The 52,832-nt window shown below is 50.1% G+C and carries 81 protein-coding genes and 1 tRNA gene (2 of these 82 running past the window's edge); 34 read left to right on the top strand and 48 right to left on the bottom strand.

The features are described from left to right. A protein-coding gene (locus LJ739_RS06660; protein WP_229158336.1) for a hypothetical protein crosses the window boundary here: on the bottom strand, nt 1-429 show its start. Its footprint begins 864 nt before the window's first position; 429 of the gene's 1,293 nt are visible here — the first part of the coding sequence; the start codon lies at nt 427-429; its stop codon lies beyond the left edge, outside the window. Nucleotides 430-473: 44 nt separating this feature from the next. Next, nucleotides 474-1,724, bottom strand: a complete 1,251-nt coding sequence (locus LJ739_RS06665) for an integrase domain-containing protein (RefSeq protein WP_229158338.1) — start codon at nt 1,722-1,724, stop codon at nt 474-476. A gap of 439 nt (nt 1,725-2,163) precedes the next feature. Between LJ739_RS06665 and LJ739_RS06670 the strand changes: the two genes are divergently transcribed. Then, complete coding sequence (locus LJ739_RS06670) at nt 2,164-2,541, top strand: hypothetical protein (protein ID WP_229158340.1); 378 nt, start codon at nt 2,164-2,166, stop codon at nt 2,539-2,541. Continuing rightward, nucleotides 2,538-2,921: a hypothetical protein gene (locus LJ739_RS06675; protein ID WP_229158342.1), complete on the top strand. Its 384-nt coding sequence runs from the start codon at nt 2,538-2,540 to the stop codon at nt 2,919-2,921. The genes LJ739_RS06670 and LJ739_RS06675 overlap by 4 nt, the downstream gene beginning before the upstream one ends. Here LJ739_RS06675 and LJ739_RS06680 read toward each other — a convergent pair. The 35 genes from LJ739_RS06680 to LJ739_RS06845 form a co-directional block, all read right to left on the bottom strand. Further along, nucleotides 2,908-3,129, bottom strand: coding sequence for a hypothetical protein (locus tag LJ739_RS06680; protein WP_229158344.1), 222 nt, complete (start codon nt 3,127-3,129; stop codon nt 2,908-2,910). The genes LJ739_RS06675 and LJ739_RS06680 overlap by 14 nt on opposite strands. Nucleotides 3,130-3,170: 41 nt before the next feature. Continuing rightward, nucleotides 3,171-3,563, bottom strand: a complete 393-nt coding sequence (locus LJ739_RS06685; RefSeq protein WP_229158351.1) for a hypothetical protein — start codon at nt 3,561-3,563, stop codon at nt 3,171-3,173. 3 nt (nt 3,564-3,566) lie between these two features. Further along, nucleotides 3,567-5,561, bottom strand: a complete 1,995-nt coding sequence (locus tag LJ739_RS06690) for a hypothetical protein (RefSeq protein WP_229158353.1) — start codon at nt 5,559-5,561, stop codon at nt 3,567-3,569. 70 nt (nt 5,562-5,631) lie between these two features. Further along, entirely contained in the window at nt 5,632-7,611 is a 1,980-nt protein-coding gene (locus tag LJ739_RS06695) for a hypothetical protein (protein ID WP_229158355.1), read from the bottom strand. Beyond that, a complete protein-coding gene (locus LJ739_RS06700; RefSeq protein WP_229158356.1) occupies nt 7,598-8,863 on the bottom strand; it encodes a hypothetical protein in 1,266 nt (421 codons plus the stop codon). Before LJ739_RS06700 ends, LJ739_RS06695 begins: the two co-directional genes overlap by 14 nt. Before the next feature lie 3 nt (nt 8,864-8,866). Beyond that, nucleotides 8,867-9,427, bottom strand: coding sequence for a hypothetical protein (locus LJ739_RS06705; RefSeq protein ID WP_229158357.1), 561 nt, complete (start codon nt 9,425-9,427; stop codon nt 8,867-8,869). Next, nucleotides 9,427-9,846 (bottom strand): GNAT family N-acetyltransferase, encoded by a 420-nt coding sequence (locus LJ739_RS06710; RefSeq protein WP_229158358.1) that lies wholly within the window; start codon nt 9,844-9,846, stop codon nt 9,427-9,429. Before LJ739_RS06710 ends, LJ739_RS06705 begins: the two co-directional genes overlap by 1 nt. A gap of 2 nt (nt 9,847-9,848) precedes the next feature. Next, nucleotides 9,849-10,187, bottom strand: coding sequence for a hypothetical protein (locus LJ739_RS06715; RefSeq protein WP_229158359.1), 339 nt, complete (start codon nt 10,185-10,187; stop codon nt 9,849-9,851). Between the two features lie 8 nt (nt 10,188-10,195). Continuing rightward, complete coding sequence (locus LJ739_RS06720) at nt 10,196-10,807, bottom strand: hypothetical protein (protein ID WP_229158370.1); 612 nt, start codon at nt 10,805-10,807, stop codon at nt 10,196-10,198. Continuing rightward, nucleotides 10,804-12,213 carry a packaged DNA stabilization protein gp10 gene (locus tag LJ739_RS06725; protein WP_229158372.1) on the bottom strand — a complete coding sequence of 470 codons (1,410 nt, stop codon included), beginning with the start codon at nt 12,211-12,213 and terminating at the stop codon, nt 10,804-10,806. Before LJ739_RS06725 ends, LJ739_RS06720 begins: the two co-directional genes overlap by 4 nt. Beyond that, on the bottom strand, nt 12,213-12,842 hold the full coding sequence (locus LJ739_RS06730; protein ID WP_229158374.1) for a phage adaptor protein: 630 nt from the start codon (nt 12,840-12,842) through the stop codon (nt 12,213-12,215). The genes LJ739_RS06725 and LJ739_RS06730 overlap by 1 nt, the downstream gene beginning before the upstream one ends. Before the next feature lie 53 nt (nt 12,843-12,895). Further along, nucleotides 12,896-13,108, bottom strand: a complete 213-nt coding sequence (locus tag LJ739_RS06735; protein WP_229158376.1) for a hypothetical protein — start codon at nt 13,106-13,108, stop codon at nt 12,896-12,898. 10 nt (nt 13,109-13,118) lie between these two features. Continuing rightward, complete coding sequence (locus tag LJ739_RS06740) at nt 13,119-13,544, bottom strand: Bbp16 family capsid cement protein (RefSeq protein ID WP_229158378.1); 426 nt, start codon at nt 13,542-13,544, stop codon at nt 13,119-13,121. An 11-nt stretch (nt 13,545-13,555) separates the two neighbouring features. Beyond that, nucleotides 13,556-14,545: a major capsid protein gene (locus LJ739_RS06745; protein ID WP_229158380.1), complete on the bottom strand. Its 990-nt coding sequence runs from the start codon at nt 14,543-14,545 to the stop codon at nt 13,556-13,558. 17 nt (nt 14,546-14,562) lie between these two features. Beyond that, complete coding sequence (locus tag LJ739_RS06750) at nt 14,563-15,453, bottom strand: hypothetical protein (protein WP_229158382.1); 891 nt, start codon at nt 15,451-15,453, stop codon at nt 14,563-14,565. A gap of 2 nt (nt 15,454-15,455) precedes the next feature. After that, nucleotides 15,456-15,728, bottom strand: coding sequence for a hypothetical protein (locus tag LJ739_RS06755; protein WP_229158384.1), 273 nt, complete (start codon nt 15,726-15,728; stop codon nt 15,456-15,458). Nucleotides 15,729-15,731: 3 nt separating this feature from the next. Further along, nucleotides 15,732-17,771, bottom strand: coding sequence for a portal protein (locus tag LJ739_RS06760; protein ID WP_229158394.1), 2,040 nt, complete (start codon nt 17,769-17,771; stop codon nt 15,732-15,734). After that, complete coding sequence (locus tag LJ739_RS06765; protein WP_229158395.1) at nt 17,772-19,340, bottom strand: phage terminase large subunit; 1,569 nt, start codon at nt 19,338-19,340, stop codon at nt 17,772-17,774. Next, the gene (locus LJ739_RS06770; protein WP_229158397.1) at nt 19,330-19,728 is read right to left on the bottom strand and encodes a hypothetical protein; all 399 of its coding nucleotides are present in this window, start codon (nt 19,726-19,728) and stop codon (nt 19,330-19,332) included. The genes LJ739_RS06765 and LJ739_RS06770 overlap by 11 nt, the downstream gene beginning before the upstream one ends. Next, nucleotides 19,728-22,112, bottom strand: a complete 2,385-nt coding sequence (locus LJ739_RS06775) for an immunoglobulin-like domain-containing protein (protein WP_229158400.1) — start codon at nt 22,110-22,112, stop codon at nt 19,728-19,730. The genes LJ739_RS06770 and LJ739_RS06775 overlap by 1 nt, the downstream gene beginning before the upstream one ends. A gap of 215 nt (nt 22,113-22,327) precedes the next feature. After that, nucleotides 22,328-22,600, bottom strand: a complete 273-nt coding sequence (locus tag LJ739_RS06780; RefSeq protein ID WP_229158402.1) for a hypothetical protein — start codon at nt 22,598-22,600, stop codon at nt 22,328-22,330. Beyond that, nucleotides 22,597-22,824, bottom strand: a complete 228-nt coding sequence (locus tag LJ739_RS06785; protein WP_229158404.1) for a hypothetical protein — start codon at nt 22,822-22,824, stop codon at nt 22,597-22,599. The genes LJ739_RS06780 and LJ739_RS06785 overlap by 4 nt, the downstream gene beginning before the upstream one ends. 9 nt (nt 22,825-22,833) lie before the next feature. Then, a complete protein-coding gene (locus LJ739_RS06790; protein WP_229158406.1) occupies nt 22,834-23,268 on the bottom strand; it encodes a M15 family metallopeptidase domain-containing protein in 435 nt (144 codons plus the stop codon). A gap of 171 nt (nt 23,269-23,439) precedes the next feature. Next, complete coding sequence (locus tag LJ739_RS06795; protein ID WP_229158408.1) at nt 23,440-23,883, bottom strand: hypothetical protein; 444 nt, start codon at nt 23,881-23,883, stop codon at nt 23,440-23,442. Next, nucleotides 23,807-24,049, bottom strand: a complete 243-nt coding sequence (locus LJ739_RS19185) for a helix-turn-helix domain-containing protein (RefSeq protein ID WP_407646746.1) — start codon at nt 24,047-24,049, stop codon at nt 23,807-23,809. Before LJ739_RS19185 ends, LJ739_RS06795 begins: the two co-directional genes overlap by 77 nt. After that, nucleotides 24,046-24,582 carry a recombination protein NinG gene (locus LJ739_RS06800; protein ID WP_324254900.1) on the bottom strand — a complete coding sequence of 179 codons (537 nt, stop codon included), beginning with the start codon at nt 24,580-24,582 and terminating at the stop codon, nt 24,046-24,048. Before LJ739_RS06800 ends, LJ739_RS19185 begins: the two co-directional genes overlap by 4 nt. Then, nucleotides 24,579-24,866, bottom strand: coding sequence for a hypothetical protein (locus LJ739_RS06805; protein ID WP_229158419.1), 288 nt, complete (start codon nt 24,864-24,866; stop codon nt 24,579-24,581). The genes LJ739_RS06800 and LJ739_RS06805 overlap by 4 nt, the downstream gene beginning before the upstream one ends. 106 nt (nt 24,867-24,972) lie before the next feature. Then, nucleotides 24,973-25,407, bottom strand: coding sequence for a hypothetical protein (locus tag LJ739_RS06810; protein WP_229158421.1), 435 nt, complete (start codon nt 25,405-25,407; stop codon nt 24,973-24,975). Continuing rightward, nucleotides 25,404-26,807, bottom strand: a complete 1,404-nt coding sequence (locus LJ739_RS06815; RefSeq protein ID WP_229158424.1) for a replicative DNA helicase — start codon at nt 26,805-26,807, stop codon at nt 25,404-25,406. Before LJ739_RS06815 ends, LJ739_RS06810 begins: the two co-directional genes overlap by 4 nt. Further along, nucleotides 26,807-27,721: a hypothetical protein gene (locus LJ739_RS06820; protein WP_229158425.1), complete on the bottom strand. Its 915-nt coding sequence runs from the start codon at nt 27,719-27,721 to the stop codon at nt 26,807-26,809. The genes LJ739_RS06815 and LJ739_RS06820 overlap by 1 nt, the downstream gene beginning before the upstream one ends. After that, complete coding sequence (locus tag LJ739_RS06825) at nt 27,709-27,915, bottom strand: hypothetical protein (protein WP_229158427.1); 207 nt, start codon at nt 27,913-27,915, stop codon at nt 27,709-27,711. Before LJ739_RS06825 ends, LJ739_RS06820 begins: the two co-directional genes overlap by 13 nt. Nucleotides 27,916-28,776: 861 nt before the next feature. After that, complete coding sequence (locus tag LJ739_RS06830; protein WP_229158429.1) at nt 28,777-28,938, bottom strand: hypothetical protein; 162 nt, start codon at nt 28,936-28,938, stop codon at nt 28,777-28,779. After that, nucleotides 28,922-29,197, bottom strand: coding sequence for a hypothetical protein (locus LJ739_RS06835; protein ID WP_229158431.1), 276 nt, complete (start codon nt 29,195-29,197; stop codon nt 28,922-28,924). The genes LJ739_RS06830 and LJ739_RS06835 overlap by 17 nt, the downstream gene beginning before the upstream one ends. Nucleotides 29,198-29,279: 82 nt before the next feature. Then, nucleotides 29,280-29,528: a hypothetical protein gene (locus LJ739_RS06840; RefSeq protein WP_229158433.1), complete on the bottom strand. Its 249-nt coding sequence runs from the start codon at nt 29,526-29,528 to the stop codon at nt 29,280-29,282. Next, nucleotides 29,525-29,779, bottom strand: coding sequence for a transcriptional regulator (locus LJ739_RS06845; protein WP_229158435.1), 255 nt, complete (start codon nt 29,777-29,779; stop codon nt 29,525-29,527). Before LJ739_RS06845 ends, LJ739_RS06840 begins: the two co-directional genes overlap by 4 nt. Before the next feature lie 110 nt (nt 29,780-29,889). On the opposite strand from LJ739_RS06845, the gene LJ739_RS06850 reads away from it, so the two are divergent. Both LJ739_RS06850 and LJ739_RS06855 read left to right on the top strand, forming a co-directional pair. Beyond that, nucleotides 29,890-30,339 carry a helix-turn-helix domain-containing protein gene (locus tag LJ739_RS06850; RefSeq protein WP_229158436.1) on the top strand — a complete coding sequence of 150 codons (450 nt, stop codon included), beginning with the start codon at nt 29,890-29,892 and terminating at the stop codon, nt 30,337-30,339. Beyond that, entirely contained in the window at nt 30,336-30,776 is a 441-nt protein-coding gene (locus LJ739_RS06855; RefSeq protein WP_229158438.1) for a hypothetical protein, read from the top strand. Before LJ739_RS06850 ends, LJ739_RS06855 begins: the two co-directional genes overlap by 4 nt. On the opposite strand, the gene LJ739_RS06860 is transcribed toward LJ739_RS06855, so the two are convergent. The 3 genes from LJ739_RS06860 to LJ739_RS06870 are packed head-to-tail and all read right to left on the bottom strand — an operon-like array spanning nt 30,777 to nt 31,795. Beyond that, on the bottom strand, nt 30,777-31,061 hold the full coding sequence (locus LJ739_RS06860) for a hypothetical protein (RefSeq protein WP_229158440.1): 285 nt from the start codon (nt 31,059-31,061) through the stop codon (nt 30,777-30,779). A 5-nt stretch (nt 31,062-31,066) separates the two neighbouring features. Continuing rightward, a complete protein-coding gene (locus LJ739_RS06865; protein ID WP_229158442.1) occupies nt 31,067-31,594 on the bottom strand; it encodes a hypothetical protein in 528 nt (175 codons plus the stop codon). 6 nt (nt 31,595-31,600) lie between these two features. Beyond that, nucleotides 31,601-31,795, bottom strand: coding sequence for a hypothetical protein (locus LJ739_RS06870; RefSeq protein WP_229158444.1), 195 nt, complete (start codon nt 31,793-31,795; stop codon nt 31,601-31,603). Nucleotides 31,796-32,100: 305 nt separating this feature from the next. Here LJ739_RS06870 and LJ739_RS06875 point away from each other — a divergent pair, with 305 nt between their 5' ends. From LJ739_RS06875 to LJ739_RS06975, 21 genes are all read left to right on the top strand, one after another. Further along, complete coding sequence (locus LJ739_RS06875) at nt 32,101-32,478, top strand: hypothetical protein (protein ID WP_229158446.1); 378 nt, start codon at nt 32,101-32,103, stop codon at nt 32,476-32,478. Between the two features lie 94 nt (nt 32,479-32,572). After that, nucleotides 32,573-32,881, top strand: coding sequence for a hypothetical protein (locus tag LJ739_RS06880; RefSeq protein WP_229158448.1), 309 nt, complete (start codon nt 32,573-32,575; stop codon nt 32,879-32,881). Beyond that, nucleotides 32,874-33,626 (top strand): hypothetical protein, encoded by a 753-nt coding sequence (locus tag LJ739_RS06885; RefSeq protein ID WP_229158450.1) that lies wholly within the window; start codon nt 32,874-32,876, stop codon nt 33,624-33,626. The genes LJ739_RS06880 and LJ739_RS06885 overlap by 8 nt, the downstream gene beginning before the upstream one ends. Beyond that, nucleotides 33,610-34,467, top strand: coding sequence for a hypothetical protein (locus tag LJ739_RS06890; protein ID WP_229158452.1), 858 nt, complete (start codon nt 33,610-33,612; stop codon nt 34,465-34,467). Before LJ739_RS06885 ends, LJ739_RS06890 begins: the two co-directional genes overlap by 17 nt. Continuing rightward, the gene (locus tag LJ739_RS06895; RefSeq protein ID WP_229158454.1) at nt 34,464-34,853 is read left to right on the top strand and encodes a putative quorum-sensing-regulated virulence factor; all 390 of its coding nucleotides are present in this window, start codon (nt 34,464-34,466) and stop codon (nt 34,851-34,853) included. The genes LJ739_RS06890 and LJ739_RS06895 overlap by 4 nt, the downstream gene beginning before the upstream one ends. Further along, a complete protein-coding gene (gene ssb / locus LJ739_RS06900) occupies nt 34,853-35,347 on the top strand; it encodes a single-stranded DNA-binding protein (protein ID WP_229158455.1) in 495 nt (164 codons plus the stop codon). Before LJ739_RS06895 ends, ssb begins: the two co-directional genes overlap by 1 nt. A gap of 57 nt (nt 35,348-35,404) precedes the next feature. After that, nucleotides 35,405-35,596 carry a hypothetical protein gene (locus tag LJ739_RS06905; RefSeq protein WP_229158464.1) on the top strand — a complete coding sequence of 64 codons (192 nt, stop codon included), beginning with the start codon at nt 35,405-35,407 and terminating at the stop codon, nt 35,594-35,596. A 17-nt stretch (nt 35,597-35,613) separates the two neighbouring features. Then, complete coding sequence (locus LJ739_RS06910; protein WP_229158466.1) at nt 35,614-36,231, top strand: sulfotransferase family protein; 618 nt, start codon at nt 35,614-35,616, stop codon at nt 36,229-36,231. A 12-nt stretch (nt 36,232-36,243) separates the two neighbouring features. Continuing rightward, nucleotides 36,244-36,426, top strand: coding sequence for a hypothetical protein (locus LJ739_RS06915; protein ID WP_229158468.1), 183 nt, complete (start codon nt 36,244-36,246; stop codon nt 36,424-36,426). A 9-nt stretch (nt 36,427-36,435) separates the two neighbouring features. Beyond that, entirely contained in the window at nt 36,436-37,020 is a 585-nt protein-coding gene (locus LJ739_RS06920; RefSeq protein WP_229158471.1) for a phage N-6-adenine-methyltransferase, read from the top strand. Nucleotides 37,021-37,303: 283 nt separating this feature from the next. Then, nucleotides 37,304-37,627 (top strand): hypothetical protein, encoded by a 324-nt coding sequence (locus LJ739_RS06925; RefSeq protein ID WP_229158473.1) that lies wholly within the window; start codon nt 37,304-37,306, stop codon nt 37,625-37,627. 2 nt (nt 37,628-37,629) lie between these two features. Continuing rightward, a complete protein-coding gene (locus tag LJ739_RS06930; protein WP_229158475.1) occupies nt 37,630-37,884 on the top strand; it encodes a hypothetical protein in 255 nt (84 codons plus the stop codon). Next, nucleotides 37,881-38,141 (top strand): hypothetical protein, encoded by a 261-nt coding sequence (locus LJ739_RS06935; RefSeq protein WP_229158477.1) that lies wholly within the window; start codon nt 37,881-37,883, stop codon nt 38,139-38,141. The genes LJ739_RS06930 and LJ739_RS06935 overlap by 4 nt, the downstream gene beginning before the upstream one ends. A gap of 9 nt (nt 38,142-38,150) precedes the next feature. Continuing rightward, a complete protein-coding gene (locus LJ739_RS06940; RefSeq protein ID WP_229158478.1) occupies nt 38,151-38,870 on the top strand; it encodes a hypothetical protein in 720 nt (239 codons plus the stop codon). Between the two features lie 13 nt (nt 38,871-38,883). Continuing rightward, on the top strand, nt 38,884-39,138 hold the full coding sequence (locus LJ739_RS06945; RefSeq protein ID WP_229158480.1) for a hypothetical protein: 255 nt from the start codon (nt 38,884-38,886) through the stop codon (nt 39,136-39,138). A gap of 417 nt (nt 39,139-39,555) precedes the next feature. Next, a complete protein-coding gene (locus LJ739_RS06950; RefSeq protein WP_229158482.1) occupies nt 39,556-39,861 on the top strand; it encodes a hypothetical protein in 306 nt (101 codons plus the stop codon). Nucleotides 39,862-40,047: 186 nt separating this feature from the next. After that, nucleotides 40,048-40,410, top strand: a complete 363-nt coding sequence (locus LJ739_RS06955; protein WP_229158484.1) for a phage protein NinX family protein — start codon at nt 40,048-40,050, stop codon at nt 40,408-40,410. Then, nucleotides 40,397-40,765, top strand: coding sequence for a hypothetical protein (locus tag LJ739_RS06960; RefSeq protein ID WP_229158486.1), 369 nt, complete (start codon nt 40,397-40,399; stop codon nt 40,763-40,765). Before LJ739_RS06955 ends, LJ739_RS06960 begins: the two co-directional genes overlap by 14 nt. Further along, on the top strand, nt 40,762-41,259 hold the full coding sequence (locus tag LJ739_RS06965; RefSeq protein WP_229158487.1) for a hypothetical protein: 498 nt from the start codon (nt 40,762-40,764) through the stop codon (nt 41,257-41,259). The genes LJ739_RS06960 and LJ739_RS06965 overlap by 4 nt, the downstream gene beginning before the upstream one ends. Further along, the gene (locus LJ739_RS06970) at nt 41,256-41,477 is read left to right on the top strand and encodes a hypothetical protein (protein WP_229158489.1); all 222 of its coding nucleotides are present in this window, start codon (nt 41,256-41,258) and stop codon (nt 41,475-41,477) included. The genes LJ739_RS06965 and LJ739_RS06970 overlap by 4 nt, the downstream gene beginning before the upstream one ends. Further along, nucleotides 41,477-42,634: a site-specific integrase gene (locus LJ739_RS06975; protein WP_229158491.1), complete on the top strand. Its 1,158-nt coding sequence runs from the start codon at nt 41,477-41,479 to the stop codon at nt 42,632-42,634. Before LJ739_RS06970 ends, LJ739_RS06975 begins: the two co-directional genes overlap by 1 nt. Before the next feature lie 73 nt (nt 42,635-42,707). Here the strand turns inward: LJ739_RS06975 and LJ739_RS06980 are convergent. Next, a tRNA-Val gene (locus LJ739_RS06980) sits at nt 42,708-42,784 on the bottom strand. Between the two features lie 230 nt (nt 42,785-43,014). Between LJ739_RS06980 and LJ739_RS06985 the strand changes: the two genes are divergently transcribed. Together LJ739_RS06985 and LJ739_RS06990 are read left to right on the top strand one after the other, a co-directional pair. Beyond that, on the top strand, nt 43,015-43,650 hold the full coding sequence (locus LJ739_RS06985) for a hypothetical protein (protein WP_229158493.1): 636 nt from the start codon (nt 43,015-43,017) through the stop codon (nt 43,648-43,650). Beyond that, nucleotides 43,640-44,410 (top strand): DUF3307 domain-containing protein, encoded by a 771-nt coding sequence (locus tag LJ739_RS06990; RefSeq protein ID WP_229158495.1) that lies wholly within the window; start codon nt 43,640-43,642, stop codon nt 44,408-44,410. The genes LJ739_RS06985 and LJ739_RS06990 overlap by 11 nt, the downstream gene beginning before the upstream one ends. On the opposite strand, the gene LJ739_RS06995 is transcribed toward LJ739_RS06990, so the two are convergent. The 3 genes from LJ739_RS06995 to LJ739_RS07005 all read right to left on the bottom strand — a co-directional run bounded on the left by LJ739_RS06995 (nt 44,403) and on the right by LJ739_RS07005 (nt 45,930). Then, on the bottom strand, nt 44,403-45,434 hold the full coding sequence (locus LJ739_RS06995) for a patatin-like phospholipase family protein (RefSeq protein WP_229159467.1): 1,032 nt from the start codon (nt 45,432-45,434) through the stop codon (nt 44,403-44,405). The genes LJ739_RS06990 and LJ739_RS06995 overlap by 8 nt on opposite strands. A gap of 132 nt (nt 45,435-45,566) precedes the next feature. Continuing rightward, the gene (locus tag LJ739_RS07000) at nt 45,567-45,728 is read right to left on the bottom strand and encodes a VOC family protein (protein ID WP_229158497.1); all 162 of its coding nucleotides are present in this window, start codon (nt 45,726-45,728) and stop codon (nt 45,567-45,569) included. Next, the gene (locus LJ739_RS07005) at nt 45,700-45,930 is read right to left on the bottom strand and encodes a VOC family protein (RefSeq protein ID WP_229158499.1); all 231 of its coding nucleotides are present in this window, start codon (nt 45,928-45,930) and stop codon (nt 45,700-45,702) included. Before LJ739_RS07005 ends, LJ739_RS07000 begins: the two co-directional genes overlap by 29 nt. A gap of 252 nt (nt 45,931-46,182) precedes the next feature. Here LJ739_RS07005 and LJ739_RS07010 point away from each other — a divergent pair, with 252 nt between their 5' ends. The 7 genes from LJ739_RS07010 (at nt 46,183) to LJ739_RS07040 (ending at nt 50,306) form a co-directional block, all read left to right on the top strand. Further along, nucleotides 46,183-46,566: an ACT domain-containing protein gene (locus LJ739_RS07010; RefSeq protein WP_229158501.1), complete on the top strand. Its 384-nt coding sequence runs from the start codon at nt 46,183-46,185 to the stop codon at nt 46,564-46,566. Further along, nucleotides 46,563-47,069, top strand: coding sequence for a PTS sugar transporter subunit IIA (locus LJ739_RS07015; RefSeq protein WP_229158504.1), 507 nt, complete (start codon nt 46,563-46,565; stop codon nt 47,067-47,069). The genes LJ739_RS07010 and LJ739_RS07015 overlap by 4 nt, the downstream gene beginning before the upstream one ends. A 94-nt stretch (nt 47,070-47,163) precedes the next feature. Next, the gene (locus LJ739_RS07020; RefSeq protein ID WP_229158506.1) at nt 47,164-47,508 is read left to right on the top strand and encodes an ArsC family reductase; all 345 of its coding nucleotides are present in this window, start codon (nt 47,164-47,166) and stop codon (nt 47,506-47,508) included. Beyond that, complete coding sequence (gene dapE, locus LJ739_RS07025) at nt 47,505-48,635, top strand: succinyl-diaminopimelate desuccinylase (protein ID WP_229158508.1); 1,131 nt, start codon at nt 47,505-47,507, stop codon at nt 48,633-48,635. Before LJ739_RS07020 ends, dapE begins: the two co-directional genes overlap by 4 nt. Then, entirely contained in the window at nt 48,629-49,309 is a 681-nt protein-coding gene (locus LJ739_RS07030; protein WP_229158511.1) for a M15 family metallopeptidase, read from the top strand. Before dapE ends, LJ739_RS07030 begins: the two co-directional genes overlap by 7 nt. Beyond that, on the top strand, nt 49,306-49,515 hold the full coding sequence (locus tag LJ739_RS07035; protein WP_229158513.1) for a DUF2897 family protein: 210 nt from the start codon (nt 49,306-49,308) through the stop codon (nt 49,513-49,515). Before LJ739_RS07030 ends, LJ739_RS07035 begins: the two co-directional genes overlap by 4 nt. Next, complete coding sequence (locus LJ739_RS07040) at nt 49,512-50,306, top strand: formyl transferase (protein ID WP_229158515.1); 795 nt, start codon at nt 49,512-49,514, stop codon at nt 50,304-50,306. Before LJ739_RS07035 ends, LJ739_RS07040 begins: the two co-directional genes overlap by 4 nt. A 3-nt stretch (nt 50,307-50,309) precedes the next feature. On the opposite strand, the gene LJ739_RS07045 is transcribed toward LJ739_RS07040, so the two are convergent. The 4 genes from LJ739_RS07045 to LJ739_RS07060 form a co-directional block, all read right to left on the bottom strand. Next, nucleotides 50,310-50,639 (bottom strand): heavy metal-binding domain-containing protein, encoded by a 330-nt coding sequence (locus LJ739_RS07045; RefSeq protein ID WP_229158518.1) that lies wholly within the window; start codon nt 50,637-50,639, stop codon nt 50,310-50,312. 15 nt (nt 50,640-50,654) lie between these two features. Next, nucleotides 50,655-51,074, bottom strand: a complete 420-nt coding sequence (locus LJ739_RS07050; protein WP_229158520.1) for an HIT domain-containing protein — start codon at nt 51,072-51,074, stop codon at nt 50,655-50,657. A 3-nt stretch (nt 51,075-51,077) separates the two neighbouring features. Further along, entirely contained in the window at nt 51,078-52,109 is a 1,032-nt protein-coding gene (astE, locus tag LJ739_RS07055) for a succinylglutamate desuccinylase (protein ID WP_229158522.1), read from the bottom strand. Nucleotides 52,110-52,182: 73 nt separating this feature from the next. Next, nucleotides 52,183-52,832, bottom strand: partial view of a putative bifunctional diguanylate cyclase/phosphodiesterase gene (locus tag LJ739_RS07060; RefSeq protein ID WP_407646748.1) — the 3' end only. Its footprint extends 685 nt past the window's final position; 650 of the gene's 1,335 nt are visible here — the last part of the coding sequence; its start codon lies beyond the right edge, outside the window — the gene reads right to left on this strand; the stop codon is at nt 52,183-52,185.

A 52,832-nucleotide genomic window follows, 5' to 3' on the forward strand; every position in this document is an offset into this window, starting at 1 on the left:
ATCCAAAATTTCAGGGTTCTCACGAACGGTACCGATCAAAAGCTCATTAACCCAGTTTGAGCCACTTAATTCCGATAGAGATCTTTTATGCTCTAGAAATCTAACAATCTCGAAAGTAAAATCTAATAGCCCAACACTCGGCTGCTCAGTTCGAACTCTTCTCGTAAAATCCTTTCGTTTCTTATTGAGTTCAAATTCCAGAGTATTGATGCAGTCATCAGTTTGCTCCTCAATACCATTAAGCGCTGACTTACTTTTCATAGAAAAGATGTGGAGTCTATCTCGCTTGAGATTCTCATATTCCAGCCTTAGGCCATCACTTAATTCTGCACTTTCAATAAACTCAGGTTCGAAGCCGACCACAACAGCTATAGAACTAACAAGTGAAAAACTTACCTTAATTCCATCTAATTCTTTGTTTAAATACACTTGAAACTCTCTATCATTAATCTTAGAACTCTATTTAAATGCAACTAACCTATACAAGCATTACCAACGGATCTATCTATTCCCAACAGGCTAAGCGAGCCAATTGACGACTTCTCTATATGCTCAGACCACCACTGCATCATTACCCTACGCCTTTCGAGGTAAGTTGCGCGATTGTAGGCGCTGCGGATCTGGTCACTGTCACTATGCGATAGTGCAGCCTCAATGACGTCTTTATCAAAGCCTTGTTCATTCAATGTGGTACTGGCCAGTGAGCGCATTCCATGCGCCACCAGCCGATTTTTAAACCCCATACGCTTTAAAGCAGTATTGGCCGTTTCCTTGTTAGCATGGCTGCGTGGATTTTTGTAAGATGGGAAAATGTACTCTCGGTGGCCGCTAAGTGGCTTCATCAATTCCAGCAAAGCTATCGCCTGTTCAGTCAACGGAATGCGATGCTCTCGCCCCATTTTCATTTTTTCAGCGGGAATAATCCAAAGGGCTTCTTTAAAGTCAATTTCTTCCCAGCGGGCTGTTACAGCCTCACCTGGCCTAGTCATAGTGTGCAATTGCCATTCAATCAGGCAACGGGTTTGAAACTTGATGTTGGCAAAGTTAAGCGCCTTCATAAGTTGCGGCAATTCAGCTGGTGCAAGGCTTGGCATGTTCTGCGTGGTGTTAGAGGGGATCATCTGTTTAATGCCAGCAAGCGGGTTGTGGTGAACAATGCCTGCGTTAACGGCAAAGGTCATTACGTTGTTCATGCGCTGCGACACCATACGCGCCATTTCAAAGCAGTCACGCCCTGTAATGCTGTTCAGGATTTCAATCGCTTTAGGTGCAGTCAGTTGCTCAATTGGCAGTTTGCCTACTTTGGGAAATACATGCTTTTCCAGTGAGCGCCACATTTTAGCCGCTGTACCTTCAGTGACTTTGGTACGGTGTAGTTCCATCCAACGCCCTGCGACCGCTTCAAAAGTGTTTTCCAGGGCCTCCCTCTTCTGGCGCGCTTGTTCATCCCTGTGTTCTTTAGGATCGATATTGCCCGCCAGCAAGGAGAGGTACTCTTTACGCTTTTCTCTAGCTGCAGCGAGACCTACAGCCGGATATTGGCCAATGCTGATATCTGTGCGCTTTTTGGTATAAGGTTTGTAGTAATTAAAGATCCAAAGCTTGGAACCATTAGGCTTGACCCGCAGCATCAATCCCTGACCGTCAAACAGGTTATAAACCTTACCGGCGGCTTTGGCACTATTGACTTGGGTAGTGTTGAGCGGAAGTGTCCGTCGAGCCATAGCAGTATCATCCGTAACGTGAATTAGAAATACTGCTAAAAATCTAGCTAAGAAATCAGGATACTGCCAATCAATATTGAACGATACTGGACGCTAATCAGGTATAAGACGTTTATTTAACTGGTCTGAAGAATGTTTTTGTACGTAAAGAAAAGTAGAAATGGTGCGTCCGAGTAGACTCGAACTACCGACCCCCACCATGTCAAGTTGACAGCCAAAACTGACATAAAACCTATTAAATACAGTATGTTAGATGTGATTTTTGCGGTGATTTCAACCGCGAAAAAAAGACAAAAGCGGAAATACAGAACCTTTTAGAATCAAAGGGTTACGATTTTAAAACTACTGTATAAGGGTCCGCCCAAGTGGAGGCTAAACGATGACACTACCATATCAAAACGCAACAGCCGGTGACAATGCGATCCGGGATATTCAGAAAATGCTCAAACAGTTTGGATGCACCAAGTTTGCCACCGGTGAGGATTTCGACACGGGCGAGCTGTTTGTTCAGTTTGAACACCGTGGACGCATGGTGTCACTAATTGCCAGCTCAAAAGGATATGCTGCAGCGTGGCTCAAGGAAAACCCATACAACAACCGAAGGAAAGGAACAAAGGCCGACCACGAAGCCAAAGCACTGGAGAAAGGCGGTACCGCCGTATATTCAATTTTACGGGATTGGGTAAAGGGCCAGGTCACTGCAATTGAAATCGGCATGCTGTCGTTTGAATCAGCGTTCCTAAGTCACATTTTACTTCCCAGTGGAAAGCGTGTTATTGAACACGTAGAGGAACAAAAGCTATTGGAAGGGAAATGAAACAGAAAGACTTTTACATTCGTGTTCTCGAATTTGCATGTAGCAAAACTGGGATATTCACATTGAGTGAGATTAGGGAGGAGTTTAGTCAGGAGTTTGAAAACATTGATGGATTGTGGGATGCCTTTAAACGGCAGATAATGAAAGAATCTATTTTAATGCTTCCAGAGAGTGGCCCAAGCGCATTTTCAAGAGATGTTCAAGACAGTAATAAGTGGGATTCTATTAAACTTCACGCCACTGTCGAGGACAGGATGCGCCTTTTGGAATACACTGAATTGCAAGAAGCAAGGCAGAGTTCTGAGCAGGCGCTTGGAATTGCCATTATAGCGATCGCTTTAAACGTGATTGGCCTGTTTTACACGATTATTTCTGGCTAACCCGCTCCCTGGGCGGGTCAACCCACTCCCAGGTTAAACCCTGCTCTATCATCGCCTGCTTTTGCTCTTGCAGAATGTCGTGAAGCGCAAACGGCATATACGCATCACGGTTAAAGTGGGTGGCCTTCCATGTGCCTTGGTGTTTTTCATAGCGCACGGTTTGAATGTGCTTACCGGATCGGTAGATGAAAAGTAACTTGGTTTGCATGTTGGCACTGGATAGATAAACAGTGCAGGAATGATACTGAGTTAGACTTCCCCGGGCAACTGCATTGACAGGACGTTACCACTTTCACTGATCGCGTTGGTAACAATCCACTCAAGACGCTGTATGCCGTTTTCCGGTATTGGCTTTACATCGCCACCAAATACACGCTTAATCTCGTCGTTGATGATGCTCAGCGCGTTATGCATTGCATTATCGGCGTCGACACCGGTTAACAGGTTGCTACCGTCAATGTCCGGACCGATCAACCACGCCCACTTGCCTGTTGTACCAATTTCGCGGTAACGACAATCAAGGCTCCACGTGTTGTCAAACATCATTACCAGGTCGATATAGGCGTCATACTGTCGATGCTTTCCGTCCAGTACGAAATGTGCGGCACCTTCTGATGGGGCCCCAGGCGAACCAATGGCCATATTTTACTCCCTTGTGATGAACCGTTGTGGGTTCATGTCTTTGGTGAAAATTCTAAAGTAGAAATCAGGTGTACCCTGCAGACCTGCAATGGTTGCGTTTTGCGCAATGCGGTATATCTGCTTTGCAGTTAACCCGTTGATACGTTGTGTATGAACAACGCCAGAACCGCTTGTGGTCGGCAATTGAATGGTATCAATCGTATTACCCTGGTAGTCCTGAATTGTGTACGACGGAGCTGTTGTGCATGTGTATGCGCCATCACCGTACACCTCAATAAAAACGCGCCCAACAGGCGCGGTAAAGTTGCGACGATCAATGTTTAGAAAGCCGCCATTACCCGCGTCCGGTCCAAAAGTCCACAAAGTGGTTTCTTTAAGCTTGTCGTTTGGAATAACGATAGAGTTGATTGAATCTTTGGGTGTCCTCAATAGTTCCATGTTGTAATCGAGCGTGGTACCACCACCATCGATCACGTAGTCATGGTCGTAGCTATTCGGATCATTGGCGACAATCGGCACACCGTCTACAACAATCCGGAATGTCTCGATGGTCGCATCAACATAAACAGCGTTCACCTCGTTGGCCGGCGTGTTGTTCTTTAGGTTTTGACTCATTTGCATGTAGCCGCCTTTGTGCCCAAAAGTGATCTCATCCGCACCAACAATACCGGCAAAGGTGATGTTAACGCCCTGGTCTGACGCTACGCCAGCACCATCAGAGACTCGCTGTGCTTGCTCGTAGTTGTTCTCAAAGTACACGCCATCGATAGTTATCCGAATGCCACCACCACGGCACATCATTCCGCTTTGCCAAGCCGTTTGACATACGCCACCATAGAGCTGGATGGCAACAAAATTTCCGGCATCGGCGGTATTATCAAAGCACCAGTTGTGCCAGTACCTTTCAGCACTGCAATGAAAGAATGAGATAGCGTTGACCGGCCCATCGTTTTGGTGAACGTACCAACCGTACGATTCATTGGCATCATTCCCTTCGGTGGGTGCATGCCGGTTAGCCGCTTGTCTGGCATATGAGTTGTAAAATGATGGGTTGTATGAATTTGAAATGTCAAAGGCAATTCTGTGGCCTATAGCATACACATTGTACATGGCGCAGCTTTCAAACCACCGGCGGATCTTTATGGCTGTATCAGCCATAGTACCATCGCTTTGCAAGCGAAAATCACGCAACACGGTGGACTTGTACCCGTTGGCGGTTCCGTACGCAGTATCGAAATTAAGCGTTACAGCGGTGTTTGTGTGATTTCTAAGGATTGACTCATCGCCGCACCCTTCTATCATGATCTCGCCGCCAACATCATGCGAGTCATATAGGTGCATCTCACCGCGATTGAGAGAGAGGATGCCACCATTTGCAATGGCGTAGTCGATACAGGCTTGGAGAGCAGCATCGTCAGCGCCACTGATGCCCTCATCCAGAAATTGGGCCCCAGCCTGTGCTGGACTGATCGTATTACCCATGGGTACGAACTGAAGCTTTAAACCGTTATCGAGAACAATCAAATCAAGTGCAGTAGTGGTGCCTGGCGTTGATCCGGATACTACGACGTATTTTGCAGCACCGAAGTCGAACACGTTGTTATAACCTGCTGTCTCGACGACATCATCAACAAGTAACGACGTATCAGCTATTGCTGATGCCAAATTCAGGTATTGCTTTCCACCGGTTGTTTTCACCACCGGGTTGACATTATCAGCGAGTTTTACGGCGTTGGTCGTGTCGTTGGCGTCCGCCTCCGCTGACGTTGGGAAGGCATAAAGATCATACGCCTGATCAATGTATGGAATGAAAAGTGCCCCCCCCGATGTTTTTGGAAAGCCTTCAACATTGATCTCGGCCCTGGCAATCGTAGTGGTTCCCTCGCTTGCCGTTGCCATTGATATTGCTGTTGTCGTCCCTGGGACATAAAACTTCAACCAATAGTTTGAGACACCAACATATTGAGGGATAGTAAATGCTATTGGATACCATGACATACGTTATTTACCTTTCTTTGGGCATAAAAAAACCCGCCAGTTGGCGGGTCTAATTCATATTTATTAGCGGTTAGTTGTTCTCTTTATCTTGAGATACTCCAGCAGCTGCAGCCCCCGGAAGCACCCTTGTGGCGTCCGAAGCTAGCCGCCCAGTATCAAGAGGCTTGATCGGTTGCGGAATAGTAATTGCGTTTTTCTCTGTGTTTGACACTTTCAACCCCTTGAAAAAGTCATACACCATTGAATTTTTTGTGATGCTTTTGTTCAGAGATTGAATTGCCTGGGCAGATGGACCAAGGCCCAGCTGAGTTCCCCTTGCTGGCTCTCGAATCTTCGCAATAGCCTGCAACCCTTTCAAAAATTCGCGCTCTTCCTTATCAAATAGAACACGTAATTTATCGCGCCCAAGCCGGTTGAGTGCTTTCGTCAGTTGTTTTTCTGACAGTGCAAACTTCCCACTCACATCCTTAAATGACTGATCTCGAATGTACTCTAGCGCATCAGCTCGAACAGAAGCCCATGCCTCGATAGCCTCTGGGCTCTCTTGATTCAACAGATAACGCTTTAACTGCTCAAGATCTGTAGAGCGCGTAGCTTTCGCTAGCACTGCGTCATTGAAAAACGTATCAGGGTTGTATTTATTACCAAGAATGTCGCGGACGAACTCTTTAGAACGTTGGTCGAACTTTGATGATTTTATTCTTGTCAGTGACTTTTCAAAATCACGCTTCATGGCTCGCGCCTGCTCGAATTCATCAACACCGGTCGCACTGAACACATCGTCATCGATGGCTTCTTTCAGTTGTGCCAGCTTTCTTTTCCCTACGCTGCTAAGGGAATCATAGTAAGAATTCAGATCTTGACGGATCCTCTCTGCGGTATTTGGGCTGATAGGTTTGCTTTTTTTGCCCTTCAAAGACACCCCGTGGTCACGCAGAATGCTGCGAACTGCACCGCGAAGCCCGCCTGTTACGCGGTCCGTGCCAGCCAAACTATCTACAGCACCTCTGAGAGCATTAAGCTCAACAATTGGATTGTCGCCGGCCAAATCCCTCGCAGCTGAGTACGCAGCACCAATTACACCGTCTTGCGCAATGGCATTCTGCTCAACGAAGTGGGTTACGGGGTTGTATGGCGTTGATGATGATGGTTTGCCAGTCATGCCAACTGCATCATCAACCTTACTCATCAGCGCATCGTCCTGTTCCTGAATGGCCTTTCGGACAATGCCGTCTTTTTTGACTAACTCCTGCTGAACCTGGAAATCTGTAGCGCTTCCTGTCATCTGTGCCCGCGTGGGCTCGATACCATACTGGTTAAACAGAGCTCTGCGTGCTTTTTGTTGCGCGTTGGTTGGTGAGCCTTTGGCGGCTTGCTCGGCTTGAGATACGAGATCATCAAACGTCAAGCCTGCGTCATCTAGTGCTTCGAGAAGATCTTTGGATGGTTCGCCTAACTTGTTAACTACTGGAACAGGTGAGCGAGTACCTTTGAATGATGTGACCAGCCGGCGGCCAAGGCGACTAAGCTGAGGAAAAACCAACTCAAGAGCACCCGCAACAGTGCCGCCCAGAATTGCTGCATCTTGGGTATCCCCGGTTCCCATACCCTCAGAGATAATCGCACCTTCAGTCGCTCCTAATCCTGTGGAAGCTGCCACGCGGCCTGCAGTACTTCCAATTTTACCTATCGCAGCACCAGGCACCATAAATGGCGCAGCCTGCCCTACAAACCTCCCTACAGTTTGGGTCACAGGGCGCTTCTTTTCAAGGTCAGAAAACGCTTGTTTTACGGTTTCATCTTCAGGATCCAGTAATCCAAACGTGGCGCCGCGAACCACATCCATCAAACCTCGGCCTGTTGCAATGGCGAGCGAATCAAAAACACCAAGGTTGTCGTTGATTGCCTCAAGTGCAACCTGCCTCTGCTCATCGGTTGGCCGCTGATACTCGGACTCCTTAAAGCCGCCAGAGTCAAGATCAATTACGCGACGGTTACCGTTTGGCGTTTTTTGTTCTGGTTTATCAATACCAAGATCAATTACCGGCATTTAATTTCTCCAACACTTCCTCGATGGTCATATCATATTCAACCGCTGTATCCTGAAGATCCGCAAGGGTGTACTGACCTTTTTCGGTATCAACTGTTTCATTAAAATCGAAGAAAAACTTGTCAGGGTCACCGCCTTTTTGAACGTATCGGTCAAACTGTTCTGATTCACGGTTCATAAACCAGTTTGCTCTGGAAAGCGAAGCAGCCCTTGCTCGGTTCGCCGATTGAGGATCGCTAAGTCGGCCAGAAATACCCTGTGTAACACCGAATTCAAAGTCTGTCGTTGGACCTTTGAACGCCTGTAATTGTTGCAGCGATTGTGACAGAAGTGCGGCTTCAAGAGCCCCTTCTTTCGATACATCAATACCCGGCATCAATCTGGCAATTTGCATTTTTGCGGCACCGGTTAACCCCTGATCAGCTTCCTCTACTAACTTCATCGCTTGACGCAATGGCAAGAAGTTTCGAGCGGCTCTTTGCCGACGTTCTGTGAACTCTTTTCGCATGTCTGATATGCGTTTCTCACGCAGTTTGACACGCTCAAGTTTGGCCGTCTGTTCAACCTCAGTTTCACGTTTTTGCGCTGGTGTTGATTGCACGGCACCAGGGACGTCAACACGAAACGCTTCCCCCGTATTTGGGTCGAAACTTGGGTAGTACACCTGGCCCGTTTCACTGTCTACTTGCGGGGCTGAGTTGCGCAAAGATACGTCATTTCTGCCTTTACCAATGCCAACTTGACGGGCAATATCTGCACCTTGTTTAATCCGATTGATCAGCGGTTCTACCTGGCCACTTTCAATCATTTTCAGCGCTTCTATGGATTCAACCGGATCTACTGGCTCACCACGGGCTTGAGCTTCCTGAAGCGCCTTAATGCGATTTTGAAGAGATAGCTTGGCGCCCTGAGTGTCACCAGATGAAAGTAACGGCATCAACTCCCCCATTCCGTAAGTGACTATGCTGCGAAGCCGCTCGCTGTCTCTTTCGCTAATGGTTGGGTTCTGCATGCGGTCAAGCTCTATTCTACTTGCCTGATTGCGTACACTCTGCTCTTCATTCCCTAGCGACTGTCCAGCTATGCGTACGCCATACATAGCCTCCTGTAGAGGCAATAAACGGTCGGCATGCTCACGCTGCTGCTTGGATGCTTTCAATCGCTCATTGTTGACCAACGTGTTCTGGTAAACATCAATGGCGCTTTTTACGTTAGGAGCCTGAACAGCCAACTGAATACGTGGATCAATCATAAATTACCCCAACCCGATGAATGAAAGGCCCTTATTGATCAGACCTTGCCCTGTATCACTGCCGAGAATGCTGCCACTTAGATCAAAGAGGTTTTGGTACCCTTGCGCCCTTGCGTTTTCTCCCCCGACAATCCCGCCTGCAAGCGCAGCACCTTGGCCGGTGAGCAAGTTACCCTGATTGATAGCGGTAGCCTGTCCGAAATTCAGAAGATCTCCGATGGACTGTTTCTGGTCTTGAATTAACGGGTATGCACTGGTTAGGAAATTCTTGGAAAGATCCAACGCCGTATCACCGGCTGACAACCGGCTTCTTGCTGCGGCGATTCTGGACGTGACATTGTTTGCATTATCCAGTGAAGCCTGAAAAATTGGATTGCCCTGCAAATACTCATACTGTTGATTTGGGTCAGTGAGAAAACCTGAAAGGTTCAAACCCTGTTCACCAATCTTCTTGAAAGGATCAAGTAATGAGGATGCTTTTTCACCGTATTCGACCTGTGTCTGTGCAGCTTCACGTGAGGCATCAGCCGCCGTCTTACCTGTCAATCTGTCAAAGAAACCCATCAGTTAAACCTCGTTATAATGACGTCATAGGCGACGCCGTGTTTCGTGTAGTGGTTCGCCAAGGTGCCGACAACCCTGGCTCCCATCTTCTTGTTAAATGCGATCACATTTGGGTAAAGCGTCGGGACAAGCCCATAAATAGGCACATCAACCATGTTCAATATCGCTTTCGCAAATGCTTCAGCGTGCGCCTTACGGTGTTCTGGTAGAACTTGAAAGTGACCCTCAACGCCGTCACGGTAAGGGTGAAAAATAGCGAGGCCAACAATCTCACCGTCAACATAAGCGCCAAGATAAACGTGATGCTCGTCCATGGGTGGCGGTGCGTCTCCGTTGTCTCCGGTGATGGCCTCATAAATGTCCGGGTGGTTCAGCACTTTTGATACCTCGCCAGCGTCTTGGACAGTGAGGATCCGCATGCTTAGTCGTTTGTGGTTAAGGTGCCGGAGATATTGACCTGAACATTGCCGGCCGTATCGGATCCTTCGACGGTTTGGCCCCCCTCGATGACCACCCCGATCAACTCCCGAGCCAACCACGACTTACCGGGCAATATGGTCTTTTTAGCCAGGTAATTGGTCGCAGATGACGCCGTACCGTTACCGAGCCGCCAGATTGTCACAGTTTCTGCAGCGCTGCCGGTATTGGTGAACACCGCGCTACCGATAAAAACGGCTGTGCCCTCTTCCGGCTCCAATATAGGCGCAGCAACAGCCGCCAGGGCCGTATCAATGGCCAGCGATTTCAATTGTGTTGTCATGGTTTACCTCAGACTATGGACCACTCACCATTCGCATAAACAAGCGTCTGGCTGTCGTATGGAAGTAGGAGCGAAGCACTATAATCACCGTCAACGATCGCTGTATCAGCAATGGCATAGACGTTAGTGCCGCGGCGTTTAATGATCACTGTCTCACCTTCATCAGGGAACGGGTTTAACCGCACGTTGATCACTGCCGTGTTTTCACAAATGATCACTTGGTTGCCGGCCGATTCAATGCTTGAACTGGTCGTGATGACCTCTAAATCTTCCTCGGCTGGCAATTGGATGGAAAGGCTTACATTATTACCGCCTTCCTCTTGCATGGTCGGTGCAGTTACCGGCTTTACTTGCTCAACATCCGGCGTGGACAAAAACAAACTTTCCAATACATCGGCATCACTCTGTTCAGGCAAAGGCCTGTCCAAGCTGTAGTGAAGAAGCTGAATAGCTGAATCAATCAAGCGCTGCAGCACTTCAAACAAGTCTTCATTGCCACCGGATCGGACCCATAATTGCCGTAGGATCGTGTTCATCTGCAGAAAGAAGTTCGTTACTTCTGGGTTTTTCTGCAGCTCCTTGGGGATCCGCAACTGAGGCGGCGGGTTCACTTTGGTCACTTGGCCACCAGGCGTAGATCGATGGATGCGGAATACAGAAAGATTGGGCAGGGCTCGGTAAACGTGAGGCGCACCATCATGTCACCAAACACTTTCATAGAGTCCCACTGCACTTCCTGCGACGTGATACCCAAGCGCCCTATCTCCAACCAGGTTTCATGCGCCCATGACTTACCGCCGTCAATGCTTGACTCAACCTGTATACGCGGATTCTCGTTTCCTTGGATAAGACCAGTCCCTGTTTCGATGACAAAGCGCATCGATGACATTCGCACCTTTTTACCCCGGTGCTGTTTACCAAATAACACGGCATTGATAGAGCTGGTTACCCGCCGGCGCTGGATTGCAGTGCTGTCGTACTCGTAACAATCAAGATCCAGCTTATACAAGTTGCCGTTTGTGGAATCTGCCAGGTAGTTAATCCCCTCGCAGTAGCAGGCTGACGTTGCATTAAACACGCCACCATCAAGACCGTAGGACAGTTCAAACCAACCGTTTTCTTCGAGATCGGTGTTCACCGCCAGAGTCTTATTCCCCGAAGGGAACGTGATGATGTAAAAGCGCTGGCGCTGGATTTTCAGACAATAGCCAATTGCATCATCAATAGTGGGCATTTCCTCAAGCGCGGTAATTATACCCGGTGATGTAATGTCCTTTGAGCCGGCTGTGTTCGCCTTGTAGATATGGCGGTCATGACCAACAAAATAGAAGTGATCAGCATCCTTAGCAATCGAGAAGCGAGCGCCGAGCCCTACTTCAATGATTTGGCCATCAAGGATCTCAATGGGCGGCTGACCGACACCTGAGTTATACCACTGTTCAATTGTCTTTTTACTGCAGCGGAATATGCGTTGATGAAAAACGAAGTCACGCACCAATTCATCAGGGTTGGTTTCAGCGCCAATCGCATCAAGACCACTGGCGGTGCTACCGTCACCTACGGCACTGACTGTGGTCAGGTCTTTCGACGTAAACAGGAATTGATTGTTGATAAAGTCTATGGACAGCACGTTTTGTATATCTGCGTCATTGACTAGCACAACCTTTTCACCATCGTACCAGTACACTTTTCCATGAGTATTGATAAAAAGGTTCAAACCATCATTGGCGAATATGCAACGCTCTGACCCTGGTATACTGCCCAATTTCACATTGTTGACCCCATCAACACGATACAGGGCTGTTCCTGACACCCGATAGCGCTTACCTTTCATCATGGTCAAGCCACGATCTATGCCAGTTACATTACTCACGGGCAGCAGTCCAGGGAACGGCATCAGCGTGTAGTTCTCTTTGCCGCCGGCATCAACCTGCTGATACAGGTTACGCGTTACCTGTGAGGCTAACGGACGGGACCGGCTTTTGTACGTTGGCCCCGTGATGTTGACCGGGAAAGACTGGTACATTATGGGTTCCAACCAAGATCGAGGGACAGAACACCGGAAAAGCGGATATCTTCTTCCGCATCATTCGCCGCTTCAATCGCTGAGTAAAAACGAGTGCTGTACAACTGGATGTTTTCCACTTCCTGTGTATGTGTGAACAGGTTCATAAGCGTTCCGAAGAGGTAAACGTTCGGGTACTTGCTCAACACATAGTTGGTCTGATTTGCTGCCGAGAGCGGCGTATTAACCGTTTTGTAATAGAGGTCAACCGGGTAAGCCTCGTCTGGCTCAATATCAAGTTCAATTTGATTGTTTGCTACGGTGTACACCAATGGTACGCCCTGCCCTGAACGTGGATTTAACTGTTCAGGTGTTACATACCCGAGCTGGAATTGCTCGCCACTAACTGTGATGTTTAAAGCCGTTAATCCTGAGTACTGCACCGGGAATGCCAAATACTTCTGGCCAACAGTCATCACTGCTGCTGACTTTTTCTCATCAGCATTCAGGATTAAGGGTTTTCCTTGCGGGTTGGCTTTCATGTCTGTTTCAGCCAGGGTGATGAAATCAGGGATAAGCAGATCCATATCGCCGCGGTGCGACCACTTGATCACAGATTTGACCAGTTCATCAAAGGTAGAAAGTGCCATGATTGCTCCAATAAAAAAGGGGGCATCAGCCCCCTTCTCAACTTACTGCGATGTTACTTGTCGCCACCTTCGTCACCGTCATTGGCGGTGGACTTGGTAGCGCCTTTAGCGGTGGGCTTGGTTTCTGATGCAGAAACCTTTTCCATCCACTTGCTGCTGAACGCGGCCTCAACGTCCTTCTTGGTTGCACCTTCCAGTGAGAAGACTTTACCTTCCTGGATGATGCGCCCACCATAGAAGCCGGTTTGCTTTGCTTTAACTCGCATACATCACCCCCTATGAAATGATGAAGCCAGACTGATAGTTTTCATAACCGTCAATCATGCTCAGTGGTTGCAGGAATGCGCTGTAAGTAATGCTTGGCGTGGTGCCCGCAAGGGTTAACGCCAGACGCAAATAGCGCTCGTTGTTGTGACCCAGCGGGATCACCAACTTTCCGCCAGCTTTCAACTCTGACGATGGGATCGCAGCACTTGCCAGGGTAGCGGCAGAGCTAAACGCACTGTTGTCATCAGTCTGAACACCAACGGTGTATGTTTCATCACCGGTGGTGGTGTCGGCATCAGACAAGCAGACAACAATCCCCATTGGTTCACCTTTACCAATGTCTCGGTCTGAGCCGAGATCAATGGTGTTGGTGGAATTACCAGTTGCCGTCAGGTTTTGATCAGCGGCAAATTGCAGTTGTGAATCAAGAAACATGATGCACCTCCTTACACTACACGAGCTTCGGTTTCGAGCAGGGCATCCACTGTACGCACAGGGATCATGCGCAGAGTGGTTTTCAGCTTGCCCTCTTCTTCCGAAGAACGAAGTTGAACGTTGGCTTTGTTTGCCGCCTGAATGTCCAGCATTTCCTTCACGGTGCGGTTTGCGTAGAACGCCAACTTAACACCAGACAATGAAGGGATACGATGGATAGCGCGAAGCATCAGATTGATCAGCTTCACAGTTCCGCCAGTTTCATCGGCGACCAGGTTAGAAACATCGATGTTTGCAATGCGCACAACGTAGCGCCAGTCCTTTACGACCAGGCCATTTTTCCACTTCCAGTGATCCATATAGGCACGGAAACGGTCGCCGTTCGCATCGAACGCATCACCAATACCCAGGTCTTCGTGAGAAACGCCTGCCTTAGTCCCTTTCGGGAAAACGCCGTGACAAGTACGCTGACCCCAACCCACCAGGTAGATCGAAGTATTGTCTGAACCGGTACCACCGGCATCAATGATGTTCTGCGCATTTGAAGCCGACAAATCGCCGTAGCGATTGGCAAGGCCAACAAATTCCTCGGGGTTCGACGCACTGCCGTAGAACAACGATGTTGCCATGCGCTGGTTCATCGCTTCCAGGAAGGCAATGTTTTCGTCAAAGCGGAATTGTTTGGCGTTCGCGTTCAGGTTAACCACATCGACATCAAGCTCACAACGGGCTTCAAGACTCGCTGCATGCTCGATCACCTGTGCGGTTTTCGATTTGCTGGATGGGACACCCATATTGGCCAAACGATAGTAAACGTCGGGCAGGCCGGTACGGATAGTGGTTTGTTCGCCAGTTGGCAAATTACCCTCTTTGAACAGCATATCATCGAGGATTTCGTTTTGTTGGGACAGGATTTCAACTGTCCGTGACACCTTGCCGTTTGGATCCAATTTCTTGGCGTGATCAGCGAGGGTGGCTACTGTATTACCTACTACAGCCATAATTTGTTACCCCTTATTCAGTAGAAAAGGTCGGCGTCTTCCTTCTTCTTTCCACCCGTAGGTGATGAAGAGGGCTTGGCGCCACGTGGTTTGATTTTTACTTTTTTCCTGACAGCGTCCGCTTTGGTTTTGGTTTTCTGGTACCGGACGGCATCAAGAATGGTGATGAAGTGATGCGCACGAAGGCTGGTTACTTCTTCCTGGCTGTAACCCTGGTCCTTCAAGTACTGCTGCATGTCTGCCATGTCCTGCTTGTACTGTTCGGTCACATTGCCATCTTTGTCACGCCAGTGTGGTTGCGCTTCCCACAGCTTTTGTGCTTCTTCAACCTTCTGCTCTTCGGATAGAGTTTCCTGACGTTCAGAATGCGCGGATTTGGCCTTTTCAAGCAATTGCTTGCGATTGTCGGCGGCCTCCTTCTGAATGATGTACTCTTCCGGATCATCTTCCTTCAGCGCTTCCAGATCCGTTTCATCATCCAGTTTGATGAGCGCTTCAAGCTGCGGGATGAGATCATCCAGCGCAGCGGCCTTGTCATTCAAGGCTTTGCGTTGATCGGCAAGCTCTGCGGTTTTTTTGCTGTAGTCCGATTGCATCATGCGCTCAGATTCAGCGGTGCTAGCCTGTTCCTTCCATTTACGGACTTCTTCAAGGCTTACTTCTTCACCGTCTAAATCCAAATACAGATCGTCGGCCTCTTCCTCTTCCCCATCCTCCTGCTCGTCATCAGTTCCAGTTTCGTCCTGGTTGTCTGAATCATCGCTTTCAGATGGTTCATCGGGCTGGTGATCACCGGTTTCATCGGTTGCCGCGTCATCCGCTGTTTGCTCTGACTGGTCCGAATCAGTTTCCGGTGGGTAGAACAAATCGCCAGGTTCAATTTCTTGATTATCTGGTGTATCGCTCATGATTAGTTTCCAGTAATTTTGTCTTTGAGAATTTCGAGCAATGAACGCTTAGCGTCCTGCCCTTCGTTCGCAATGCTTTCAAGCTCACCGACGATGGCGTTGACCGCCTTCATCTGTCGCCATATCTCATCGCGTTGTTTTGAGCGTTTGGATTGCTCAAATTCATGGATAAGCCGCGCCCTAACAACCGTCACAGCATTATTAAAGTGACGCAGCGCCAACTCTGCCCCTTCACCTTCAGCGGCGATGGCATGTAGATGTTCTTCGTGATCCATTGGTTAAACCTTGCTGCCTGGAATGTCTGCGTTGTGCGTCAGTTCGAGTTCGGTAAGGCGTATAGAGATGTCTTCCAATTGTTTACTGATTTTCGCCTGTAGCTCAGCGTCAAACTGTCGGGCATTTTCTGCCAGCTTCATTTTCTCAAGGTTGTCTTTAGCCCTAGCATCAATCAGTTTTGCTTCGGCTTTTATCATTTCCGATTCAGCAAGCGGGTTTTGCATCGACTGCAATTGCTCTTGAAGCAACAGTAATTGCTGATTCAGGATCTCGTTTTCCGCCTGCAGTCTTTCTGCCGGCTCTTCAGGATCGTTGAAGTAGTGTGAAATGTTTTTGACCTCAAGCGCCTTGAGCAGCTTCGCCCTGGCGTTGTATCGCTTCTTCTCGTCAACGAGTACTGAACCTTCAGCTTTTAACTGGTCTTGCATGGCAATGATGCCTGACATGCTTTCAACGACCTTGTCGTTGTCACCGGCACCCAAGCCAACCTCGGTAGAGGTCGTATGGTCGTACTTCCATCGACCTGGGTTTGTTGTAAGTTGCTTTCCGAGTACAGAGAACTCAACTTCACTATCCTGGCAACGCGACACCAACCAGGCGACGCCGCGGTATAATTTGCGATATCCGGTTTCAACAATGCACCGGGCGGCAAGTTGGATTTTCGCCCGAGACTCTTCCTGTACGCCTTCAAAGCGTGTTGCTGTCTCCTTATTCAGTTGATCAGCGTTAAGCCCCTGTGAGGCCATCTGAGTGCCTACGGTCTGACTTTTTAGCTTGTCCAGGTGTTGAAGGATCAACAGGGCTTTATCACCGATAAAGGGGATGGTGATCGGCGTTACGTGGTTGGCAATAGACTGACCATCTTCGTTGTTGACTCGCACGTGAGTGCCAATTTTTCTGGACAGTAGATCAACTTTGTTGACGTCCTTCGACACACCCAGTTTGGGGTTATTCACCGCCGTGTTGTTATCCAGCATATTGCGGGTTGTCGCGGTGTTTATTTCCGCGTAAGGCAACACTTCGGTGGCACGACCACGACCGTACAGCTTGTGCGGCTCTCGAATTGCCGAACCAACCGCATAGGGTACGTGGTCAAACACCTCTTCATCCAGGATGATATTACCTGAACGCTGGATCCGCATACGCTCGGCAATGCCGTCACCATCACGGTCAACCAACACATACAGATCCTTATATTCAACCTCCTCATTGGCCCATTCAGCGTTGTAATATGTATCGTCCTGCCCTTCTTCCGCGTCTCGGATCGTTTGCGTGGTGCTGGTAACCTGTTCACTGCCAGCGCACGGAAGAGAAGCGACAAGGCTTTTGCTGAATCCAAGCTCAACCAACTCACCACGTGTTTTGGTCGAGCGGTCGCCAACCAACTTGGCATCATCAAGCGACCTTGCACCGCTACTGAACAGGAAGTTACCGCTCGTTACGGGACAGATTCTGACCTGCTTGCGAATGGTAACCACTTTGAAGGTAACATCAATTTCACCGAGGCGTTCGCCTTCCTCTGCATCGATGTCCTTGACCTCAACGCCCGGGCGCTCCAATGATTTGTAGATCTCGGATAGCTCAGCTTCATCAATACCGGTGTACTTGTGTTCTTCAACCGATTTAGTTTCTACGTAGTAGTACTTCATGACCCCCATACGGAAGCGGTCACAGTCTTTGATGAAATCGTAATTTGCAGTAAAGGAATCTTCCTGACCACGGATCAACCAGTCCACGTACTTGGTTTTTCCCTCGGCCTCTAAGCGATCTGTCTCACTTTCTGGATTGGATGGCTCAAATTTGATGATCTCGTCACTGCACAAGATGGTGCGGATCAATGAAGGCATATCTGACTCAATCAGATCCGCCACATCATTTGAAACAAACTTAGAGCGGCCAGCTTCCTCAGTGCCATAAGGCTCACGACGTTCACGGCGCATTATCTCAGCGTTGTGTTGTTCGATACTGTCCTGAACCGTTTGAGCATCAGATTCGAGCGAATCAAGAATGCTGCTCAGTTCGTCGTCGGTCATTTTAGCCATTTACACGATACCTTGTATGTCCTGCTCTAACGGTGTGTTCCAGTCGTCTTCGTCTTTAGGTGATGGCGCCGGCAGTGTCATCATTACGGCGTCCGCCTCATTAGGTGATGCGATCTTGAGTCGCTTCATTTCCGACTTGCCAAGGATTTGGATTAATCCGTTACGGTTGCCTGGGTGTTTGGGGATGCTGCAAAGCTGGGTGCGTAACGCGTCCCAACTTTCAATGCCGTCGGTGTCAAAGCTGATCATTTCGTCCGGATTGACATACTCACCGCGCACAACGCACCGGTAGGTGTTGTAACAACGGTTTGCCAACTCGGTGTAATACTGCGCCCGGTTGTTCAGGAACGTGTCAGCGTATGACGCTGGGTTTTCATCCCGGCCGTTTTCTGGCTTCATATATAGGCGCTTGGCGTTATCCTGGGCTTTACCGGACAGTGAGCCCTTGAACATTTCGGCGCTTGTTCTGGTACCGGCCAAGTTGTCGCGCACCTGGCGCTTTAACCCGGTACCCATACCGTCGCCGTCCCAGCGAAACACATCAGCACCATCCGCCTTGGCGTTGTCGGTTGCCCAGTCGCAACACTCGTCAATTTCGCCCTTACTCTTGCGTTTCACCTTGCGGATGATTGAACCATGACGCAGAGAGTACGCAGCGGCATCACCACCGTCATCAAACGGATCGTGAGCAGCTATCTTGACCCCATGCGGCTCAAATGCTCGCTTGAGGTGCGGTAGCTTGTGAGCGTCCTTACAGGCATCTACCCACTCGGCTTTGATGATTGCGTTCTCTACTTCATCAAGGTACTTGCCGTGCCATTTGTGGTCATATTGGGACCTAGACATTTTGTCGTAGTCATCAAGTCGCTCCTGCTCCATACCGGAAGCGAGGAACCATGAGCGCGGCATATCCGTGTAGTTGAGCTCAACGACCATGATTAAGTCGTCCTCGTAGTACCCGGTACGTTCTAATTCAGCCTCTGCACGCTTTAACCATTGCTTGGCAATAGCTCCATCCCGGCGACCACGGTTCATCGTTATGATGATTTCAGGGAAGTCGATGTCTGCTTCAGCAAGCAAGGCGTCAATCTCTTCGAGTGTTGTGACCTTGTTGCCTGCCAATAACGCCTCAGTGTCCTTGGCGTTAAGTCGGACAGATGCGGTCAGGACGCGCAGGGTATTGGCGCTGATGTCCTCACCCTCTTCAATCCAGAGACCGTCAACCCCTGACAGTGTGGATTTAAGCGATGTGATGTTTCGGCTCAAGCCCCGGTAGAAGTTGCGACCTCCACTCTCGTGAGCAATGTATGACTTGGTGTCTGTGAACCCCTGGAACCCTAACCGGTCTATCTCGTCCAGCATTGTCCTGTGTACCGATTCCTCGATACTGTTTTGGTTCTCCCGAGCGCAACACCAAAGTGCGCCGGTGGACATATCAGACAGTACATAATCAGCAATGCCGGTCGACTTCGTTGAGCCACGACCGCCGACGATGATTTTTATTCGTTTTGGCTTCGTGAATACCGGGTGCAGTTTCTCAACATATTTGATGTTGACTTCATGCGTCATCGGGGCCGACTGGAATAAAGTTTATCGTTGTGGTGCTTTCTGTTTTAATGGCGCCGCCGTCTTTGCCGGTCAGCTCCTGGCGAACCTTTGTCCCTTCTTTGCGATTTATGACCTGGTTGGCAGTACCTATATCACCATCGTCCAATGATTTTTTGATGATGCTTTTAGCCTTCATCGTAGGACTGTCTTTAAGTACCTCTTTCCACTGCGAGAATTCTTCGTTTTGCTCGCAATAGTCATAAAAAGTACGAGGGGCCAAATTCGCATATACACAAGCCTCAGCGTCAGTGCACCCCCAAGAAAAAGCCTCTTCCAGTTTCCGCAGCACCTCAGCTGTTACTTTTCGTGGTCGTCCGACTTTTTTTTTAGTTGTTTTTGGTGCCGCCATTACTGCATCACCGCCGTGTAACGTGGGTAATCTGTCCACACTGTTGTGGTCGGATTGCTGACCGTAATGGTCATTGTGTCCATGTTGCTGCTAACAGTGCCGTCATTGACGATAAGGCCAAGCACGTATGTCCCGATAACGTTGGGGGTGATCGTTGGGTTTACCGTTGTTGGATTGGTGATGGTTGCGCTGTTACCCACTGGGGCTGACACGATTGACCAACTGTAAGTCAGAGGGTCAGTATCTGCGTCGGATGAAGCTGAGCCATCCAGTTGAACCTGAACGTTAACCGTTGCGTTCTGGTTTGCACCTGCGTTGGCTACCGGCGCCACGTTACCAGGTGTGTTGACGTTGACAGTTCTTGTAACCGTCGTTGCGTTGTTACCCGCCGCGTCCTGCACGTTGTAGGTGACAGTGTATGTGCCAGCAACTGAGGTGTTAACCACATCGCCACCAACGACGATGTTGGCAGTAATATCACCGTCCGTGTCGTCCGTCGCTGTCGCGCCTGGGTCTGTGTAGGTTTCGCCCACTGTGAGATTCAGAGGGTTCGCACCAAGCAGAGTGATCACAGGTGCGGTCGTGTCACCCACCGCGTTAACATTGACTGTGCGCGTTACTGTGGTGGCATTATTCCCGGCAGCGTCCTGGACATCATAGGTAACGTTGTATGTACCTACTGTGTTTGGATCCACAGTGTCACCAGCTACGACAATGTTTGCTGTAATGTCACCATCTGTGTCATCGGTAGCCGTTGCGCCGGGATCAACATAGGGATCACCTACCGTGAGGTTTAGCGGATTTGCACCTGTCAGCGTAATGACTGGTGGTGTTACGTCGCTACCTATGGCCGCGAAACTGGTGTACATCCGTGAACCAACGGTGTCCAAGTCTACGTCTGTCTTAAAGTGCAGTCCATCATTCACCCCACCGGTTAAATCGATGTCCCACAGGGATTGACCAATCTCAATGTTGGCGTTTGCCGCGGCTGCTGCAATCTGAGCGTCACGGATGGGGATCTTGCCTGTTGTGGTGCCGTTGCCGTCATAGTTGGCTGATTGCAGGTTGTTGATTGGGATGATGAAGGTCTTAACCCCGAAGTCGGCCATGATGTCGTTGGCGTACTCTTCCATCCGGGCCTGGTATTCCGTTGCGGTTGTGCCTACCGCGTTGTTGGCGTCACGACCACCACCGTTGTGGAATACCCATTCACAGCCACCTACCAATGCGATACGACGCGCTGCTGATTCGTACAGGTTCAACCCACCAACGCGGGTGGTGTTTGTCTTGCGCCAGCGGTCAATCTCTGTGCCGCCAAGGGCGCATGGGATGTAGCAAATAGGGATTTCGTTGTTGGCCAACCAGTGATGGCAGAAGCGAAGGATCCAACTACCACCGGTTGTCCCATCGTCGCTTACAGCATCGACCTGATTGGTTCCGCTGTCAGATGGGTCAATGAGGACTTTCCAATTGTCATCGTTCCCCAGCATGTAAGCTCGGATCCCACCGGCACTATCACTGAACACCTGGTTGTTTACACCACGGCCAGACATGTTCGATTGGCCTTCACCAACGATAACCATGCCAACGATCTGGTCAGACACGCTGCTTGATACAGCAACCTCATTTGAAAAACGGTATGCAACGGTATGAACACCGGTGGCAAGAGTGAAAGTGTCGGTCCATGTACCACCTGCCGGTGAAGCAACAGCCGTGACCCATGCGCCACCATCCACTTGTCGCTCAATCGTTGTCGGTGTACCCGTATACGTGCCATCAAGAGTGACTGAAGCGCCAGCACCGGCGCGTTGCCAGAAACGATACTGTGGCGAGTTGATAATAATCGTGCCGGCGGTTAATGGCGCGATGTCCAGGTTGTCAAACGAATGAAGCGTCCGGCCTGCCCGAATGCCAAAAACGGTTTGAGTATTGAAAGCCGCTTCTGTGTAGCTGGCTACTACAGACCCGCCTACAGTGACATCGATGTTATCGCCATCACAGACAGCACCGATCCGGTATGTGGAAGATGCATTGTATGCGGGTATTGTGTACGTACCGGTTAGTTGTGTAGCGCTTCCACCTTGGCGACGGTATACACGAATAAGGCCGTCTGAATCCCGCACCAAAACCTGAATGAAATTGTCTTGGTCCTGGTATCGCAAAGCAAGGCCACCAGTACCGGCAGAGTCACCGCCGTTTGCATTCCAATCAACTTCAATGGATGCGTTTGCACTTCCGAGGTTTTCAGATGCAACGGAACCGCCAGCGGGGATCGTTCCTGTTGCGACAGCCTGATTTGTGAGTATTTCCCACGTACCAGAAGACGCAACAAGGGGCGACGGTAACGGATCACCATCGGTACCTGTAAAATCAAAGGTCGACATCAATTAATCTGCTTTAGGGATTCGCGCCAATCCTGGATAGGCTGGTGCTGGAAAATGAATTGGACTTGGCCGGAGGGGATCCAGTCGTAGTCCTTTAATGTTGGAGCTGCGTCGTAGACGTGTTCAGCTCCGTTTTTGTCGATGGCGCTATGCGTGGCCCAGGCTGGAATGTTGATCCACAGCTCTGTCACTACGCGATAGCGTTTCATCGTTCATTAGTCGGGGATAACGTCACCGGCGCAGGTGATCTTCACTTCAACCTTGTGCTGACTACCGGACAGAACAAAAGCGTTCAGGTTATCGCGGATGGCCTGCCGGGTGAGTTCGTCATTGGTGGCGCAATACTCGTTGACCGCCATATCTTTCACAGCGCGAACCTGTTCGGTAACTCCGCAGCCACCCAATTGGGCGCAAACGGTAAAGATCAGGACCACAATGGCACCAATAGAACTACCAGCAATCGTCAGTTTTTGCTTGTTTGATTTCATTTTTTTTCCACCAAGATTTGAATCATTGCTTTCACCTCGTCCAAGGACTTTTCAATGCGCCTGACGTGCTGCTCATATTCGCCTTTGCTCACATAGGTTTCTGCAACGTGCAGTTTGTAATCTGAAAGGTCTTTCTTGACGCCGGACAGAAGCCAATTGAACAGTGCGTAGGCACCACCTAAACCACCGGCACCTACAAACGCCGTTACCAATTCACTTTCCATCCTCGCTCCTTACCACGTCGGCTTGATTAGCTCGAAGTGGACAAAATCATTGAATTCTTGATCCGCGTTTCTACCGTCGCGGTCCCAGTCCCCACCCCAGCGGACCAAATGTGAAATTTCACCCTCGTCGTACAGTCTCCGAGCCATCATGATCACTTGACCGGCAAAGCACGCCAGCGCGATCAGGTCGTTCCAATCAACGTTACCCAGTTCTATGAAGTAAGGAGCAGCATCGACGGCAAGAGATGGGTATTCGTTGTGCTTTCCATCTGGCCATTTAACGCGGCTCTTGTTTTCCGCATAGGCTTGGTTTTGCTCTTCTTTGCCACGGTGACCGCACAGAATTGAGTGATCGACCATGCCGATCAGCTCGTTGAATATCAGCTGCAAATCCTCGTGACAGGTTGCAAGCCGGTCGCGTGATGTTCTGGAATATGAAGGCATAAGAAAAAACCCGGCACTTGGCCGGGTCCACACACAGGGAAAGACACAATGAACGCCCAGGGAACGGGCATAAAAAAAGCCGCAATTGCTCCGGTGGGAACTTCTGCGACTTTACGAAATAATAGGCGATTTTCGGGGGTATTAAAACCCAAAATCTGGTGGGTTCGACGATTATCGCAACATTACTCGCCTTTCTGCCTCATTTAGCCAGTAGCCAGGATGGGCCTCCTTTCGTTCATAGAAGGTTTTAATCGCGGCTATGCACTCTGGCGGCAACGTGGCTATGAATTCGTCAAGCTCACGCAGGTGTGGTGGTACGAATATTTCTCTGTCAGTGGTGGTGGCCTGTCGCTTTTCGCTGGCTAGTGCATCGGTGGGTATATCCACACCCTGCAATTTATGCCCCCTGTCTTCCCCGCCACTGGTGTTCTTGGGTTTTCTGCGGTGCTTTTTTGTCTCAGACAATTTTCGCTGCCTGAATACGTGCATAATGCTGACGTTTCCACCCTCGTAGCAGTGTCGCCAGAAATCCCCCCACTCACGCAGTTCTTTTTGCGCGGCCGCAATCGTTCGCGGCGCTGACTTGTTCGAGGCGTTGTGCTTCGCTGATGTCATATCCTAAGAACTCCAATATTTCGTAAACGGTGGTAAATCCTGGCTCAGTCCTGCATGTTTCGTAGTTGTGAAGCGAGTTAACCGCAATGCCGTATTGCTTCGATAGACTCTCTTGTGTGTAACCCCTTTCGAGCCTAGCCCCACGGATAACTGCCCCACCCTTCATGCTGCTTGCCGCCTTTCCAGTTCCCGCCACTTGGCGCGGTAATGTTTTTTCAATTCAATCAGGTCGTCCCGGCTCCACTTTTTAGCCTCATGGGGACCTTCTAACCATTCGAGCTTGTCCGGGCCTAACTTCTTGGTGAGGTTGATCCGGTATTCAACCAGGTTGCCAGACTTGTGGTTGTTGCACGGGGCGCACTGTTTGTGGCAGTTTGATTCATCAAAGCGCAGCTCCGGGTGGCTCCCTACTGTCCGGTAGTGCCCTGCGTGGTATTGGCCAGGGTGGTATCGCCCGCAACTGATACAGGGCTCGTCAGCGTCCCGCAGACGGATGAACTTGTTGAACTCCACCTGCGCATCTTTCATCAACTGACCGTGGGTTTTAAGCGCCTGCTTACGTTGGCGTATCTCATTGCGTTTGCGCTTCTCTGTGTCCTTCTTGGCGACCGCCAGTGCGCACCGAGGGGAGCAAACCTTCTGCAAGGTGTTACCCGTGGTGAACCTGCCGCCGCAGGCTTTGCACGTCTTTGGCTTCACTGAACCAACTCGTAAGTTTGCTCAAAAATATCCGGCTTGCACGGGTAGTGCTCACCTTGTACACCCCGGATAATGTAGTCACCAGGTGCAGCATTCATTGTTCCTTCCAAGGTGGAAATTTTGAATACCTTGTTGTCTTTATCAACGTGTTGCTGATATTCGTCGAAAGAGCTGAACCACTTACTGAATGACGGATGTTTACCGGTGAAATTCAAGACCTCGCATAGGTTGTCACCGGTATATTGAATAGCTTCGATTTCAACTGGCTTTTTACGGTATTTCATAGACCCTCCGAGTGGAAAGTAGGCACACCCCACGGGCAGCGAGAAGGCAAATGCCCTAACCCACCACATAGGCTGCATTGGATTGGTTGGATGGACAGGATGATCATCACGCCACGTCCTTATTTCGCTTGCAGGGCCATGGAACATGGATCCCCATACTTTCTCCCATCGCTTTATTGATGATGTCGCAGATAACCACGTAGTCCTTGGTGCTGGCTTTAGTCGTTGATTGCTCTGCGGTGTAGGCGATTTGAGTTGGTCGCCAAATCAGCTCCTTGACCACTGACCCTGTCCATGGGATCTCAGCCCTACTGGTTACCTCATTCACAAACGATTTGACATCAAAGCCGTTTTCGTTGGCAGCATCAGCAACCATTTGGCACCACAGGTGTAATGAGTTGTTTTGCAGATCGGAACGCTGCTTTTCATTGTTGACTGTTACCTGCAACCATTTGTGATGTTCCCACTGAGCGATGATCATTTTGATGAATGCATTCAGTGTTTGCTGGCTATTTAAGGTGTGGACGTCGCGCTTGCTCATTTTTTCACATAACTCTTCGGTTTATTGTTACGGCGCTCCTGCTCATTTTCCATCGCTGCAGCCTCTTGCACGTCCATGCAATAGTACGTCCCGCCACAATCGTCCTCTCGGCGCTTCATGTAGGATGTGAGTGTGCAGCGGCCGTGCCGAAATTTGGCCGGGATCAACTTGAATACCCCTTTCATGATGGTTTCAGGATCCTTCACTTCCGGGCACTCGGTGAACAACACCAGATCACTGTCTGCCTCGATAGCACTTGAACCATACAGATGCTTCATAGCGAGGTGTGCGGCGGTATCCGCTTCCCGATTGGCCTGGGTAAGTAAAAGGATTGGTACGTTGACTTCTTTGGCCAGCTGCTTGAGACCACGGGTTATTGCGCCTATTGCCAGATCGTCACGCTCGGCTTTTGGTTTTTGCATCAAACCAAGGTAATCGACTGTGATCAGTCCGTGCTTGCCGTTTCGCTTAATCGCCGCTTTCACACGGCTGGCAATTTGCTGGAGTGCAAGCGCTGGGGTTTCGTCATAGTAAATCTGGTACCCATTGTTTTTGATGGCGTGTATAACCTGGTTCGCCCTTCCCCATTCCAGATCCGTCAACGCACCGAGTTGCAGGTTTTTAGGATCAACGCCACCGAGTACCCCAACGTAACGATCCATGATTTCCTGGGCGCTCATTTCCATGCTGAAAAACAGTGTTGGTAAGTGCTGGGCAATGCACCCATTGATGATTTGAGTGAACAGCGTTTTACCATGAGAGGGACGGCCACCGAGTGTGATCAGCCACCCAGGCTTAAACCCACCAATTTGATCATCAAGTGTTTTGATCCCGGTTTTGTATCCGACTGCATCGGGATCGTTTTTGCACCGGGCGTGCATGATGTCGACCCAGTCACCAATCTGTGTGTTGATGTGGGTAGGTTCATAGCTTCCGGTGGCTTCCAGCGAGTTGATATTGCGTTCTACAAACTGGGTTACATCGGCAACGCTCTGTCCTTCAAATATCTGCTCGACCATTTCCGAGCCTATGCGCTGCACTTCCCGTTCCTGGTATCGCTCAGCGACGATTTCACAGTATGCAAGGACATTTGATGCGCTCGGCGTGTTTTTGGCCAAGTTACCCAGGTACGCAATACCGCCAACTTCCTCAAGGTCTTCGCCCAGCGCGTCTGATACGGTGATCACGTCTATGTCGTTCATCGCCCCGATGTTGACCATGACTGTGAAGATCATCCGGTTTGAGGCGTTGTAGAACATTTCAGGGCGGATCATGTCGAACACTTCCCGCACTCGGCGATCAGCGGTGTCCACCATCAGGATTGCACCGAGTATGCTTTGCTCTGCCTCCATGCTCTGAGGCGGAACACGCAAGTGTTCTACTGGTTTGGTGTTGGCCATCATTCCGCGTCCCTCCACTCAGATTTGGCGAAGAACGTGCCAGGGAACATGCACCGGTAGTTGAAATACCGTGAGTTACTACCGTTGGTGCGCAGGTCTTCAAACACGGTGTCCGTGAATGCACACATGGCGTTGATGTCATCGATGAACCAATCAATGCCCTGTTTCGCAATGAGCTTGTCAGGGAAGTATTTCTTGAACGGTTGCTCACCGTCCTTGGTCTTGGCACCGTATCCGGCACCGACTGACTTCTTGCCGTCTCGCCAAACATCCCACCAGATGCCAAAGCATTCCTCGCGCTTGGCTCTGATTTGCGATAGCAAGTCATCAGGAAGCTGCCTACTCGCAGAGTTGGCTTCTTTGTTATTAATACATTCTTTGTTCTTTGGGACAGAGTTCGGGACAGGATTCGGGACAGAGTCGGCTTGTAGCCCCTGCTGTGACTGGGTTTCTTTCGGGACAGCTTTCGGGACAGCTTTCGGGACGTGTCCCGATTGAAATTTAACCCAATTTACCAGCGTAATTATCGTGAAGGCCCGCTTGCCCTTGCCTATCACCTGGTATTTGATTGCGCCATCCTGCACAAAGAAATCCAGCGCACGTTGCACAGCTTTCTTGGATGCGCTCACAGGGTCCTTAGAGCGCACAAAATCACTATAAAGGGTATAGACGCTGGTAGCCTTCGCTAAGCCTTCGTGAGTGACGTATAGTTGGCCTGGATTAAGCGTGACAGGCTGACCATGCACGGTGGTGTGGAATTCGCTGTGCTGGGCCTGTTTTAGCAGGTACTCAAACACAGGACATTTAACTGGATCGGTGAACCATTCTTGCTGCAGCATTTCACGGTAATTTAAAATGTAACCTTGGTTCACTCGCTTTTCCCGATAGTCATCAAGAAGGGCTACTTGCGACATAAGACCTCCGCTAAATCAGCGCTGGCCATAGCCTGGGCGTCACGGATGAATTGGCGGAACTGGAATTCATTGAACGCCACTACTCGCTTTTCTTCGTTCGGGTGCCCTATCTGCATGTAGACGATCCCACCGTCGGCGCGGCCAAAGGCGTAACCCTGGTGTTCTGACTTGTCAATTTTCGCTGTTTGGGTCATACTCTTTTCTCCTACGGAAACCCCGGACATAGCTCGCCAGCTGCCGGGGTTTTTCTTTTGTCTGCAATTCGCATTGGTGGTGGTGACTGATTGGTTACTGTGTCATCCAGAAAGCTTGCGCAAGCTATTCCAATCACCACCCCAATACGGCCTCCGAAGAGGCGCGGTCATTGGCAATCGTGGCGATACAACCACGGTCGTTCCGGTGACAGAGTCGACACACACTCTGGGAAGTGCTGGCAATTAAGCTGCTGCTTCCATCATAAGGTCATCATTTGCACTTATGTTTAAGTTCAAATAGCCGCGCCTTACGAAAACTACTCGGTCTGCGGTGCCCTCTGGTGTGTTTGTGAGGGTTGAGAAAGGCTGTTGTCCAGAAGGCCAGCTAACGTCCCGATTTCCTTCTTAGTCTCTGCACAGTCACCACCTGCGCATTCACCGCATTGGTGATACCCACTAGCAGTAATGGGCATCCCAATGGGTGCTGTCTCTCCAGCTGTCACCATTTATCGCTCACGGTAGGTTGCCGTAGTCCTGCGCAGCTCACGCGCCAGCTTGCATATTTGCCGTTACCCGTTGTCCTCGGGGCGAGAGAATCCCCTGTGCCGGTATTGAAAGCGCGGTACAACGGCGGCGCACATATGCCAGATGCAATTGATCTACTTAGTCTTGCCATCCCAAAATCAACAAACGAGCAAACTTACAGCAATACAGTAGCCAGACTACAAACCCAAAAATGCTCATTAGGGCCATGACTTCAAAGCCATCGAAGAAGCCAGACATTACGAATGCACCGACTAAAAACACGAGCGTAATTTCCACTTTATTTAGTAAACTCATAACCACTCCAAAACTGGTCAGTTAACTGACTAAACTGTGTAAGCCGCCAGATTCACGGATCAACACCATGGCGGTTACGGTGACGGTTAGGCACAACCAGGCAAGCTCTGTGATGTGGCGCTTTACCCAATCACGCACCAGCATGCGGCGATAGCCTTTGCGACGCTCAGCGGTAGTATTCACGCTTCACCACCTTGTAATGACGCATAGGTGCGCGTAGATCGGTTACCGTCTGCTTGTTGTTCCTGTAGAGAACCTGTGGTGGCTCAATAACAGTGCCGAACAACTGATCAAGCTTTGGCTTTGAATACACTGGCACTAATTGCATTCTTGAAGCTGACAAATCCCCAGCAAATGGATCTTCGCGGCGTACAATAACCGGATCTTCACCGGTAACAGTGATGACCCTAAGTCGTAACTCTTTTGCTCGTCGTCCGTTCATGCGACCTCCGGTGCGTGTTCGTCATTGGCGGCACTGCCACCAAAGAAGTGATTGAGTCGGTAATAGGTGGTGATGTGGGTTTTCATGCTGCCTCCTCAGTTTTGAGCTTTGGACTGCGTTTGATAGTGCGTAAGGCAGAAATGGCGACCTTACGTTGCTTACAGCCGGTCGCCTTTACCGTTGCCGTTCGCTGCGCCACGGAGATAACCTTGAATTCCTCATTCAAACCTTTGTGATAAACCCAGTCGCCAGGAAGAACTGGCCAAAAGTAGGCAAGTTGGCGATTGATTTCGGGAGCAAGCCATTTTGCGAGCATGCGCTTGATGTTCATGCCGCCTTACTCTCTTGGCTGGGCGGGAAGACGTCAGGACGCAGCTGCGAGCACAAAATAGCGCCACCTGTTAATTGCGAAATGTCAACGACGAAGCGATGCGAACACTTTTCAGCCTCATTGATCCATTTACTGACCAATTGCTGACTTACTTTTTTGCCGGACGCAGCTTCCAGCTTTCTGGCAAACTCGGACTGATTACCGTTCGCGACAATCTGAATAGCTTGTTTAAGGGCTTCCAGTTGGTTCATTTTCTTACCCACAACCAAAGTAGTATTTACTACTATAGTGGTGAATTTGGATACAAGCAAGATTGTTTGCTAAACTACAACTTAGTTTGTAAGTTGAGGGAAACAAATTGATGGGATTCTTTATCGTGCCGAACGTAGGCTCCCGGGTAAGGGAAGTTCGTAAGAAAGCTGGCTTGAGCCAGGAACAGCTTGCAGACATTGTTGGTGCCAGCCAGCAGACTATTGCCAAAATTGAATCAAGCCAGGAAGGTAAATCAAGCTACATTCGTGATATCGCCAAAGCGCTTGGCGTTAGCCTCGATTGGATTATGGATGGCGTTGTAAACGCTCAATCAGATGATGCAACACAAAATGTCGATGAATTCATTGATAACGCAACAGCGGCCCTCACAGACGCAATCAACAGCATGCGTGCTATCAACATTCAACAGGGAAAGTCGCCAGACGAATTTAACCCAGTGCTTCTAAAGCGCGCCTTTGGTGTATCGCTCAGAGGAAAGCTAACTGGTGACTATGTGACAGCAGCTCTCGGGCTACAGGACTTGAAAAAGGCAACATGATGAAATTTAAGTTTCGGGCTATTTCATTATTGATGGTTGTAGCTATTCCAGCGGTGCAGGCAGATGCCGAAACCAACTATTTTTGCACCTCTGACTTAGCAACAGGATTTAGCAACGAAGATGGTGTTTGGATCAAGGGTGGCTTCAAAGCTGATCAAAAGTATTTAGTTAGACGCTTAAAAGATAATGAGAAGTATGATTTTATCGAAAAGGATCGCACACATGCGGTTTTACGGATGGGTGGAACTGGGTTACCAAGCTATACGTGCTACATCAGTGTAGGTGGATACTATATATGTGATAGTGTTTTAGGGGAGTTTAAATTTTCTCCTGAAGCAGGTGCTTTTATAGCCACATACACTATAGGGTACTGGGAGGATAAAGAAGACACTGACAATACACCATATATAGAAATTGGCGTTTGCGCACCTATGTAACTAAGACGCCTTTTGCACCTTAACGGCCAGCTCCTTGGCTTTCTGCTTCAACACCAGGTATTCATCATAATTCTGATTGGCCAATGCCTGTTCTGATTCCAAGAAATACTGCACCGATTGCTTGAGCCTTTTGGTTTCAGCGCTCTCAAATTTTACGACATTCTCACCGTCAACCTGAGCGCCGGCCTTCTTAAAAAAATCTCGCTCAAACGAAAACGCCACTTTCACCAGCGCCAAGAACACCAGCAGTAAAACGAGCAAACCAAAGTAATACTGAATATCCATACCCACTACCTGTTAATTAACCAAGCCACTTTTGAACCAGTGGTTACATAAATTGACCTAAGAGCATGCAGCAACAAGACGCAAGAAACAGTCACGTTTATCATTACAACCCCAGTGCTGTAAAAGGGCCCTAAAACATCTGTGCCGATAGCAATCCGATCTGTGTACCTAAAAACTTGAAGGCAGGCCAATGCCATATAACCAACAAGCATCAAATCACTAGCTCTATCCCTAATAAGGTTTTTGGTTTTGATTACATGCAGCATGGCCGCAATAAATATCAGATCAGTGATCGCAAAAGACAGATACCAGGCGACGTTGATCAGGTGAAGGTATTCAGTGAAATGAAACAACGATTTGAGATAGATTTTCAGGATCTGGTGAAAGAGATCCAGTGCTACACCAGAAGCCACGATCAGCACAAACGCCGTATTGAATCGAACGAACATCACATAGAGGCATAACGCCAGGATATTCAACCCCAGCGTAAAGCCGTCTATAAAAACGAGATATTCAACTAGTCTATCCCACATAATCCCTTAGTCTGGCTTAGGTGGTTCTTCACCGCCGCCATTACCACCCTGTGTTGTTACCTGACACAGTATCGGGAACAGATCACAAAACGTGCTTGTGTCGTCCTCTGGTGTTGCTGCCGTAACATCCTGGGCAAGCATCACACCCGATACACCCAAACCAAAAACCAGTACCAAACCTTTTGCAATTTTGTTCTTCATGAGTCGTCTCCATTTGATTAGCTGCATTTATATACAGTCGATCAAATCTACCAGAGAACCGCTCAATCAAACCAACAAGGTTTGTTGTACCAATACAACGAATAATAACACCAAAAATTGTTGACAACAACTTTAGTTGTACTACTCTTACTACTATATTGGTAATTTGGTTGTGGTTTGGTGCTTTCCTTATTGGTCGTTTTCTTTACCGAGAAAGTCAATATTGCACACAAATCCGACAAAAGCAAAACCTGTTGCACATAAGCGACACAAAAAGTTAAGCGCTTTCATAGGAGAAAGATCGGATGAGTAATTTAGCAGAAAACAATTACAGCCCCTCACTGGTTGCTACGGCCCTGGTCGATAACATGACCCGCCCACGCAACGGCCTGTTGGTTGACGCTGAGAACGACAAAACCGGCAACGCTGGTGTTATCACCCTGAAAGGTGGTGTGACGTTGGTGTTCAGTGACTGCCTGGACGCGGATTTGACCTACGTAAAGGAAATCTGCGGACGTGATGGGCAGAGCCTGTGCGGTGACCCTTCCTGGCAATTTCTTCTTGATTCTGAGGACTGGCAGCAAGCCATGTGTGCGCTGTGGCAACAGCATGTTGCCGACTTACGCGGCAGTGACGAGCTTGCCATGGCCGAAGACGCCTACATGGAAAGCATCCCTTACTAAGAACAGGGCACCCGAAGGTGCCCCACCACAAACGGCTGGCACAACGTTTTTCGCGGAACCCAATGCCAGCCCAATGCACACAGGAGTGTAATCGATGAACGAAGTAACCACAATTGTCTATGGCGAATGCTACAGACGCTCAGAAACCGACCTGGTACATCAAATCTATCAGGCAAAGTCCAAGTTACGTTCACAGGGCGTGGACGTCGCCATTGCAGAACATTCCAGCACACCTACCGTGATGGACGTTCGCATAAAAGACCATGGAGACGTCATCCTTGATAAAACCTTCGAGGGTTTGCAAGGTCTGCGCAGTCTGCTCCACTCACTACATGAACTTGTAGTGATTTACCCTTCCGATGCACAGGGAAGTGCCTTTTCCCGGGAGGTGTCCAATGGGTAATCAAGACCAAGACAAAATCGCTTTCTGGAAGAGCGTTGAGAAAACCGATCCGAAGTACGTGAAATGGGGTCAGGTTTCTGGTCAAAACCGCGCCATGGTGGATGCCCAGTACAAGAAGCGGCTCATTACCAAAATGTTCGGCATGTACGGTCGCGGCTGGGGTATTGAAACCGGTTCGGAGGAGTACGAACGCACGCACTTTGAAAACCAGACATGCATCCTGCATTACCGCGCCGTAGCGTACTACGTTGCTGATTCGGAGCGTTGCACCTTCCCTATCGCTTCCAGCATCCGTGAGTCCTACGTTACCAAGGGTGGTAATGGCTACCTCAAAGTGGATGACGAAGCCGTCAAGAAGGTTCGTACAGACGCATTAACCAAAGGTTTCACCGACCTCGGATTCTGCGCCGACATCCATATGGGCCTGTTTGATGATCAGGACTATGTTGCCGGCGTAACCGCTCAATCCCAAATCGCTGCGGAAGAAGAGCGCGAAGCAGAACTCGAAAAGCAAAACAAAGACCTCAACGAGTGGTTCAAGAAGGAGCTGGAAGCTATCGAGCTGGTTGAGCGCCCAGTCGCAAAAATCTCAGTCATTAATCGCGTGATGGAAAAAGTCAAAACGCGCTGCGATGCAATGGGATTCAACTCGGAAAAGTACGTGTCCGTTTTAACTAAGAAACGCGCACAGATAAGCCAGCAGACCAACCAAGGCCAGGAGAGTAATCATGAAAGCATCAACTGAAAAAACAGAACTGGCACTTCGCCAAGCATCTACAGAAGTCACAGACTTTGTATCTTCCATCCAGGCTGAGGTTGAAGAAATCGAATCTCAGTACAGCTCCATTGTACCGGATGCTAGCAGTAAGGAAGGTTACGACCACTGTAAGCAGGTTCGCCGTGACGTACTGCCAGTGAAAACAGCTCTTGAGAATGCTCGTAAAACGTTGAAAGCGCCAATTCTCGAAGCTGGGAAGCTGGTTGATAGTTCGTTAAAACCGCTAATCGACCGCCTTGAAGCGGTGTATGCGCCTTTCGTAAAGGCATGCCAAGACGTCGACAACGCCAAAAAGCGAGCCGAGGAAGAACGTAAGGCCAAAATTCAGGCCGAGTTCGACCACATGAACGGCATCTTAATGAAGGCGATTGGTGAAAGCTCTTCGGTGATAGAAGCCCTTATCGATGATTTGACCAATATGAGTATCGATCCTGACACATTCCAGGACCGGACCGAAGAAGCGGCAAAACTCCATTTTGAGGTCACCAGTAAGCTGTCCGATCTACTGGTTGACGCCATCAATCGTGAAGAACGTGAAACCATGCTACGTGAGCAAGAACAAGCGCATCACGACGCACATAAAACGGCATCACCAGACGTATGGCAGGAATATGCCGAGCAAAGAAAAGGGTCAATTGATGATCTCATGCCTAAAAAACCAATTCGCACTCTCGGCGCGCACGAAGTCCACGTGATCAGCGCTTTCGTGGCCGCTATCTCTCAGCCTGATTCCAAGCAATTCAACGACGAACTGAACAAGCGTACTGCTGCTTACTTCAAGCAACACGGCGTACAGGAGGCTGCGTGAACACACATGGCGTCCTAGTCAATTTTGGCAAGCACAAAGGCCAACCTATCACCCAGGTTCCTGTTAGCTACCTACGGTGGATGATTAACGAAAACGCGCCAATGGCTGAGGTTGCCAGAGCTGAGTTTGAACGACGCGGCGACACCATGCCAAAGGTTGAGTTGTCAGGTCATGCAATCGACAACGCCTCTATTCGCGTTCTTCGCATCTGGCACGAGACTAAACACGAAGACGAAGGGCTTTATTCATGGCTTCAACGGGTAACCCTTGAGGCGCTTGAGTTGGGTGAAGTCAAAAACGGAAAAATTCACCACATGGGAATGAAATTCGTCATTGAAAAAGGTGAGGAATTCCCAGTGCTTAAAACGATTATGAGGAAGAAGTAATGGCTTCTAAAGGCGTAAACAAAGTGATCCTTGTTGGCAATCTCGGTCAGGATCCAGAAGTCCGGTGCACGACCAACGGCAACGCAGTGGCCAATTTGAGTATTGCTACCAGTGAAAGCTGGAAAGATCAGCAAGGACAGTTCCAAGAGCGCACAGAGTGGCACCGCCTGACCATGTACCGCCGTTTGGCGGAAGTGGCCGGTGAGTACCTGCGCAAAGGCTCACAGATTTACGTGGAAGGCAAATTGCAGACCCGTAAATGGCAAGACCAGCAAGGCCAAGACCGGTACACCACTGAGATCATCGTAGACAGCATGCAAATGCTGGGTGGTCGCGAGCAAAGCGGTGGGCAGTCTGCGCCGGCGGGAAACCAACCCCAACGGGGAAAGCCACCGGCGAGCAATGGCTATCAGCAAGCGCGGAATGGGCAGCAAGGCAACAACCAGCCGATAGCTGAGCCCGACTTCGACTTTGATCAAGACATTCCCTTTTAATTCCTGTGGGCCTTACCCCGGTTAAGCGGTCCGGGGCTTTTTTTTGAGGATATGACAATGGACGAACAATATTTCTTTGCACTACTGCGTGAGGCGCATAAGCAGGGGTATCTCAACGCTATGGCAGATTCAGCAAGCGATTCTGAATGGAACGATAGTGACAGCGACTTTGATGATTGGATTGCTGAGGTAATCGCTCAGCGCCAAGTGGGTGACCTGGCTATTGAGTTGCCCGGCAAGCTGGGTTAACGCGGGAGGATGTGACCATGGTGATTATTCCAGAGAGAAAAACGGTGCTTCTTCTCGTGCCAAAGGCAGCAAGCAAAAGCTTGAAGGCTGCTGTGTTGGCGAGGTATCCGAGTGCGTTCATGCTCTACCGCCACATGGAAGCTGACGGTATCCCAAAAGGCTACGACACTTGGACAAAGATCGGTGTTATCAGAAACCCAATCGACAGGCTGTGGTCACTGTTCAATTTCCTAAAGACATTGAGTGGCCCATATGATGCTGATTACATCGAAAGAATGCGGCACAGTGTCGCTAATGTGAGCTTTTCTGATTGGGTGCTGGGCAATAACGAAGTGTTTACCAGTCCTTACGCGGTGGGCTCAGTGCAACCAGAATACATGGTCAACCACGCCATTCCTGAAAACAGAAAGTCTCAGCACTTCTACCTCAGACCTGATCTTGGTACCAAGGTTTATCCGTTCGAGCGCTTGGGTCAATTATCACGTGACTTGGATCTGGTTAGCGTTCCGCACATCAATAGAGCGCCAAAGGCGAATTCGTACGATCTGACTTTCGAGGCACAACAGCACATCCAGAAGTACTTCGCGTGGGACTTTGAGTATCACGCACAACTAACCGAAGCTGTAGCGGCCTGAGGAGAAATGACCATGTTTGCAGTATTTGGAGTAACTACCGAATCAATCAACAAGGCAGCCAGGAAGAAGATGGAAGGCTTTATGGTTGAGCGTGAATTCGGCGGCAAGAAAAAGCGTGTGATGCCAGACCGTAATGAATGGGAAGCCGCGCATGAAGTGGCAGAACTGGTTCACACACCCCATGAACACAGGTAAGGCAGCATAATGGCAATCTTGATTAACTCAAAAACCGCACAGGACGAAAAGGACCGTTGGGGTACACGGTGGGACTGCTTCTACGATGCAATGGCGCTCACCGGTTACCGCTTCATTCTGGATGTGTGTGCAGAAGAACAGACCGCCAAGTGCGGGCGGTTTATCTCACCCAGTGAAAATGCATTAAGTGTCGACTGGGTTGAACGGGCGCATTGGTTACAGACCATGTTCACGCGCAACACCCCATCCATTGGGGGCGCAGTATACAGCCCTGCAGCATGGTGCAACCCACCCTTTACTCAGAAAGAGGCGTTCTTGTCGCGTGCATTTGACTGCGCTCGCCGTGGGCTTCCTGTTGTTTGCCTTACACCCTACGACCGTTCTACGAACTGGTGGCGCGATCATGTTCGCGGCAAAGCGACCCGCGTGTTTATCCCTGATGGCCGGTACAATTTCCTGAAGGTGGACGGCAAAACAAAGAAAACCGGTGTGAACTTCCTTTCCTGCTTCATTGAATACGGGGTTGGTGCCGGTGCGATGGAAACACAGTACATCGACTTCGTGCGCGGTGTTTATCGGAGGGTAGCAGCGTGAACAAGATCTGCATGCCAAAGGCTTGCGTTAGTTGCATCCACTTCAACCCCATTGGCCGGGACTTTGATAGCACTCACCAGGTAACCAATGAATTTAGCAGCGCTGTTGCCTACGGCGCCCGGATACCTTTTGGCATTTGCTCAATGTATGGGGTTGAGTGTTTCTCAACGCAGATATGTAACAGATATTCGGCAGAAGAACTGATTGAGGTAGTCGATGTAACCAACCGTTCGGAACCTCGTGAACCGATTCAAGAGTCAATTTTTTAATAGGGGGAGTGATTGTGGGATATGCAAACTGTGGAACCGACAGCCAGGGCCGTGCAATTGGCTATGCGATACCCGCCACCTGTGACCACCCTGGGTGCAACAAGAAGATTGACCGTGGCTTGGATTATGTCTGTGGCCGAATGCATGGCGAAGATGAATACAGCTGCGAAAAGTACTTCTGTCACGAGCACAAAGCTAACCACCTTCAGGATTTGCTGGGCGACATACAGACAGTATGCGATGGGTGCCAAACGGAACTGCTCGAATCCGGTGAATGGGTGGATGACGATGGGCTACTGGTTTATATGTCGCAAGCAACGAGTGTCGAGGAGGAATGATTGTGAACAGAACAATTCAAGCAGCAGAAATCATGCTCTCAACTGGTGGTTGGTATACCGCTGGGAAATTGGGTGCGGAAATGGGTATCAGCGCACCAAGCGCCAGTGGCCTGCTATTCAACATACGCCAAAGTAAAAAGTACCAAATCGAAGTAACCGAACTCCCCAACAGAAAGGTCAGGGTTAAAGCAATCTCTGGCAGGACCATGACCAATGCTGATGCATGGCGCCTAGCGTTATTTGGTAAAGCCGCATGAACTACCTAGCCCCCGGTGCCGAAAGCCGTGAACGTGTTGATCTAATGCTCTCACAGGTACGAGTACAGAGTGTGCCCATGCGTAATGCTCTGTATGAACACCTGGTGCATGGGGCTAGTGAATCAGATGTGGTGTTTAGGTTTGAGGTAGACCTATCCAATTTCAGGCGGACATTGAGCAGGGTTAACGAGTTCATGGCCGTGGTTGAGAAATTTAAAGAAATGGACTGGGCGCATCTGCGTGCCAGGGTAGCGTGAGGTGACAAAATGAAACTCGAAGGCAAGTGTTGCAAGCCAGCAAACGAGACAGAATACGAATTGATGAAAGCTGTGGCGGTTGCGGCGGGGTATAATAAATGGCCTTATGGCCAAGGATTTTCTAACAATTGGCCGTGCTGTGTTACGTCGAGTGGTTTATTTTGCAATGGTTGTGAACCTATAGAAATCACCCTGCACGATTGGGTGTTCAAATCCACCCATAAAGACACCGGTGAGCTGGTTGTGCCGGAGTGGGCTGATCATGTTTTCCTGTGCCTTGGTAGTTTTGGTTGTGGAGATTCGAATAAAATGGCGCCGGTCAAATCGATTGGTTATGTTCCAGAACCGCTCAAGGTAAATAAATTAGTAACAATCATCACCCGACAGCCCGAAACAGAACAATCATGGCACGAGCGCGGTGAGTTTCCGCCTCCGCAAACGTACTGTCAAGTAAGACTGACAGGAATATGGATGAATTGCTTTGCCGTTGGCCCAGACGATTTAGGCGGTTTCGTTTATCGCATAGACGGTGGCTACGATGTAATGAATAGACAAGAATGCTTCCGCCCAATCCCCGAAAAATCACCACGCGACAAAGGTATTGAGGAATTGTCAAAAATCTTCTATGAAGCCGGTGGTGAACCAAATGATAAATCGTTCGGCGCAATCTACGACGCAATGAAATCCGGCAAGCTTGATCCACCAACAGCACACAACGTGCCAGAGTAGAGTGAGGTGAGGTATGAAATTTGAAAGCAAGTTTGGTATTGGTGAAATTGTTTGCCGAGATGTAATGAAGAGTGACGAATTGTATAGCTCTGAGTTGTACGAGGTTGTTTCTATTTCATTTGGCAAGGACGGCAGACAAGTTATCAGTTGCCTGCACGCACAAACACAGAGAATCATTCACTTTGACCCTGTTGACATTGAAGGTGACCCAGACTTTGACCAGTCGTCTGGCAAGTATATCTATCGGGAACAAGCCAATGACCAATAGCAGCAGCCCATATTGGCACTATAAGTGGCCCCCATGGCCTTGTGTCGTCATTGTATCCAGTGGGCAGAGCATGGCGTCGAGACGATATCCGCCCATTGGTTATGAGAAGCGATGGGATAGTGTTGCCGGCATCCAAAGACTGGACCAAGTTTCAGATGTTGAGCGCAAGCTGGAGCGCATAACTAACAACCAATACTGGCAAATTATCGGCAGAATTTTTGATGCCACAGGTGTGGAGGTGTAACCCAATGACCAATAACAAAGAGATATTCCGATGTAAGGTTGATGGAGTGCTGCCGGGTAATTGGACTATAGGTGGTCGAGCTGTTTTCGCAGCGTGTAATTACAACTGTGTTGGGGACAACAGTAAATGTCACGCGCCAGCCGAATACAAATGCAAGCACAAGGTGAATGGCAATGAGTAAATACACACCAGTAACACAAAGTGAATTCCATGAATTCCTTGATAAATACGATGGCAAACTGACAGTGGATGTAACCACCATGTGCGAACCGCCAACGTGTTCATTCAACGACTTCACGCTTGGAAACTGGCCAGACAGTGTCGTTGCCCGGTGCAGCGTTTTCCACGATGACGAGTATTACACATCTGGGTTGGATGATTATGCACCCTCACCTGTTTTCAACGGAAAGCTGGAATCGTCGTGGAAGGTTCTGACAAAACTGCTCCCGGTTACCAAGGTGAATGACAATGACCAGTGAACAAGAGCGGGCAATAGACCAGATGGCAGAACTGATTGCTGACGACCTAATAAAGCAATGCAGCTTGTTGATAAAGGGGCGATTGCAAAAGTGGGCCAAAGAAACAAGAAAACAGTTGAAGGATAAGCCACCCGGCAGACCACAAACGCCACCACGACCACCAACAATGCCATGCGGAGTACAGCAATGACCAATGAAGACTACCATAGCATGAGTGATTCTGAGATTAACGGATTGGTTTTTGTTAAATCAAACCCGAAGTTTGAGTTTGCTGAGTATAACGAAGAGCATGACGAGCTTTATTGGTGTGATGCAGCAGGTCAAAATGATTTTACATTTAAAACACCATGTTATTGCAACAACCCATCAGACGCATGGCCAATTATTGTTGAGAATAAAATCAGCATTTGGTCACAAGGTTCAAACTCAAAATTATGGTGCGCTTTTTGGCATAGTGAGGAAGGGCTGCGGCACGTATCTACAAACCCCCTGCGCGCCGCAATGATTGTTTACCTGATGATGCAGGAGAAACCCAGTGACCACAATTAACGAACAACAATACCAGCGCTACTGCGCTGTTGTGGGTGGCGCGCCGACTGACGCTTTCGGCGCGGGGAAAGCATCTGGTGATTATTATGGAAAGTTCGCCACGCACGAAAATGGAATTCTAACTCGCTTTTGGGCTGTTTGGGATGGTGAGTCTTGGCAGGCGTGTGACGAATGCGAAGAAGACGTTACGCTGCTGTCCGACATCAAAACACATATCGCAATGTATGAAGAAAATCAGAGGTTGCGTGAATCAAATGCGAAGCTGCGCGACCGCATCGATAAAGCCCTCGAACACCTCTATGCTGACAGCGACGAGAGCGCGTATAACGCAACATGCGCTTTGGAGGCATCATGACTACCCACAACGTAGAAGACAAATCCCAAAAAGAGCTGGTCGAAATCGTGAAGATTCAGGAAGAAGAATTTGCCAAGCTACAGCGCGAAAATTATGCAAAAGACGCAAAACTTTCAGAAATGCATCGCTTGATAGAAAAAATATCGCGGCTGCTCGCTGAGGAAGTTGATAAATACGGAGGTCAGGAATGTGAATTCCGCCACGAAATCGACGAACTGCAACAGGAACTACAAGCAGAGCGGCAACGGGTGTTGGTTCTAGCCAATGTTGTAGAAAGCGCGATTGAATGCATGTTTTCAGGGTGTGACTATAATGCGCTTGATATTCAGGAGGCATGTGAAGAGGCCGGAATCATTGTGCTCACCAAATACGACCCCTCTACACACGGTGATAATGACGTTGACGCTGAGAAAGGCGACCCGTGGTACGAGTATTCAATGTGGTTTGCTAGGTTGTCCAACCAACTACGCCAACAGGCTAAGGATGCGGCATGACTATCGCACTTACCCCTCAAGAGTATGCCGCAGAAGTCTGGAAAGGTGGTATTACCGGCAAAACTGTCCTTAACTGGATCAAGAAAGGTAAAATGCCACCGGGTACGCGGGTAGAGATCACCCCAACCGGCCGGCACTTGATCTACATTGAAGAAGTGGAAAAGACCAAGGTTCAGGAACTGGTCGAGCAAATGAAGGCTAAAGCGAAGGCAGCGTAATGGCTCCACGGAAAAAGAAAGTCGACAATCAGGATATGCCCACCGGACTGTCACCGGTTAAAAAGCGTGGTGTAACTCGTTTCAGATATCGCTACCCGACCGGCAAAGACTTCTGGTTTCCGCCAGGAACAAACCGGATGGACGCTGTTGAGGCTGCACGGCTATTCAATGCAGAGTACCGTAATCCATCCCTGAAAGCGCTTGAGCAGTCCGACAAGTACAACAGACCCCTATCCTACTGGCTACCGAAAGTGATCAAGCGTGTGCAGCGTGAGGAATCGCTAAGCAAGCGTGTATTTGATGCCTTCATCAGTAATTGCGACAAACTGCTTGAGCAGCAAGGCAACACCTACAGCAAAGCGATCACGCTCGAAACGGTAAACGACTTCCTTGATGAATTTGCCGCCGGCGCAAGTGCGGAAGCCTACAACCGGAAAATCAGTTTCTTACGCAAGGTGTTCAGTTACCTGGTTGATATGTCGGCCATGGAAAAGAACTGGGCAGACGATAAGAAGCCACGCAAATTGGAAGCCAAGAAGCGTCGCAGGCTAAAGCTGGAAGACTTTCAGCGGATCCACAGCGTAGCGCCAGACTTTTTAAAGATCGCCATGGAGCTGGCCATACAGACAACCCACGCGACATTGGAGGTTAGCCGGTTAAAATACCGGGATTGTCGCTACCTGAAACAGCCAGAGATCATAGATGGTGTTTTGGTTTACGGCTATATGCGGATCCACCGTCAGAAAGTGCAAACCAAAGAATCATCGCGGGTTGAGATACCTATCACCCAGGCCCTGAAAAACATCATTGAACAAAGCCGATCGGACAAAGTGCTTAGTCCGTACATCGTTCATCGTATCGGGCGTTATCCGAATCAAATAGGCGAAGGTTGCGATCACCCAACACAAGTATCGAGCAAATACATCAGCAAAGCGTTTTCAAAGGTCCGTGATGAATTGGGTGTGCGCGAGAACTTAAAAAAGGAGGAGCGTCCAACGTTTCATGAGATACGGGCGCTTTCTATTCACCTGTTCACAAAAGCAGGAATGGATCCACAGTCACGGGCAGCGCACGCGGATGCGAAATCAACCAAGGTTTATCAGGAAAACCACGTTGAATGGGTACGTGTTCCAGCCGGGGAATTGAAGGTTTTTTGAATACTGTATTAGGGTCCCGATAGGGTCCGGATAGGGTCCGCTTTTTAAGCGGTCGGCTACAAGCCAGGAAAAGTGGTGCGTCCGAGTAGACTCGAACTACCGACCCCCACCATGTCAAGGTGGTGCTCTAACCAACTGAGCTACGGACGCACTGAATAGACATCACTTCATTGCTGAAGCGGCGCGTATAATATACGCCCTACACAGACGGTTCAAGGGAAAAATCACCCTTGCCGGTTTGATTGCTGACAAAACCGCCAAGGTGGACTAAAAACAATCAGCCTGGCTCTGCACCACCAACCAAAGTAACCATATATAGTTACATTTGACTTTGTAACCACATAAGGTTACTTTTAAACAGTCATCATGCAGAGACCACTATGACAGCATCGAATACCCTGTTTGCCGTATTGACCGGCGACATAGTTGAATCAACCACCCTGTCACGTGAGGGTTTCACTCGCGTGACAACGCAGCTCAATCGCACTCTGGCATCGATTGAACAAGGCTTCCACGCTGAAAGCCTGGTGTTTCGTGGCGACAGTTTTCAGGTCAAACTGCCAGATGCAACACAGGCAGTGGCTGTGGCGACCCATCTCAGACTTAGCCTGAAATCGGTGGCCAGTGATTGTCGTATCAGCATCGGTATCGGCAACGTCGACAACCCTGCAGCACCACTGGCCAATGCCACGGGTTCAGCCTTTATCGCCTCGGGCAAAGGTCTGGATAATATGCATAAAGAAAGATTGCAATTGCATACCAACAGTCTCACTCAGGCTACCGTGCTTATCGTCCGTTGTCTTGATGTACTCCTTACCCAGGCCACCGTCCGTCAAGCACAAGCCTTAGCGGTTTACTTCACAGACACTTCACGGCAACATCAATCTGTGGCAGACGCACTGGGCACCTCCAGGGTCAATGTCACCAAACTCCTGAACCAGTCAAACTATGGTTTGATTGAAGACATGCTGAACTATTGTTCCACCACATTGGGAGCCCTCGGGGATGACAGATAGTGTTTTGTTAACCGGACTGATACTGAGCCATATCATTGCCGACTTTTACCTTCAGCCACGCAGTTGGATTGCGTCACGCAATACCCGACATTTCCGCAGCCCGGCGTTGGTTTGGCATGCCGGTGTACACGCCGCGCTGGCTTCGGTGTGGCTAATCAGCTATGAGGTCATTCAATTTGGCTGGGATGATGTGTTTCCTGCGCTCGTCCTGGCTCTGCTGATCGGAGTGACCCACTATGTCACCGATGTGATTAAGTCCTACCTGCCAGACCAGACCCGCTACTTCCTGCTCGATCAGGCCGCCCACCTGTTGATCATCCTACTGGTGTGGTTGGACTTTACCCAGAATTACGCAACCCTGGGGGCGATTCTGGCCGACGGCTTATCGGTTAAAACACTGGTACTGCTGATTGCTTATTTGCTGATCCTGCGTCCTTGTGCGGTCATGATCACCCTGCTGTTGCGTCAGTGGGACCCTCAGTTTTCCAATGACGCAGAAACCCCTTACAGCCTGATGGCTGCCGGTGAGCACATTGGCTACCTTGAACGGGTGCTGGTACTGACGTTTTTGTTTACCCAGCAATACGCCGGGATCGGGTTCTTGCTGGCCGCAAAATCCATTTTCCGGTTTGGCGACCTGCGCAGCAAAAACGATCGCAAACTGACCGAATACGTAATGTATGGCACCCTGCTGAGCATGGTGCTTACCGTGATGATTGGCTTTACCGCCATGTTACTCAGCGGCCTCCCCATCAGATAAACGGCAGCGGTTTCAATCGGGAAACAACCTCATCGTTGTGAACAGCCTGCATAAAGGCCTCTCCCAAGCGGTCGGACTCACTCAGTACGGTTTGCCAGTAGCGGATCCGCGTGTCAGCGTCGAGGTTTTCAAAATCTTTTCTGTCCGGGATCTTGGCGTACGGCAACCGCGCTACAAAGTCATCCGATGGTACAACCATCACTACCTTGTCATAGCTTTGTTGATGGGGACGTCGATAACCCAGCGATTTGTCAAACCATCCCGGGATAGGACGCTTGTAGAAATGGGGATACAACACCAGGCCATCCTGGGGACCAAATTGCAGGTCGAAGTGGTAGTCAACAATGCCACCGTCCCGGTACATGCCTTTAGGTGCACCATTGATGTCGGGCACCCCCTCGATGACAATTGGAATGGAGCCCGAGGCCATCAGTGCCGAGGCAAGGTTTGCTTTACTGAGCGGTACAAACTGGCTCGACATCCCGGCGGGATCCGTCACCGACAATTGACTGTCCGGTGCATGAAAAAATACCCGATCGTAAAACCGTTGTAACCAGCGACGGTTCAGCGCGTTGGCACCGGCACTGGCCAGCAAACCGGCCATCTGCAGAGGTTTTGCTTCAAAGCGGGTTAACCCTTTGCAACGGGCGACGATAAAATGGGCTTTGATCACGGGATTATTAATGATGTCATCCACGCCCTGGTCACCCAACACATAGTCGAGCAACTCCAGTCCCTTCAGGGTAATTTCACGGGCATCCGGCTTGGCCGAATAGACGGTGTGAGAATAGCGATCGGCGAGGCGATTGATTGCGGCCAGTGGATCAGATTGGGCAAAACAGGCAAATCGAAACGCGCCGGCCGACGAGCCAATGACGTTTAGGGGACGCTGACGTCCGCGAAAAAATTCGGGAAACACGACCCGATCAAGACCGGCCAGTACGAACCACTTCGGACCGCCAGATGCCCCCAGCACATAATCAAACAATTCGGGTCCGAATCCGTCTCGCTGAAGTCGCGACATGGCTTCTGGACCAGCATAAAAATCCAGCACGTTGTCATTCCAAGGTTTTCGTCAGGGCCGCTAATGTAGCAACCTCAAATCAGTTTGCAACACACCCAGAATAATCACGGTATATAAACCCTGTGAATAAGCCTATTGCTGATATAACACACTCATCGCACCGGCTGGATCGGCAACAACCCTGTAGCGACTGTTACCCATGCACTTCTCTATCGTCACACAGTGCCCGCCGGATTGTTCAACCCGCTGTATAGCCTGGGCTAAATCATCCACCACGAAATACGGTAACCACATCCTGATTCGTTCCCCTGGCATGACACACGCCGGCCACTGGCGAATCACTGCCAGGCAGCTTCATGGCATAATCGTTGTAATCGCCCATCCCAACATTCTCTACCTGCCATCCCAGTACCTGAGTGTAGAACGCACTGACCCCGTCGGCATCGTCAACGGTCAGATCCATCCATGCCATTTTGCCTTGTTGATGTTCGTTCATGATCGATCTCCTGATCTGTGGGTAACTTGCCCGATCTTAGGGTAGTTCATCCACAGGAAAGGATTGCCGAAATACCGACCAATCCATTTTAATCTTTATATTTCATTGAGTTACAGACTTTCCAGACAGTACTCAACAAGGTTATCCACAGTTTTAGTGGATAACCCCACTGTGCAACGAGCGTTTTTTTTACCTATTGACTTGCGCCAAGAAGCCCGCAAAATAGGGTTATACGGTTTCCAAGGATGTAAGATGCCAAAACAAACACTCGCCGTTCTGCCGGATCGTTTTACGATCCACAGTTTACCGGTCAGCGCAGAAATTCCGCAGCAGGTGCTCAACTCATCCCTTTACTTCATCGGTAAAACCCATGAAGAACTGTCCATTGTGGTACCGGAAGCCGTGCACATTGAATCCGAAGAGAGTGACTCCGACTGGCGTGTACTAGAGGTCCTTGGGCCACTGCAACTGTCGATGGTCGGCATCATGGCGCAAATCGGCAACGTGCTGGCCAGCGCCAAAGTCAGCATTTTCATTGTCTCCACGTTTGAAACTGACTTCTTTCTGGTTAAACAGAAAGATCTCGACACAGCGACACAAGCGTTGGAACACGATGGCTACAAAGTCATTCTGTGACCTCTCACCTGTCCAGGCTGGCCGATACAGCGCCTGAGGCCTACAAGGCCCACATAGACATTGCCAGTCCGGCTCACGGTACAACGGTTGAGCTCTCTCAGGCGCATTCTGCGCTGTTTTCTGCACAGCTTTGTGGCGATGGTGTCGCCCTGCGTCTAACCGGTTCGACTCTGGTAGCGCCATTTGACGCCACCGTCACCTTCATCGCTGAAGCGGGCACTGAAGTGTGTCTGCGCAGTCAGCAAGGGGTACAACTGATGATGTCTCTGCAACCGGATCCTGAGGCGCTGCACGGCCAGGGCGTTCGTTGCCAGGTCGGCAAAGGACAACAGGTATCACAGGGGCAAGTGCTGATCAGCGTTGATCTGCCCAGCGTCAACCGAACACTACAAAACCCGCTATGGACACTGACTGTGCCTAACAGCATGCGCATGCAAACTGTGGTGCCCCATTACGGACAAGTCCAGCAGGGACAAGACAAGGTATTGTCCCTGTATCTCTGACCGTCAAATCAACGCCTGATACCTTTGCGCTGATTTGCACATCTGGTTATAGTTGCCGCTATTCTGTTACCCCAATCAAGGAACAACCATCACTATGACCACCCTGTACGGCATCAAGAACTGCGACACGATTAAAAAAGCCCGCAAATGGCTTGCGGATAACAACATCGAACATGTGTTTCATGACTATCGTCAGGACGGACTGGAAGAAAGCTGGTTACGTGAAACAGAGGCCGCATTAGGGTGGGAAGCGCTGCTCAATAAGCGCGGGACCACGTTTCGTCAACTAGATGAGGCCGACAAGCAGGATCTCAACCGCGATAAAGCCATCGCGTTGATGCTGGCAAATCCGGCGATGATCAAGCGCCCGGTACTGATCCATCAGGGCCAGTATCTGCTGGGGTTTAAAGCACCTGAATACGCGGCAGTGTTGTCATGACCGACAGTGTACTTGGCCTTGCAAAAGCGCTGATCAACCGTCGCTCAGTCACCCCTGACGATGCCGGTTGTCAGACCCTGATGGCAGACCGTCTGGCGCCGCTGGATTTTAACATTGAAAGCATGGTGTTCGATGACACCACCAACCTGTGGGCACGACGGGGCACTGACGGTCCGGTATTCTGTTTTGCCGGCCACACTGATGTGGTGCCGAGCGGGCCTGAGCAGGATTGGCAAACCCCGCCATTCGAAGCCACCGAGATTGATGGCTATCTGCACGGTCGCGGTGCCGCCGACATGAAAGGCAGCCTGGCGGCGATGCTGGTTGCCACCGAGCGCTTTGTGGCCAAACACCCGGATCACAAAGGCAGTATTGCTTTTCTGATCACCAGCGATGAAGAAGGCCCGTTTATCAACGGTACTACCCGGGTCATTGATACCCTGGAAGCGCGGCAGGAAAAAATCACCTGGTGTGTGGTCGGTGAACCGTCCAGCACCGCACGTGTCGGCGATGTGGTCAAAAACGGACGACGGGGTTCGCTTACCGGTGCCTTGACGGTAAAAGGAATACAAGGCCATGTGGCCTACCCTCACCTGGCCAGAAACCCGGTTCATCAAGCCAGCGCCGCATTAGCCGAATTGGCGCAGACCCACTGGGATGATGGCAATATTTTCTTCCCGCCGACCAGTTTCCAGATTTCCAACATTCACGCCGGAACCGGAGCAGGTAATGTGATCCCCGGCCAGTTGGATGTGTTGTTTAATTTCCGTTTCTCCGCCGAAGTCACCGACCAGGCGCTGATCAAACGGGTTTATGAGGTACTCGACCGCCACGCGCTGGAGTACGATATCGACTGGACGTTCAACGGCCAGCCCTTTCTGACCGATCATGGCAAGCTACTGGATGCCACCCAGCGGGCGATTGAAGAAGTAACCGGCCATTGCACCGAATTATCCACCGCCGGTGGCACCTCCGACGGACGCTTTATCGCGCCTACCGGGGCCGAAGTCATTGAACTGGGGCCGGTCAATGCCACCATACACAAGGTTAACGAACAGGTTAAAATCGACGACCTTGAGCAATTGGCACTGATGTACGAACGTATTATGGAGCATTTACTGTGCTGACCACGCGACAGTGGCTCGGGCTGGATTGCACGCACGTGGTCAATGTCGACCAGCGCCACCGTCTTCACCCAAAGGCCGCACAGGCATTCAGCGCCTTACAACAGGCGGCACAGGATGACGGTGTCGATTGCCAGTTGGTCAGTGGTTTCAGGGACTTTCACCACCAGGCCCGGATCTGGAATAACAAATGGCTGGGCATTACCGTGATCAGGGATCTGAACGACAATCCGGTCAGCGCCAGTGATCTCACCGACGTCGAAAAACTGCACCACATTCTGACCTTTTCCGCCTTGCCCGGCGGCAGCCGACACCATTGGGGCACAGACATGGATGTGTTTGACCGCCAGCAGGTCACACAACGTAATCATGACTTTCAGTTGATCAGTGCGGAGTATGACACTGATGGCCCCTGTGCAACACTCAACCAATGGTTGACTGAACATGCAGCGCAGTTTGGATTCACCCGCCCCTATCAAACCTATACCGGTGGTGTCGCCGTGGAACCCTGGCACCTGAGTTATTCACCGGTTGCGCAGCAGATCGAAGGGTTACTCGACGTTCAGCCTCTGGCCGATGCCATTGCTGAGCAAGATATCGCGGGTAAAGCCTGTATACTGGCGCACATCGAGGCGTTGTTCTCGCGTTACACACTCAATCAGGGAGACACACCATGAGCGTCTGGATGATAGTGGGGATCATTGCATTGGTACTGGGCCTGGTGGTCGGCAACCTTTTGCTGCTGAGGGATTCGAGTAAATTCCCGATCCCGAAAGGCTTCGACAAAAACCAACCAAACCCCAAACCCGCCTGGGATGATGACGATGACTGGCCCAAGCGGCCGGCCAAAAAGTCAGATCAATCAGACGATCAAACACCGTGAACATCGTGTTGCTGGTCAACCGCGACCTTGCCAGTGTGGTTGCGCTCAACCACCTGTTGCCACAATTGCAAGAACACCGCTTGTTCGGCGTGCTCAGCGAACGGGTTGGCCGTTCTGGAGCCCGCCACCCGGCACTGGCCACACTGGCGTTCTATGAACAGACCCTGCTCAACCAATTGCTTTCACCGGCAAACGGCAGCAGAAGCCAGTTGTTGAATATGGATCAGCTGTCCGATCACTACCCTTTAGAATGGCTGGACATTCAGGCCATCAACACGCCCCAGGCCCACCAACAATTAACTAACGTCACGCCTCAGCTATTGCTCAGTATCCGTTTCGGGCAAATACTGCAGCCCGCCACCATTGCCCTGGCTGAGCATGGTGTACTGAATCTGCACTCGGGCATTTTGCCTGACTACCGTGGCGTGATGGCGACGTTCTGGTCGATGTTGCACCAGGCCAGCCATATTGGCACCACAGTGCACTGGATTGAAAACGCCGGTATCGACACCGGCGCGGTGTTAGCGGTCGATCGTCAGCCACTCAATCAGCACAATAGCTATCTGGAGAATGTGTTGTCACTGTATCCACCAGGGGTCAACCGCCTGTGTCAGGTCGTCGCTCAGTTGGCGAAAGGTAAGCAACCGGATAGTATTCAACAGGACCCATCGGCAGGCCAGTATTTCAGCTTACCTGACGATGATGCCCTGCAAAGGTTCAGCGCCGCGGGTCACCGCTGGGTAGACCCACAGCACATTGCAGAGATTTATCAGCAGTTTCTGATCAGCTAATGGCTAGCCGGCATCACTGTAGCGTACGGCAGTACCGCAAATACTGACCATCAGCATACTGCCGTTCTGACCCACAACCTCATAATCGATATCGATACCGACCACAGCATTCGCGCCTAACAGATTGGCTTCCTGGGTCAGTTCCTGAAATGCAATCTTGCGTGCTTTGGTCAGTTCATCTTCGTAAGACCCCGAACGGCCCCCGACGATGTCACGAATAGACGCAAAAATGTCTTTAAACACATTTGCCCCCATGACGGCCTCTCCGACCACGACGCCGAGGTACTTTTCAATTTTTTTGCCATCCAGTGTGGGGGTTGTTGTTACCAACATAGGGTCTCTCCTTGATTAGCAGGCGGCCAGTCCAAGGCCTTCCCGCAAACGGTTTATCAACTGTTCTGCCTCGCCCGGGCCATAGGGTTTGGCTGAAATATTTCCCCAAACAGGTTTCGGCCAAACCGGATCGTCTCGAAAGCGTGCAATATGGTGTATGTGCAACTGAGGCACCATATTGCCCAGCGCAGCGACGTTTAACTTATCAGGCTGACATAGACTCTGCAATTGCAAGCTCAGTTGTGCCGACTCTTGCCATAACTGGTGCTGTTGTTGCTCTGACAAGTCAATGATTTCGGTAATCCCCCCAACCCTTGGCACCAGAATACACCAGGGGAACTGAACGTCATTCATCAACAACACACGGCACAGCGGCAGGTCACCCACCAACAGGGTATCCGCTGCGAGTTGAGGATGGAGTGTAAAGTCAGGCATGATTTATGGCTCCAATCGGGTTGGCACCACCGTCAACAGCGCCCGTTGGCCCAGTGCCACATTGGCATTGGGGAACACGATAGCCTCGCCATCCTGTGTTGCACGATAGACCGCCCCCGACTCTTCAGCCAACACATCGCCTTGCTTATAATCGGTGAAATTAGGGGTATCATCGTCGAAATTCAATCGAAAATCTTCTTTCGTGCGATTGATCACCTGATTAACCCGATAGACCAAAAAGCGCTCATCAAAGGCCGGCAAGGTAACGGGTTGACCGCTGACCAGTCGTGTCAGACTGTCTTTAGCGGCGGCAAAGCGCTGCATGTCGTTTTCGCCGAAAGGACGGACTTTGCCCAGTTCCACGGTAAACGCGTGGGCGTTAAAACGGGTCGATGAAAAGTAACTGAAGGTAGTGGTCGGACTCTCAGACAACAGGATCGTAGTGACGCCGCACGCGCCCAGAAAACGGATTTGTTCGATGCTGTGCTGACGGTCATGCAACAAGGGATAGACCGCAAACTTATCATTTTTCGATGCCCGAATTGCGGTGTGCAGATCGTAGTGATAGCGCGTTCGGTTGCCTTCAGGCGCACTGGCATAAAAGGCTTCCACCGCGTCTTCCAACTGTTTGGCACGACGACGTTCGGCGTTCACCAGTCCAGGCGCTTCACTGTGCGCGCCACTGAACAGACGATTCATGTTTTCTTCCACAAAGCGCTGCGCAATGTCCATGGCTGGCAGGTTACCGAACAGAAACAACACACGATGAGCAAGGTTGAGCTTGCCGGTCAGGATCCCGTCCACCATCTCGTCGCAGATCTCAATAGGTGCCGTCTCATTGCCGTGCACGCCACAGGACAACACGATATCTTTATCCCCCGGCTGGGCAGGCGTAAATGCAATGATCCCCTCGGCACTGATGTCGACCTGTGTGCCATTGTTAAGGGTAAACTGTAAAGGGCTGGAAAAATCATCCGGGGTGGTGCGAGAACGCGCCAGAAAACCACCCTGTTGTTGCAGTGACTGTTCAATCATAGTGAACCCATTCTAGAAGTTATTATTTGTTCGAATGCCCTACCCTGCGGTATGGGCGATGACGGCCGCAGCGTTAGCCGGTGCGATGAACATGCGCCAGCGAAGAGCCGACACTCAGATCCTGATGATACAGCTCGATAAACTCTGCTTCCGGCACGGCACGGGAAAACAGATAACCCTGCCCGGTACGCAATCCTGAGTCCCTCAGCACGTGTAGCTGCTCCAGATCCTCAATCCCTTCCGCGACGATTTCGCACTCCATCGATGCAGCAATCAATTGCGCCGCCTGAACAATCGCCATATTAACAGGATTTTCATTCAGGCCCATGACAAAGGTCTTGTCGATTTTCAGGGTATCAATCGACAAGTCACGGATATAAGCCAGGTTTGAGTAACCTTTGCCAAAATCATCCACGGCAATGCGTGCCCCCAGGGCTTTGGCCTGGGACAGCTGACGCTTTACCATCAGTGAATTTGACAGCGCGATGTCTTCGGTCAGCTCCAGTTCGAAACTGGACAGATCGATTCCGTAAGACTCACTGAGCTGGCGCAGTGTCGGTATGAAGTTGACATCATACAATTGGGTCGGTGACATGTTCAGCGACAGCGGCACGTCGATGCCCTGCGCGCGAAAACGTAGGGCATGTTTAAATGCCTGGGTCATTGTCCAATAGCCCAGCTCATTCATCATGTTGTACGATTCAGCCGCTTCAATGAGTGCGC

Origin of the sequence: Fluctibacter halophilus, assembly GCF_020687825.1 — a bacterium.
Classification (GTDB): Bacteria; Pseudomonadota; Gammaproteobacteria; order Enterobacterales; family Alteromonadaceae; genus Fluctibacter; species Fluctibacter halophilus.

Coding starts and splice junctions, on each gene's coding strand:
- LJ739_RS06665 (WP_229158338.1), bottom strand. CDS start 1,724: ATGGCTCGACGGACACTTCCGCTCAACACTACCCAAGTCAATAGTGCC.
- LJ739_RS06670 (WP_229158340.1), top strand. CDS start 2,164: ATGCTCAAACAGTTTGGATGCACCAAGTTTGCCACCGGTGAGGATTTC.
- LJ739_RS06675 (WP_229158342.1), top strand. CDS start 2,538: ATGAAACAGAAAGACTTTTACATTCGTGTTCTCGAATTTGCATGTAGC.
- LJ739_RS06680 (WP_229158344.1), bottom strand. CDS start 3,129: ATGCAAACCAAGTTACTTTTCATCTACCGATCCGGTAAGCACATTCAA.
- LJ739_RS06685 (WP_229158351.1), bottom strand. CDS start 3,563: ATGGCCATTGGTTCGCCTGGGGCCCCATCAGAAGGTGCCGCACATTTC.
- LJ739_RS06690 (WP_229158353.1), bottom strand. CDS start 5,561: ATGTCATGGTATCCAATAGCATTTACTATCCCTCAATATGTTGGTGTC.
- LJ739_RS06695 (WP_229158355.1), bottom strand. CDS start 7,611: ATGCCGGTAATTGATCTTGGTATTGATAAACCAGAACAAAAAACGCCA.
- LJ739_RS06700 (WP_229158356.1), bottom strand. CDS start 8,863: ATGATTGATCCACGTATTCAGTTGGCTGTTCAGGCTCCTAACGTAAAA.
- LJ739_RS06705 (WP_229158357.1), bottom strand. CDS start 9,427: ATGGGTTTCTTTGACAGATTGACAGGTAAGACGGCGGCTGATGCCTCA.
- LJ739_RS06710 (WP_229158358.1), bottom strand. CDS start 9,846: ATGCGGATCCTCACTGTCCAAGACGCTGGCGAGGTATCAAAAGTGCTG.
- LJ739_RS06715 (WP_229158359.1), bottom strand. CDS start 10,187: ATGACAACACAATTGAAATCGCTGGCCATTGATACGGCCCTGGCGGCT.
- LJ739_RS06725 (WP_229158372.1), bottom strand. CDS start 12,213: ATGTACCAGTCTTTCCCGGTCAACATCACGGGGCCAACGTACAAAAGC.
- LJ739_RS06730 (WP_229158374.1), bottom strand. CDS start 12,842: ATGGCACTTTCTACCTTTGATGAACTGGTCAAATCTGTGATCAAGTGG.
- LJ739_RS06735 (WP_229158376.1), bottom strand. CDS start 13,108: ATGCGAGTTAAAGCAAAGCAAACCGGCTTCTATGGTGGGCGCATCATC.
- LJ739_RS06740 (WP_229158378.1), bottom strand. CDS start 13,544: ATGTTTCTTGATTCACAACTGCAATTTGCCGCTGATCAAAACCTGACG.
- LJ739_RS06745 (WP_229158380.1), bottom strand. CDS start 14,545: ATGGCTGTAGTAGGTAATACAGTAGCCACCCTCGCTGATCACGCCAAG.
- LJ739_RS06750 (WP_229158382.1), bottom strand. CDS start 15,453: ATGAGCGATACACCAGATAATCAAGAAATTGAACCTGGCGATTTGTTC.
- LJ739_RS06755 (WP_229158384.1), bottom strand. CDS start 15,728: ATGGATCACGAAGAACATCTACATGCCATCGCCGCTGAAGGTGAAGGG.
- LJ739_RS06760 (WP_229158394.1), bottom strand. CDS start 17,771: ATGGCTAAAATGACCGACGACGAACTGAGCAGCATTCTTGATTCGCTC.
- LJ739_RS06765 (WP_229158395.1), bottom strand. CDS start 19,340: ATGACGCATGAAGTCAACATCAAATATGTTGAGAAACTGCACCCGGTA.
- LJ739_RS06770 (WP_229158397.1), bottom strand. CDS start 19,728: ATGGCGGCACCAAAAACAACTAAAAAAAAAGTCGGACGACCACGAAAA.
- LJ739_RS06775 (WP_229158400.1), bottom strand. CDS start 22,112: ATGTCGACCTTTGATTTTACAGGTACCGATGGTGATCCGTTACCGTCG.
- LJ739_RS06780 (WP_229158402.1), bottom strand. CDS start 22,600: ATGAAATCAAACAAGCAAAAACTGACGATTGCTGGTAGTTCTATTGGT.
- LJ739_RS06785 (WP_229158404.1), bottom strand. CDS start 22,824: ATGGAAAGTGAATTGGTAACGGCGTTTGTAGGTGCCGGTGGTTTAGGT.
- LJ739_RS06790 (WP_229158406.1), bottom strand. CDS start 23,268: ATGCCTTCATATTCCAGAACATCACGCGACCGGCTTGCAACCTGTCAC.
- LJ739_RS06795 (WP_229158408.1), bottom strand. CDS start 23,883: ATGACATCAGCGAAGCACAACGCCTCGAACAAGTCAGCGCCGCGAACG.
- LJ739_RS19185 (WP_407646746.1), bottom strand. CDS start 24,049: ATGAAGGGTGGGGCAGTTATCCGTGGGGCTAGGCTCGAAAGGGGTTAC.
- LJ739_RS06805 (WP_229158419.1), bottom strand. CDS start 24,866: ATGAAATACCGTAAAAAGCCAGTTGAAATCGAAGCTATTCAATATACC.
- LJ739_RS06810 (WP_229158421.1), bottom strand. CDS start 25,407: ATGAGCAAGCGCGACGTCCACACCTTAAATAGCCAGCAAACACTGAAT.
- LJ739_RS06815 (WP_229158424.1), bottom strand. CDS start 26,807: ATGGCCAACACCAAACCAGTAGAACACTTGCGTGTTCCGCCTCAGAGC.
- LJ739_RS06820 (WP_229158425.1), bottom strand. CDS start 27,721: ATGTCGCAAGTAGCCCTTCTTGATGACTATCGGGAAAAGCGAGTGAAC.
- LJ739_RS06825 (WP_229158427.1), bottom strand. CDS start 27,915: ATGACCCAAACAGCGAAAATTGACAAGTCAGAACACCAGGGTTACGCC.
- LJ739_RS06835 (WP_229158431.1), bottom strand. CDS start 29,197: ATGAACGGACGACGAGCAAAAGAGTTACGACTTAGGGTCATCACTGTT.
- LJ739_RS06840 (WP_229158433.1), bottom strand. CDS start 29,528: ATGAACATCAAGCGCATGCTCGCAAAATGGCTTGCTCCCGAAATCAAT.
- LJ739_RS06845 (WP_229158435.1), bottom strand. CDS start 29,779: ATGAACCAACTGGAAGCCCTTAAACAAGCTATTCAGATTGTCGCGAAC.
- LJ739_RS06850 (WP_229158436.1), top strand. CDS start 29,890: ATGGGATTCTTTATCGTGCCGAACGTAGGCTCCCGGGTAAGGGAAGTT.
- LJ739_RS06855 (WP_229158438.1), top strand. CDS start 30,336: ATGATGAAATTTAAGTTTCGGGCTATTTCATTATTGATGGTTGTAGCT.
- LJ739_RS06860 (WP_229158440.1), bottom strand. CDS start 31,061: ATGGATATTCAGTATTACTTTGGTTTGCTCGTTTTACTGCTGGTGTTC.
- LJ739_RS06865 (WP_229158442.1), bottom strand. CDS start 31,594: ATGTGGGATAGACTAGTTGAATATCTCGTTTTTATAGACGGCTTTACG.
- LJ739_RS06870 (WP_229158444.1), bottom strand. CDS start 31,795: ATGAAGAACAAAATTGCAAAAGGTTTGGTACTGGTTTTTGGTTTGGGT.
- LJ739_RS06875 (WP_229158446.1), top strand. CDS start 32,101: ATGAGTAATTTAGCAGAAAACAATTACAGCCCCTCACTGGTTGCTACG.
- LJ739_RS06880 (WP_229158448.1), top strand. CDS start 32,573: ATGAACGAAGTAACCACAATTGTCTATGGCGAATGCTACAGACGCTCA.
- LJ739_RS06885 (WP_229158450.1), top strand. CDS start 32,874: ATGGGTAATCAAGACCAAGACAAAATCGCTTTCTGGAAGAGCGTTGAG.
- LJ739_RS06890 (WP_229158452.1), top strand. CDS start 33,610: ATGAAAGCATCAACTGAAAAAACAGAACTGGCACTTCGCCAAGCATCT.
- ssb (WP_229158455.1), top strand. CDS start 34,853: ATGGCTTCTAAAGGCGTAAACAAAGTGATCCTTGTTGGCAATCTCGGT.
- LJ739_RS06905 (WP_229158464.1), top strand. CDS start 35,405: ATGGACGAACAATATTTCTTTGCACTACTGCGTGAGGCGCATAAGCAG.
- LJ739_RS06910 (WP_229158466.1), top strand. CDS start 35,614: ATGGTGATTATTCCAGAGAGAAAAACGGTGCTTCTTCTCGTGCCAAAG.
- LJ739_RS06915 (WP_229158468.1), top strand. CDS start 36,244: ATGTTTGCAGTATTTGGAGTAACTACCGAATCAATCAACAAGGCAGCC.
- LJ739_RS06920 (WP_229158471.1), top strand. CDS start 36,436: ATGGCAATCTTGATTAACTCAAAAACCGCACAGGACGAAAAGGACCGT.
- LJ739_RS06935 (WP_229158477.1), top strand. CDS start 37,881: ATGAACTACCTAGCCCCCGGTGCCGAAAGCCGTGAACGTGTTGATCTA.
- LJ739_RS06940 (WP_229158478.1), top strand. CDS start 38,151: ATGAAACTCGAAGGCAAGTGTTGCAAGCCAGCAAACGAGACAGAATAC.
- LJ739_RS06945 (WP_229158480.1), top strand. CDS start 38,884: ATGAAATTTGAAAGCAAGTTTGGTATTGGTGAAATTGTTTGCCGAGAT.
- LJ739_RS06950 (WP_229158482.1), top strand. CDS start 39,556: ATGAGTAAATACACACCAGTAACACAAAGTGAATTCCATGAATTCCTT.
- LJ739_RS06955 (WP_229158484.1), top strand. CDS start 40,048: ATGACCAATGAAGACTACCATAGCATGAGTGATTCTGAGATTAACGGA.
- LJ739_RS06965 (WP_229158487.1), top strand. CDS start 40,762: ATGACTACCCACAACGTAGAAGACAAATCCCAAAAAGAGCTGGTCGAA.
- LJ739_RS06970 (WP_229158489.1), top strand. CDS start 41,256: ATGACTATCGCACTTACCCCTCAAGAGTATGCCGCAGAAGTCTGGAAA.
- LJ739_RS06975 (WP_229158491.1), top strand. CDS start 41,477: ATGGCTCCACGGAAAAAGAAAGTCGACAATCAGGATATGCCCACCGGA.
- LJ739_RS06985 (WP_229158493.1), top strand. CDS start 43,015: ATGACAGCATCGAATACCCTGTTTGCCGTATTGACCGGCGACATAGTT.
- LJ739_RS06990 (WP_229158495.1), top strand. CDS start 43,640: ATGACAGATAGTGTTTTGTTAACCGGACTGATACTGAGCCATATCATT.
- LJ739_RS06995 (WP_229159467.1), bottom strand. CDS start 45,434: ATGTCGCGACTTCAGCGAGACGGATTCGGACCCGAATTGTTTGATTAT.
- LJ739_RS07000 (WP_229158497.1), bottom strand. CDS start 45,728: ATGTGGTTACCGTATTTCGTGGTGGATGATTTAGCCCAGGCTATACAG.
- LJ739_RS07005 (WP_229158499.1), bottom strand. CDS start 45,930: ATGAACGAACATCAACAAGGCAAAATGGCATGGATGGATCTGACCGTT.
- LJ739_RS07010 (WP_229158501.1), top strand. CDS start 46,183: ATGCCAAAACAAACACTCGCCGTTCTGCCGGATCGTTTTACGATCCAC.
- LJ739_RS07020 (WP_229158506.1), top strand. CDS start 47,164: ATGACCACCCTGTACGGCATCAAGAACTGCGACACGATTAAAAAAGCC.
- dapE (WP_229158508.1), top strand. CDS start 47,505: ATGACCGACAGTGTACTTGGCCTTGCAAAAGCGCTGATCAACCGTCGC.
- LJ739_RS07035 (WP_229158513.1), top strand. CDS start 49,306: ATGAGCGTCTGGATGATAGTGGGGATCATTGCATTGGTACTGGGCCTG.
- LJ739_RS07045 (WP_229158518.1), bottom strand. CDS start 50,639: ATGTTGGTAACAACAACCCCCACACTGGATGGCAAAAAAATTGAAAAG.
- LJ739_RS07050 (WP_229158520.1), bottom strand. CDS start 51,074: ATGCCTGACTTTACACTCCATCCTCAACTCGCAGCGGATACCCTGTTG.
- astE (WP_229158522.1), bottom strand. CDS start 52,109: ATGATTGAACAGTCACTGCAACAACAGGGTGGTTTTCTGGCGCGTTCT.